We start from the raw sequence: 57,671 nt of genomic DNA, 5'->3' as shown, positions 1-57,671 counted from the left end.
CCTGCCATAGAAAGCACTAATGAGACTTTCAGGTATCCGTCGGTATGAAGTGTTTCGATAGGCGATTCGCTTTTCTTTATAAACATTGCTTTTACTACCAACAAATAGTAGTACAGGGATATAACCGTATTCAGGAACGCAAGGAATACGAGCAATGTATGCCCCTGCTCCATTGCCGCCATAAAGACAAACAACTTGCTGAAGAACCCGGCAGCAAACGGGATACCCCCCAGTGAAAACATGGCTATCATCATTGCCAGAGCCAGCTTAGGGTTTGAATAGTACAATCCGTTGTAGTCATCCATATTTACCTTACCTGTCTTATCTTCCACAGCAGATATTACCCCGAAGGCTGCCATATTGGAGAAGACATAAACAAAGATGTAAAATATAGTTGCCGCCATACCTTCCGCCGTTCCTGTAAATACACTCAGCATGATATACCCAGCCTGCGAAATGGATGAGAACGCAAGGAAGCGTTTCATATTCTTCTGGCGGAGGGCAAACAGGTTACCTACAGTAATTGTTATGAGTATAATAATCCAGATGATGCTTTTCCAGGTTTCCTGTAATGCAGGGAACACTTTGAACAGGATAACCATCAGCGCGAATACCGCGGCTCCCTTCGATATGGTTGATAAATATAATGTCACGTTGGTAGGTGCTCCCTGATATGTGTCTGGTGCCCAAAGATGGAAAGGTACCAGCGATATTTTGAAGAACAACCCGGCCATAATGAATACCATCGCCATTACGACCATAGGAGTGGAGTATATGCTTGCCGCAATATCCGCATAGTATAGCGTCCCGCAAGCCCCGTAAAGGAACGACAGGCCAAATGTCATTATCGCGGAAGAAAATATAGCGTTGAATATATACTTTGCGCCTGCTTCGGCAGAATCATGCCTGTATTTGTCAAAAGCTACAAGCGCCGCTATTGGCAATGATGCTGTCTCAAGCCCTATGTAGAACAAAAGGAAGTTGCCCGAGGATATCATCAGGTACATACCCAGCAGGGTAAGTGTCGTCAGCATAAAAAACTCGCCTCTTTTGAGAAGGGATTCCGGCTTTTTCAGCCATGAGTTTGCCTGCAACATGATGAGGAATACCCCTATGTTCAGTATGTTTTTTATTGTAAGATAGGCCGGACCTGTAACATACATTCCCGCAAAAGAGGTGCCATTGTCCTTGAAGAAGAAACAAACCACAGTGTGTATCAGGAATATGGTACAAGCTACAGGAAAATAATATTTCTTCGCATTGTCTGAAGCAAACAAATCATAACAAATAAGTAAGAGAAACGCTACAATAAGCGATAACTCATGCTTCATCAACAAATAATTACTCAAATCCATCTTTATTCTCTAATATTTTGCCTCTCCAACCTCCCCAAGGGGAGGCTTTTATGGCTTTTGTTATTCTTTTATTATATACTTTTTTTACTTAAAGTCCCCCTCCGGGGGATTCAGGGGGCTTTTACTTAGCTATATATGTCAGACTGGAGCTAATCAGATCTGATATCCATCCCGGGAACAATCCCATGCCTGCCACACATATTATCAACCCTACGGTCGCTATTTTTTCATGCCATACAGCATCAGTCAATTCCAGATGATGCGGGTCCTGAACAGGTCCGTAAAGTATCTTTCCCACCACTTTCAGTATATAGACCGCCGTTACCACGATTGAAGAAATAGCGGCAATAGTAAAGATACGGTGGAATAAATCGTTATGGGCAAATGCTCCGACAAAGATCGTCATTTCGGCAACAAATCCGCTCAATCCCGGCAGACCAAGAGAAGCTAACCCGGCAATCACATAACAAACACTAAGGAACGGCATGATCTTCATTAAGCCACCCATTTGACGGATATCGCGCGTATGTGTGCGCCCGTATATCATACCTATCAGTGCAAAGAAAAGTGCTGTCATCAAACCGTGCGATAGCATCTGCATCACAGCACCGGTCATCGCCGTCTGGTTCATCATCAATATAGCGAATAATACAAGTCCGCAGTGGCTTACCGAAGAGTAGGCATTGATATATTTCAGGTCGGTCTGGGAAATCGCTCCTAGTGCTCCATAAATAACACTGATACCTGTAAGTATAATAAATATCCACGATAATTCGTCAGCAGCTTCCGGCATCAGGCGCATAGCAATACGGAAACATCCGTATCCTCCCAACTTCATCAGCACCCCTGCATGAAGCATGGATACTGCTGTAGGCGCCGACGCATGACCGTCAGGAGACCATGTATGGAATGGGAACAGCGCTCCCAGCACCCCGAATCCAAGGAATGTAAGCGGGAATATCCAATATTGAGCCGCCACAGGTATAGCATTGTTGGCAGCTACCTCAAGCATATTGAATGTATAGTCGCCTGTAGCCGATGAGTTGAAGTATATACCGAATATACCTACTGCAAGGAAAGCAGAGCCTCCCATCAGCATCAGGGTAAGTTTCATCGCCGAATATTCTTTCCGTCCTGTTCCCCAAAGCCCGATAAGCAGATACATCGGTATCAGGGCTATTTCGTAGAAGAAGAACATGGTAAACATATCCAGGGAAATAAAGAACCCGTATACCCCTATCGAAAGCAGGGTAAGCCACATAAAGAAGTCTTTAGGAAGCGGATTCATATTCCACGAAGCAAATGTTCCTGTAAATATGATAATTGCCGTTAACAGAAGCATCAGTACCGAAATACCGTCTACCCCTATCGCATAGTGTATGTTCAAGGCTGTAAACCAGACTTTATCATAAGTGAATAACATCTCGGCCGTATTGCCCGCACTACGTTCGGCATAGAACATAAATAACAATGCAAGAGCCAATGCCATTTCGATAACCGCACCAATTACAGCTACAGTGCGAATCTGTTTGATGTTGCGACAGAATAAGAAAAACACCAACATCAAAGCAGGAACGAGGATAAATAATGAAAGGATATTCATTGTTTTATATTTTAATCTATATCTTATTTACAAATAAAGCACACCAGCCAACCGGCAAAACCTACGATAAGGATCAGCGCACCTATTAAATATACCAAAGCATATTGCTGGATATATCCGGATTGCAATCCTTTTATAGAGCGTGCTGCAGCCTGTGTTACATAAGCTAACGAGTCCATAAAACCATCTACAAATTTCTTGTCGAACCATGCGATAGGCTTGGATATACGCTTGAATATTATGCTACGGGTTACAAACAGCCACAATTCGTCGAAGTAGAATTTATGATACGCCCATTTGTACAGTGTACTGATACTTGTAGCGATCTTATCCGGTATTTCGTTCTTTTTATAATATAGCTTGAACGCGATTCCCATACCGATCACAGATATCACAACACTCGTGATCGCGACCTGCATATTGATATGAGCATCATAAGGTACACTGTCTGATGTCACAAATTTTCCGAATGGCACATATCCTGCTCCGAAAGCAAAGATTGCCAGTATAATCAATGGTATAGCCATTGCCGGGCCTGCTTCGTGCGGCTCGTGATGGTAATGCTTGTCCTCGTAAAAGAAGATGCGAAGGAACAGGCGTGTCATATAGAATGCCGTAAGACCGGCTGCAAATGATAATATAAAGTATATTATCTTATTATGTTCGAATGCGGCGGCTAATATTTCGTCTTTACTATAAAATCCTGAAAAGAACGGAATACCGGCGATAGCCAGTAATGCAACAAGGAAAGCCCAGCGTGTTACTTTCAGGTTTTTCCAAAGTCCGCCCATATCGCCCATCTCATTGCTGTGCACGGCATGGATAATAGCACCCGCGCAAAGGAATAATAATGCCTTGAAGAACGCGTGTGTAAACAAATGGAACATTCCGGCCATATATCCTAGTCCCGCATGGTCTCCGTAGCCGGATACGCCAAGCGAGGTAAGCATAAATGCAATCTGCGATATGGTGGAGAATGCCAGCACACGTTTGATGTCGGTCTGTGTACAAGCCACTATAGCAGCAAACAAGGCTGTAATAGCACCGACATAACCAATAAAATGAAGTATATCGGGCGCTCCGAAAACATATACAGGGAACAGGCGTGCTACAAGGAATACCCCGGCAACAACCATCGTTGCGGCATGGATTAACGCGGAAGCAGGAGTAGGCCCTTCCATCGCATCCGGTAGCCAGATGTGGAACGGCATCATCGCCGATTTTCCGGCACCACCCATAAAGATGAGCAGCATAGCCCATGATATTACAGATAACCCAAGAAATGACGAGCCTTGCATAGTTGCAATAAACGGCGCCCCCTGAGCTGTAATAGTAGTAAAGTCGAATGTTCCTGAGAAATATGATAACAACAAGATTCCTACAAGGAAGAAGAAGTCGGCAAAACGTGTAACAATAAATGCTTTCTTGGAAGCTGCTACTGCCGATGGTTTCATATAATAGAAACTGATGAGCAGGAAGGATGATACACCCACAAGCTCCCAGAAAATATACATCTGGAAGATATTGGTTGCTACAACCAAACCTAGCATGGCAAAGCTAAACAGGGAAAGGAACGCGTAGTAACGTTGGAATCCTTTTTCGCCCTTCATATATCCTAAACTATATACATGTACCATCAGCGATACTGTAGTGATAACAACAAGCATCATTACCGAAATAGGGTCAAGATAAATACCCAGATCGATATGAAGCAGGTCGGTAAACCTTAACCACGTTACAGCAGTATGGATAGCCTGATAAGCCCCGTCCGTTTCTCCAATCACAAAGAAATATTGATAAGCCGTCAGATAGGCCAATATAGTCATTACACTCAGCGACAGCGTCCCCAGTATTCCGGAAACGACAGGTTTCATATATTTTCCACCCAGTCCGAGTATAAGAAACATAATAGCCGGCAAAGCAACTATCAGTATCGAATATGTAAAATTAAAATGTTCCATATCTTATTACTATTTCCTTGCTTAGTTTTTCATTTTAGTTATGTTTTCATCTATATATATACTCTTCACATTGCGGTATATATTGATGATGATAGCTATGGCAATAGCCGTTTCAGCGGCAGCGATACCGATGGCAAACAGCGTGAAGAAGAATCCTTCGAGCTGTCCCGGATACAGGTAGCGGTTAAATACCACAAAGTTGAGATCGGTAGCATTCAGCATCAATTCTACGGATATGAGAACCATCAACATGTTTTTGCGTGACAGGAATCCGTATACTCCCGCAAAAAACATAATGGTGCTTACAGCCAGATATGCTTCAATCGGCACCGGCCCTGACAGGAAATTTGTTATAAACTCACCCATATTTTTTATATTTCCACCCCTCCAACCTCCTCATAAGGGAGGCTGCCAGTGAGGGTATTTTATTTTTTGTTATTCCTAATTCTGAATTTATCTCCCCTCCCTTTGGAGAGGGGCAGGGGGAGGCGCCTACCTCTTTCTAGCAATCATTATTCCCCCGATGATACAGGCAAGCAGCAGTATACTTATCGCCTCGAATGGCAACAGGTACTGATATTTGTCGGTTCCCATCATCGTTAGTCCTACATCCTGCATACTGAGTTCTTTCTGAGTGACATAGGTATAGAATTTGTTGACATTATAAAATATAATATGTCCGCAAATCGCTAATCCGGCTAATGCCGCCACTGCAGAGATAAATATCCTGCCCGGTTTCTCAAACTTGATGTCTACTCCCGGCTCATGAGTCAGCAAAATAGCGAATATAAACAATACCATTACACCCCCTGCATACACTGCAATCTGCACAGCCATAAGGAAATGATAATCCATCAATAAATACAATCCTGCCGTACCTAAGAGGACGAATAACAGAAATGTAGCCGAGCGGATAATCTTTTGTGTGGTAACTGCCATAATGGTAGAGAACACAATGATTGTCGCTAAAATGTAAAATATAATTTGTTCTGCCATAATCTATTGATTATCGTATATTGTTTTATTCTTTATCTTTTTTAGGGTCGATATCCGCTTCGGTTTTCGAAGGTGGTACGGTTTTAGTCGTTACATCCTTCGGATAGTTCTGCTCCGGATGAATACCGCTGTCTTCTTTTATATCCTGTGCAGGGATTGGTTCCACTGGAGTCTGAGGTGTTCCTTCCGGCTTGGAGTTGTCTCCATGTACGGCAGCTTCTGCTTTAGCTACGGGTTGGCTGACCACCGGCTTCGGTTCTTTCTTTTTTTCACGGAGTTTCGATCCCTCATGATTCAGTTGCTCCACCAGTTTGCTGCGTGTATATATCGCGTTTTCGAATGTATTGGCAAACACGATGGCATCCGAAGGACAGGTAATCACACACAGGTTACAGAATGTACATAACCCAAGGTCGTATATATATCTGTCAAGAATTTTCTTTTTCTTGCCTTCTTCCGTCTCTATCGTTTTAGATATTACCTGAATCGTTCCGTTAGGGCAATTCATCTGGCAAATACCACAGGCCGTGCAGGCATGTTCGTTGTTATCATCGTGAGGCATAACTAATTCGCCACGGAAACGATCGGGAATAACAAGGGTCGCCCTGTTTTCAGGGTACTGCTCTGTTATTTTTTTCGTCCACAGCTCACCCCATGTCACTCTCATCCCTGTAAGGAGAGATTTGATACCTCCAAATAGTCCTGAAAAATATTCTGAAACTGAACTCATTTTCTTTTATAATTTTATTATTTCAGGGTCCAACCCAACAAAACAAGAATTACCATCAATAGTATATTTACCATATTAATCGGCAACAGATATTTCCATTCCAGATTCAATAACTGGTCGATACGCAAGCGGGGGAATGTCCATCTTACCCACAAACTGAGGAAAACCAGAAATCCTGCTTTGCCGAAGAACCATACAAATGACGGTATATAGCGCATAACTTCGTTGAAGCTTTCCCAACCTTTTATTTGTATAGGCATCCATCCGCCAAGGAATACTGTGGTAGCGATACCTGCTACAATAAACATATTCAGGTACTCAGCCAAGTAGAAGAAACCGAACTGTAACCCCGAATATTCTGTATGGTAACCTGCTGTTAACTCCGATTCAGCTTCCGGTAAGTCGAAAGGCCCGCGATTAGTTTCGGCATGTCCCGAAATAAGGTAAATAATAAATGCTATAAAGGCAGGAACATGGCCTGCTATAATATTCCACTGATGGATATAAGCTTGTCCTTCTATTATCTTCGAAAAACTCATCGTTCCGGATAGTACGACCATTGTCATCAGAGCAAATCCGGCAGACAGTTCGTAACTGATAAACTGTGCCCCGCTTCGCATCGCCCCAATCATCGAATACTTATTGTTGCTGGACCATCCGGCAAGCAGTACACCGATAATGCCTAACGAGGATACTGCAACGACATAGAATACACCGATGTTGAAATCTATAGCCTGCAATCCCTGTCCGAAAGGCAAGGCTCCGAATGTAAGCATGGATGCCACAATCATAAAGAAGGGAGCGGTGAAAAACAGGAAGCGGTCAGATTGCCTTACATGGATAATTTCCTTGATAAGGATTTTTATCATATCGGCTACACTCTGTATCAATCCGTATTTACCAACACGGTTAGGACCCAGACGAGCCTGGAAAAAAGCCGTGATTTTCCGCTCTACATATATCAGAATCAAGGCTAATACTGCGTACATCGTCAGCAATGCTATGCCAACCAGTACAAACTCTATAGCCAAGACCGCCCATGTAGGTAAATTCTTAGTCAGAAATACATCGAACTGGCTAAGCCAATATGATATCTCTACTACCTGAGACTGAAATAACAACATATATCTTTATATTGATAAATAAATACTCTTTATAGTAATATTTAAAAATTTAATTATTAAAAATTCCTTATAGCCGACTGCTTATATCTAATCTTTAAATCATTAAATCTTTGAATTTTTAAATTTTCCTTAACGGTCAATATCCGGAATTACATAGTCCATAGAACCACCGATACCGATAAAGTCTGAAATCTTCTCATCTGCGCAAATCAACGGCATTGCCGAAACAGCAGCCATAGAAGGCGAACGGAATTTAAGGCGATAAGGAGTTTTGTCTCCACGGCTTTCGATATATACGCCGAATTCTCCGCGTCCGGCTTCCACACGCTGATAATATTCGCCTTCAGGTAATTTGATAATCGCTTTTGTTTTAGCCAGAAAGTCTCCTTCGGGTATATTATCAATCAGTTGCTCTATGATTTTTAATGATTCTTCTATTTCATCCAGACGGTTGAGGTATCTGTCAAATGAATCTCCGTTATCACGGATGATTTCCTTAAATTCTACCTTGTCGTACAATGCATAAGGTGCATGTTTGCGCAAATCACAAGAGAATGCCGAACCGCGTCCGGCAGGACCTGTAACAGCATAAGATATAGCATCTTCTTTAGACAGGATACCCAATCCCTTCATACGCCCTACGGCAATCACATTGCCGGTAAACAGCTTGTTGTATTCAATCAATGCCTTACGCATGACCGGTATAAATGCTTTCACATCTGACTGGAAATCAGGCTGTATATCAAACATTACACCACCTATTACATTATAATTGATGATAAGGCGGCCTCCGGTATTCTTTTCGAATATTTTGAGGATATCTTCACGTTCGCGCATTCCGTATATAAAGGCTGTGGTAGAACCTAAGTCCATACACATCGTACCCCATGCTACCAGATGCGAGTCGATACGGTTCAGCTCGTCCATGATAGTACGTATATACTGTGCCCTTTCGGGAACTTCTATACCAGCCGCTTTTTCTACGCACATACATAGCCCGTGACGGTTGATGTTAGCTGAGAGATAGTCGAGCCGGTCTGTAAAGTGTAATATTTGCGGGTATGTGAGTTTTTCACTTAGTTTTTCAATACCACGGTGGATATAACCGCTGTGTACATCGATTTTCTTTACGATTTCACCTTCCAGTGCAACGCGGAAGTGCATTACCCCGTGGGTAGAAGGGTGTTGCGGGCCGATATTTATAATATAGTCATCTTTTTCGAAGATATTTACAAGCTCCTCTTTCAGTTTTCCATCCGGAGTTTCCATAATACGCGGAGCCGTATCTATAATATCCTTACTTTCTACCGATACCGGATTTTTGATAGGGCTGGCATCATAGTCTTTCCTCAAAGGGTAACCAACCCAGTCTGAGTTGAGAAAGAACCGGCGCATATCAGGATTATTGATAAAACGGATACCAAGCATGGCGAAAACCTCACGTTCGTTGTAATGTGCTGTTTCGTAAATGTCGGTAACTGTATACAATAACGGATTTACACGGTCTGCTGTTCCTGTTTTTACAGCTACCTCTATCGAGAGATCTTTTGAAGGACAAAGCAAATAAGTTACCATTAGCTTTTCGCCTTCGTCTGTCCCTGTCAGCATTGCCAGATAATCGAAAGGCATCTCTGTATAGTTACGAAGCGCCTTTACTAAATGACGAAGCTTATCGGGTTCTACGGTTACGGTTAACGGAGTTTTGTCTTCAATAACCGCTTCAGGTACAGCTTCGAGTATTACCTTCTTGATATTTTCCATTGTTCGTTATTTCTTTATCCTTTTAGAAAAAAGTAAGGTATCGTTTTTCTAGTTTTATGCTTATTTATCCCGCTTGATATTTTTATGTCCTTTTCTGAACATGAAACGCTCTACCTTTATTTTACGCTGTAGTTGCATCAGTCCGTAAAACAACGCTTCAGGGCGGGGCGGGCATCCGGGAACATACACGTCTACAGGAAGTATCTCGTCTATACCCTTTACCACATGGTAAGAATCTACAAACGGGCCTCCCGATATAGCGCAGCTGCCCATAGCTACTACATATTTAGGTTCGGCCATCTGGTCATATACACGTTTAAGCAGCGGAGCCATCTTGTGCACAATGGTACCGGCAACCACCATAGTATCAGCCTGGCGCGGGCTGTTACGTGTCACCTCCATCCCAAAGCGGGCAAGGTCGTAACGCGCGGCAGCCGAAGCCATAAATTCAATACCGCAACAACTGGTAGCAAAAGCTAACGGCCAAACAGAGTTTGAACGTCCCCAGTTGATAAGGTCGTCAAGTTTGCCAACAACGACAGGCACTCCGCCTTCGTTGAGTTCCTTGATATAATCTTCGAGGTATTCGTTATCTTTAAATTCTTCGTTGGGAATACCCTTTATATATATTTTCTTTATTTCCATTTTAATGCTCCTTTCTTCCAGGCATAAGCTAAGCCCAGACCCAGTATTACTATAAAAAACAATATACTATACAAGCCAGGCATACCCAATTGCCTTACGACCGTAGCCCAAGGAAACAGGAATATAGCCTCTACGTCGAACATTAAGTAAAGGATTGCATATAGGTAATAGCCCACTTTGAACTGCATCCAGGAGGTACCGTGGGTAGGGATACCACATTCGTAAGGTTCTCCTTTTTGTGGATTGAAAGATTTAGGCGAGAGTAGTAAGGCCATGCCCAGACCGGCACAAACCAGTGTGATTCCAGTTAAGAAAACGACTAAAAAAAGAGCGGAAGAACTCATATTTTTATATTAAAGTTAAAACTTTTCTGTCAATTGTCATTTCTTTCGATGATATTCATAGCACTTTGTTACAAACACAAGATGCAGACCCAGTTAGAGCCCTCTTGACAATCGGCGCAAAATTAATCTTTTATTTCAGAAACGCAAAAAATAAAATGCCAAATTATATAAATTTGGCATCTAAAGATTACAAAATGGGTTATTATTCTTTTTCCCTTATGATGTAAATAGGACGTTTTTTTGTTTCCATGTATGTCTTGGATAAATATTGCCCTAAAATACCCAAACAGAATAGTTGGATTCCGCCTATAAAAAAGATAATACACAAAGTGGAAGCATACCCCTGTACAGGGTCATCGAACAATATTTTTCTGAAAATGATAAAGCATATCATTATGAAAGCAACGATGCAGAATATGATCCCAAAAACCGAAGCGATAATAAGCGGACGGGTAGAGAAAGCGATAATCCCCTCGAGAGAGTAGAGGAAAAGGCCAAAGAAAGACCATTTGGTCTCTCCGGCTACACGTTCCACATTCTCAAAGTCTATCCATTTAGTCTTGAATCCAACCCAGCCAAAAATACCTTTCGAGAAGCGATTGTACTCGCCCATATCCAGAATGGCATCAACCATTTGCCGGGTCATCAGGCGGAAGTCGCGTGCACCGTCCACCACTTCGGTATCCGATATTTTATTTATAAGCTTATAGAATTGCCTTGCAAAGAACGAACGCACAGGAGGCTCCCCTTTGCGGTCGACACGGCGGGTGGCCACACAGTCGTAATCTTCTGTTTTCAAGGTTTCATACATCTCTTTTATCAACGAAGGCGGATCCTGAAGGTCGGCATCTATCAGCGAAACATAGTTGCCCGTAGCTGCCTGCAAGCCCGCATATATACCGGCCTCCTTGCCAAAATTGCGGGAAAAAGAGACGAAGTGCACCCTCTCGTCCGATTGCCTCAACTCCTTTATCAGCGTCAGAGTCTTGTCTTTGGAACCATCATTTATAAATATAAACTCAAATTCCTGATCCGGCATGTTATCCGCCAGCTTCACTATTTCTTTATACAGAAAAGGGAGAGCTTGTTCTTCATTGTAGCAAGGTACAATTAACGATATTTTGTCCATATCTCTTATTTTTATTACAAAGATAAATTCTTTTCGATTTTATACAAGTTCCTGCAAGCATAAGTTAGGATTGTTCCAGATATTTATGCACAAGCCGGGAAACCGGATAGCCATCCACATCACCGGCTTTTATTCTCAGATAAGCATTATCGAGCCTCGCCCCGGCAGCCTCAGCCTTATAGAATACAGTATAGATGACCTGGTGCGAAAGCACATGCTTAAGCCGTTTTATCTCTTTTATTTTAATTCCGGACGTATTCTTAAATAGTTGTATGAAATTATCGTCGCGCTGCAATTCTTCAACAGTCATCTCTTTATCTGTTTCCACAAGAGGTAACTCATAAAGGTTTTGCCAGATATCCTTCGCCGTACGCTTATGCAGATACATACAATCCCCGTCGCGAATATCAATATAGTTAAAATAACGGTTCTTCACCTTCTGCTTGCCCTCCTTCTTCGGATACCTGCCAACATTATTTTGAGCATAAGCCAGACACACTTCCGAAGCGGGACAAATTCCACAATCGGGAGAAACCGGAACGCATTGCAATGCACCAAACTCCATTATCGCCTGATTATGCAGGCCTGCGTTAGATTCATCGAGCAATTCGCGGGCCAGCTCTGCAAATACCTTTTTCCCTTTGCCACTATCTATAGGTTCCTCAATGGCGAATATCCGAGACAAAACCCGGTACACATTCCCGTCTACAACGGCATACGGCTCATTATAGGCAAAAGAGACGATGGCCGAGGCTGTATATTCCCCTACCCCCTTTAGCTTCAATACATCTTTGAATTCATGGGGGAAAACGCCATTATAGTCTTCCACTATAGATTTAGCCGCCGCGTGCAGGTTACGCGCCCTGCTATAATAACCAAGCCCCTGCCAAATCTTAAGCACTTCGCTCTCGTCAGCCTTGGCCAACAAGTCCACAGTCGGGTAGCTTTGGATGAACCGATTAAAATAAGCGTAGCCCTGATCGACCCGTGTCTGCTGTAAAATAACCTCCGACAACCAGATAGCATACGGGTCATCTACGTTGCGCCAAGGCAAATCCCGCTTATTTATACCGTACCATTTTATTAATATGGAACTTAATCTCAAATCCTTCTCCACGCTCATTTACAGCACATTATTATTCGTTCAATCCGGTTCTTACCGAACGTTAATTTATTTGTTAAGAATAAAAAATGATAATTATTTGTTTCAAAGGTAAATAAAAAGCTATATATTTGCAGTCCAAAAATTTAATTGTTTAGAACTTAAAAAAATAAGAAAATGACAAAAGCTGACATCGTTAACGAGATTGCGAAGAATACAGGGATTGACAAAGCTACTGTATTAAAGACAGTTGAATCATTCATGGACGTAGTGAAAGACTCGTTAAGCAAGAATGAAAATGTATACTTAAGGGGTTTCGGTAGTTTTATCGTGAAAACAAGAGCACAGAAAACAGCTCGTAATATTTCTAAAAATACTACAATCATTATACCTGCACATTCAATTCCGGCATTTAAACCTGCCAAAACATTCGTAATTCAGGTAAGAAAGTAATTTTTGCACTTTAATTCATTAACTTCTAAATATAAAACAATATGCCAAGCGGAAAAAAAAGAAAAAGACATAAAATGTCTACGCACAAGCGCAAAAAAAGACTAAGAAAGAACAGGCATAAAAAGAAAAAATAAGTCATAAATTCTTTCTTTCACGGAAATATACGGGAACAAACTTACAAATTAATGAATTTTTAAGTTTGTTCTTTGTGTATTTAATGAAAATGCTTCCCACTCACAAAGGAACAAATCCCTATTTTAAAGATTTAGATGTTGAATTTAAATCTCATTTTTAATTCTAAAACATAGTTATGAATAGCGAACTAGTAGTAGATGTTCAGCCAAATGAAGTTTCTATAGCGGTACTCGAGGATAAAAAACTCGTCGAGTTACAAAAAGAAGGCAGAGACGCTTCATACGCGGTGGGTAACATCTATGCCGGCAAAGTAAAAAAACTGATGCCCGGGCTAAACGCTGCTTTTGTAGACATAGGATACAAAAAGGACGCTTTTCTTCACTATTTAGATCTTGGTGCTCAATTCAAATCTGTTGACAAGTTTTACAGGCAGGCATTAGCTGACAAAAAAAAGTTTCCGAATATTTCGAAGATGAAACTGGAATCCGATATCGACAAAAACGGATCTATCAGCGACATACTGAAACCGGGACAGGAAATCCTGGTGCAAATAGCCAAAGAACCTATATCGACAAAAGGCCCCCGCCTTACTTCTGAGCTCTCTCTGCCCGGCCGTTTTTTAGTCGTTATCCCATTCAACGACAAGGTTTCCGTTTCTCAAAAAATAAAATCGAAAGAGGAACGCGCGCGCCTGAGGCAACTTATACAGAGTATAAAACCAAAAAACTTCGGCGTGATAGTGAGAACTGTGGCCGAAGGCAAAAAGGTAGCCGATCTGGACACCGAACTGAAAACACTCGTGAAACGCTGGGAAGATAATCTTCCGAAAATACAGAAAAACAAACTGCCTACACTTGTTTTTGAAGAAACAGGCCGTATAGTGGCTTTACTAAGAGACGTATTCAACCCCAGCTTTCAGGAAATTCATGTAAACGATTTAGACACCTGCAACCAGATTAAGGATTATATATCATTTATAGCCCCCGACAAAAAAAATATTGTAAAACTCTATGACGGAGGATTGCCTATATTTGATAACTTCAATGTAACAAAGCAGGTTAAGGCCTTATTCGGGAAAACCGTTACCTTCCGTAATGGCGCATATCTGATTATAGAACACACCGAAGCACTTCACGTAATAGATGTGAACAGCGGTAACAGGTCGAAGAATCCGGAGGCCGGACAAGAAAACAACGCCTGGGAAGTGAATTCCGCGGCAGCAGAAGAAATAGCCCGTCAATTAAGATTACGAGACATGGGGGGCATCATCGTAATCGACTTCATAGATATGACGGAAGGAGAGCACAAATCACAATTGATAGCCAGAATGCAGGAACTGATGGCGAACGACCGTGCAAAGCATAACATACTACCTCTTAGTAAGTTTGGCCTGATGCAGATTACCCGCCAGCGCGTACGGCCCGAAATGGAAATATCCACAACCGAGACATGTCCTACATGCTTCGGAAAAGGGGAAATAAGGCCATCCATATTGTTCACAGACACCTTGCGTATGAAAATAAGCTATCTGGTAAAAGATCTGAATGTAAAGAAATTCAAACTGTATGTACATCCGTATGTAGCAGCATTTATTGACAAAGGATTTCCTTCCCTGAAGTGGCAATGGAAGTGGCGGTATGGCATGGGAATAAAAATTATCCCCAACCAGAACCTCGCATTCCTCGAATATCACTTTATGGACGAAAACGGAGAGGAAATTGATATGAAACAAGATTTCGAGATAAAATAAACACGATTATATTATCATCGGGGTATAAAAAAGAAGTTGTCTCACCAAAGGCAACTTCTTTTTTCGTATTTAACTACTTATCCAATATCACTTTGCCGCCTTCTTCTTTATTTTATGAAAGGCGGTTTTGATAAAAAGCCACGGCAGGACAGTAAGGGTATTTTTTATATTAGCGCCTTTGGTCAAAGTCTGATCAAGCCCGAAGTTATTAAAAGAAACAGTCCTGAATACAGGGTAGTACTTGATGCGTGATGTTATGCGAAGGCTATTGTTCACATTCCGGCTATGCACAAATTCGACCCAATAGGGTTCGTCCTCTATATCCACATTATCATAATAGCGCCGTATACGCCCATGCGCCTCACTCTTCAATGTTTTAAAATCCGGATTGTATCTCTCAACCAAGCTTAAAAAATGGTTATGGGGGTACCGCATTTTCAGCAATAATCCGTTGTCGGGAAAATACTGATAACCGTATAGCATACTGTATACCCCCTCTTTATGGTTTTTCTCAAATTCGGACTGTATACGCTCTACCATGTTCTGATGGATCATATCATCATTATCGGCATTGGTAATGATCAGATATGCATCATCTGCTGACATATAGCCTTTTATTATGTCTTTGAAATGATCGACCCAATCCCCTTCCATATCCTCCGGCCGGAAATAACATACTGCCATCTGCGGGCATTTGGCTTCGTATTCTTTTATCCTCTCTTTATATGCAAGCGGGGTATCTATATCAAAAAGGCACAACCACACAAAGTTTTTGTTAGTCTGGGTACTAACTGAAGGAAAACAATATTTATCGAACAGGTCAAATCGTTCTGCCAACCACCGGTCAGTACCTGTACGGTTATTCTTTTTGTCGGTAGTCCAGCTTAGGCGCAGGTTGAATAACGTGATTACAAAATGCTTATATTTAGTCATATTTCATTAAGATTTCTGCATTCTAAGTAACTGTATAAATTTTATTCGTTCAAATTTTTAGAGCTGTTTTAGAGATGATTTTTTCTTCCTCGAAACGATAATAGCGGGCTATTTGAGTTGAGAGAAAGAAAAAAACAGACTAAAACAGACTAAAAATGAACGAAGAAAAAGACATAATAAAAAATTCGTATAAAATTTAAACAGTTTCTAACAGAGTGAACGACAAAAGTAGTTCATTTTAGCATACGATTGCTTACTACAAATCATTTTTACGGTAAAAGATGTCTCTGTGCCATAGCATACTATATATATCGGGGTACTTGCCTTCATTGCTCCGTCGATTATTTTATTTTTAAATATCTCTCTAACAGTATTTATCATTACCTTTGCAGAGTATATAGGTATGCTTAACGATTGAATGGAAACAACTAAGAACCAGTACAAACTCGGACTAGCCCTAAGTGGTGGCGGCGCAAAGGGTTTCGCCCATCTGGGAGTATTGCAGGCGCTAAACGAGAGAGGACTCTATCCGGAAGTCATAGCGGGTACCAGTGCCGGAGCATTTGCCGGAGTACTCTATGCTGACGGGCATACACCCGAGGAAATATTATCCTTCTTCAAAAAGAAAGTATTCAGGGAATTCGCTGAATTTGCCATTCCCCACGGAGGCTTCTTCAAAAGCGACGGATTCCGTTCATTCCTGAAAAAACATCTTAAAGCCAGAACCTTCGAAGAGCTCAAAATTCCGTTACACGCAATAGCTACAGACATTGAGCACGGAGAAAGCAAAGTATTTTCTTCCGGAACGCTAATCCCCGCGGTTATAGCCTCCTGTTCGGTTCCAATCATATTCAGGCCGGTAGAAATCAATCAGCATTATTATGTTGACGGCGGTTTATTCAAAAACTTTCCCGTCTCTACAATCCGGCGCGAATGCATCAAAATCATAGGAGTAAATGTCAGCCCTATAACGAAGGCGGATTTCAGAAGCTCCATCAAATATATTGCAGAAAGGTCGTTCCATTACATGTCGGGATCAAATACGCTGCTGGACAGGAACCTGTGCGACTACCTGATAGAATCTACATCCCTGTCTAAATATTCAATGTTCGACCTTGAGCATGTAGATGAAATATATCAGGCAGGTTATGATCTTACGATAAGTTTCTTTGATGAGAGAAAAGATATCTTAAAGAAAGACTTCCCAGACATATTTTCATAAGAACAACACAAAACAATAGATAAATCAACACACAAGATGATAGAGAAACTATTTATTTATCAGGTACTTCCCAGACTATTCGGTAACGACAAAAACCTGAACAAAGAAAATGGCACAATAGAAGAAAACGGTGTCGGCAAATTTTCATCTTTCGACAATAAGGCCCTGAAAGAAATCAAAAAAATGGGTTTCACACATATATGGTTTACCGGGGTTCTGGAACATGCGTCCAAAACGGATTATACTGCTCACGGAATACAAAAAGACCAGCCTGACGTAGTGAAAGGCAATGCCGGATCGCCCTACGCCATCCGCGATTATTATGATGTATCCCCCGATCTTGCCGATGTGGTGGAAAACCGGATGCAGGAGTTTGAAGCACTCATAGAGCGTACTCACAAGAACGGGATGAAAGTGATTATCGACTTCGTACCAAACCATGTGGCACGTCAATACCATTCCGATGCGAAGCCCAGAAAGGCGGAAGACTTCGGCGTAAAGGACAATACCTCCTTAGGCTTTGACCCCGACAATAATTTCTATTATCTGCCAAATCAAAAACTGGAACTACAATTCCCTGTGCAGGAAGGGGAAAACGCTTATATAGAATATCCGGCAAAAGCCACCGGTAACGACTGCTTCAGCAACAAACCGTCCGTAACGGACTGGTACGAAACGGTTAAGTTAAACTATGGCGTCAATTATGCGGATGGCAAAGCCAACTGCTTCACCCCTACTCCCGACACATGGTTCAAAATGAAAGACATCCTCTTGTATTGGACGACCAAAGGAGTGGACGGCTTTAGGTGCGATATGGCAGAAATGGTTCCTGTGGAGTTCTGGAACTGGGTAATTCCGAAGGTAAAAGTAAAAAACAAATCCTTTATATTCATTGCCGAGGTGTACAACCCCGAGTTGTACCACAAATATGTAGACTGGGGCTTATTTGACTACCTATACGATAAAGTAGGCTTATATGACACCCTGCGCAATGTAATCAATCACCATCAGCCTTCTTCCGACATTACATTCTGCTGGCAACATATCGATGGATTGCAATCAAAAATGCTCAACTTCCTGGAAAATCATGACGAACAGCGTATTGCTTCCGATTTCTTTGCCGGAGACGCGTTTAAGGCTGTTCCCGGAATGATAGTGGCAGCGACAATGAACGTCAACCCCGTCATGATCTACTTCGGACAGGAATTAGGCGAACGGGGGATGGATAAAGAAGGCTTTAGCGGAGTAGACGGCCGCACTTCGATTTTCGATTACTGGTCGGTAGATTCTGTCAGGAAATGGAGAAACAACGGCGCGTTTGGCAGCAAAGAACTGACCGAAGATCAGCTAAAGCTCCACAAATTCTATACCCAGCTTATACAGATAGCCAAAGAAGAAAAATCTATCAGCGAAGGAAAGTTCTTCGACCTGATGTACGTAAATTATGATAATCCGGAACTTGACCCTGCAAAGCAGTATGCTTTTATCCGCTCGGCCAAAAATGAATTCCTGATTATTGTCGTCAACTTCGACTCCAAGCCTGTAGATGTCGCCGTAAGGATACCTTCCCATGCTTTTGAATTTATGGGCATAGAACCCCAGCGGATAAAAAAAGCCAAGGAGCTATTCTCAAAAAAGAATTTTGTATTAAGCTCGCAGTGGGACAAAGCCCTGTTTATTAACATAGATGAATATTCTGGAAAAATAATTAAATTTTCTATGAGCTAATTGTCTTGTTTTTCCTAATTTTACAGTCTCAATAAAACACTAAGGTCGCCGGCCTGATTATTATTTTTGTATATATAATAGCAACAATTAGTTAAGACTGAAAAGGGTTGCATTAGATGATTTCTATTATTTATTAAAATATTCCTTAAAGATTAAAAGAAGAGATGGACAATAATCTGCCTTTCAAAATTTTCTCGGGAACCAATTCTCGTTATTTAGCTGAAAAAATATGTACAAGCCTGGGGTGTCCTTTAGGTAAAATGAAAATTGAGCGTTTTGCCGATGGGGAGTTTTCTGTTTCATACGAAGAATCTATCAGGGGATGTCAGGTTTTTCTGGTACAATCCACATATCCCTCTTCTGACAATCTGATGGAGCTTTTGTTGATGATCGACGCCGCCAAAAGGGCGTCTGCAACATCAATCATCGCGGTAATACCGTACTTCGGATGGGCACGTCAGGACCGTAAAGACAAGCCCCGTGTTTCTATAGGGGCAAAACTCATTGCTGATATGCTTAGCGCGGCAGGCATCAACCGTCTGATCACGATGGACCTTCACGCCGACCAGATACAAGGCTTCTTCAATGTTCCTGTAGACCACTTGTACGCATCCGCTATATTTGTAGATTACATCAAGACTTTAGATACTGACAATCTGGTAATTGCCACGCCGGATGTCGGAGGTACCAAGCGCGCCAGCTCGTATGCCAAGTATTTCGGCCTGCCGATGGTTATTTGCTACAAACTCCGTAAGAAAGCAAACGAAATATCTGAAATGCAGATTATCGGAGACGTTACCGGAATGGACGTTCTGCTAGTGGACGACATTGTGGATACTGCGGGCACTATAACAAAGGCTGCAGACCTGATGATGGCTAGCGGCGCCAAATCTGTGCGTGCGATAGCCAGCCATGCCGTGATGTCTGATCCGGCGTCCGACAGGGTTACACAGTCCGGGCTTACCGAAATGGTATTTACAGATAGTATACCATATTCGAAAAAATGCGAAAAGGTAGCCATTCTCTCTGTTGCCGATGTATTTGCTAATGCTATCCGCAGGGTACTTAGCAATGAATCTATCAGCACGCTATATATACTATAGAACGGACATCTATAAATAATATACAGCAAGGAGAGGTGAAACGGCATCTCTCCTTTCTTTTGACCAAAATTCAGAACCTGTTTAAGAAGCTGTTTAAATTTTATTGATGTATTGCTTTGAGTTATTTTGAGATAGATTTTTTGCTTTTTATTTGCTGATTCAGCGGGCTTAATCGGGAAAAGAAAGTGAAAAAGATGTTCAAAAGGGCCAATCTGAAGTCATCAAAAAAGTCCATTACATTATTTTAGATAAAATTTAAACAGTTTCTTAGATTCCAAATTTGTATATATCATCAAATAAAGATACTTTTGCACCTTACATTAAGTATGTTTTATAAATAAAAGAATGAAAGTTCACCACGAAGGACGAGGCGTTTTAACGACATATTTCATAATTCTGGTTATACTAAACGGGATACTTTGGTATTTCTTCCGTCATACTTTCTTATCTTATCTTGTAGGCGGGGTTTCGCTTGTTTTCTTTGGCATTGTCCTGAACTTCTACAGAAGTCCATACCGGCAATTCAAAGGGGATAGCGACGGTGTTATAGTGGCATCCGCCGATGGCAAGATTGTGGCTATAGAAGAAGTATACGAGGCTGAATATTTTAAAGATAAGCGCATCGTAGTTTCTATTTTTATGTCGCCATTCAATGTCCATGCAAACTGGTACCCTATAAATGGTAAAGTATTGATGTCGAAGCACCACGATGGACGCTTTATGGCTGCCTATCTGCCTAAATCGAGTACAGAGAACGAACGCTCTACCGTAGTGATGGAAACAGAGGACGGTAAGCACCAGATCTTATTAAGGCAAGTGGCAGGGGCGATGGCTCGCCGCATTGTAACTTATGCTCAGGTAGGCGAAACAGCCAGTATAGATGAGCATCTCGGATTCATTAAACTAGGTTCGCGCGTTGATGTGTACTTACCGTTAGGCACGGAAATCCTTGTAGAAATGGATCAGAAGGTAACAGGGAACCAAACTGTTATCGCCAAATTTCAGTCTTAACGATATGAAAAAACATATTCCGAATATACTTACCTGCTGTAGCCTACTCTCAGGCTGTATAGCTACTGTTATGGCTTTTCAGGGCGAGTTTTTCTGGGTTGTTGTCTGGGTTATTGTAGCTGCTTTTTTCGACTTCTCCGATGGCTTCGCGGCACGCGCGCTGAAAGCATATTCCCCGATGGGAAAAGAATTGGACTCGTTGTCTGACGACATTAGTTTCGGGCTGGCTCCCAGTGTTGCCGTATTCCGGTTCTTATCAGATAATATGACTCGTATTTCCGAAAACCAGATTATTGTAGATTATCTGCCTTACATGGCATTCCTGCTGGCTGTATTTTCGGCACTACGCCTCGCAAAGTTTAATATAGACGAACGCCAGAGCGAATCATTCATAGGGCTAAACACACCTGCAAATGCCCTGTTCTGGGTAAGTTTCTGCTACGGGCTTACACATAATGTGCCAGTAATAACTCCCACCCTGATGTACACCATAATGGCCGCCATTGTTGTATTCTCTTTGCTGATGGTATCGGAAATACCGATGTTCTCCCTCAAGATAAAGAGCCTGAAACTGAAAGGCAATGAGCACCGTTACTTTCTGGCTGTGGCTATGATAGCATTGGTAGCATGGATCGGCATACTTGGTATTGCCGGAGGAATACTGCTCTACATCACCCTCTCTATTTTACAGCAAACAGGCATACTGAAAAAGTGACACTATTTTCAGCAATCAGTCAACGGTGAGACACCATTCAGACCAGTCGCTCAACACTTTCAAGTGTCTATTATTAACCATCTATTCAAAAAAGTGACAAAAGTGACACCTTTTTCATTGTATTTTATCGTCACTTTTCCCTCCTGAGTCTATTTTATCTGCACTGAATAACTATTTCAAAGACCTTTTATATAAGACAAATTTTCTGTGAAAAGATTCAATTCCATTAGTTGTTTTGCATACTCTGATATATCTGTTATCAACTAATTATTCAAACCATACGCTCTTTCCCAATTTTTCCAGATTAGCAATTTCATCCTTGCTTATATTCTTACATTTCCTGATTGAGATACTGATTATGCCGGGGCAGTCTTTTATTACAGAAGCCAGTTCCGCTACCTGCCGGCAATACAATAATTCGAGGCGCTCAAGCTTATGGCAGGATTCCAAACCTTTTATGGTAGTAATATTTGCTCTACTCAATTTTAAATCAGTCAATTCCTTTAATTCTGAAATAAATGTACAATCCTGCTTTTTCAGTTTTGAGAGATAGAGTTTTTTCAGATTGGTTAAACTGTCCCAGTTTTCCATCCCCACATAATCAGATGTGATCAGGACTTGGAGAGTAGTTAGTTTAGAGAAATCCAGATTAAAACGATTATCAACTATCCATCGTAAATTTTTCAGATTCGACAGGCTGTATAACCCTGTAATATCCGAGTTCTTATTTAGCGGAACGAGCCATTCGAAGTATTCGAGAAAAGTCATTTTCTTCAGAAAAGAAAAGTCGATAGATTGCTTCGATTCATTATCTGAATATACAATTATGCCTTTCAGGTTATTTCCCTGCAAAAAAGAAAGACAACTATCCCACGATGATAATGTATCAAGGTTGACCCTTAATTTATCAATATCGTCAGCACTCCTGAATCCCTTTCTTATTTCAAAATTGTCCATAATCTTTAAAGATGCAGCTTTGTAATATTCAATTATTCTGTAAGGTAGTAAAAATTATTTAAATAGAATAATCGGCTTTCATAGTACATGACAAAAAATATTAGAGTTGTGTCGGATTGCCGCGTAGCGGTATTTTTTGTCATGTACTATTTCGGCTTTATAAGTAATCAATAATAATTAATGTCGCATTTTATATCCGTTGTAGGGGCGTACCCTTGTGGTCGCCCGATAGTCAACGGGCAGGGACAAGCCCAGCCCCTACATAATAGAAATACGACAATAAATTGTTTCTAAAACTTATATTTCACAAAAACAATAAAACTAAGTCATTAAAATACAGCAACTTAAAAATTAAATTTAAAAAAAACACCAATTTATTGTAACTAAATTGAAATTACTGACGTCATATTTACAGAAGCGCTTACAAAACAATGATTACTAAAAGGAAATTAATAAACGATTAAAGTAAACACAATTATGAAAACAAGAATATTATCATTAGCAGTAGTAGTTTTATTGTCAGTTGCAAGTGTATATGCATCAAATCCTAAAACTAAAGTTTATAGTAACAGTAACGATAGAACAAAAGAATATATAACCGTAGATAGCGAAACATCGAAAGCGCTGAGCAAAAGTGTTTTTAACTACGACTCTGACGGAACGATAAAAGAAAGAGCCCTGTATCAATGGATTGAAAATCAGGGATGGGTAGGTACTCAGAAATACAGCTATGAGTATAACAGCGATAAACTGGCAACTATCGTTTATACAAAGTGGGACAAAGAAACAAACGCATGGGGCAATACATCAAAACATCTGATACATGTATATGACAGAAGCGGGGAACTGCTGGCCGTGGAAGAATTCGAAGTAGAAAACAAGTTGATGGCATCGAAATAAAGTCCGAATAAATACAAAAGGAAATCCTGTCTTGTGGTCAAGACAGGATTTCCTTTTATATCACATTATTATTTATGCTAATCAGGAGTTGAATTATCAATCACAGGAGCGAAGCGTATGGGTAAAAATGGCTTGTAAAGCCAAATCTTCATAACTGCGGGTCATCGACCTGCGGAAAAAAGATAAGCAATATCGGCTGTCTGAAAGACAGGACATACTGTGCGTCCTGCCACTTCGGGCAGGGGGGTGTAATTGCTCCTCGTCCCGTAAGCTATGCTACGCTTGCATACGGTTATGAAGATTCTGCCTTTCAGGCAGGAGTTGAACTGTATCAACCCCTGATTCGCATTATTTAATAATTACTCAAATCTTCAGTTATATCAATATAAAATGGTTCAAATGACTCAAATTCATTTTTGTTCCACACTAAGTAACTGTTTAAATTTATATCAAAAAAACTATAATATTTTTTTTGATATAAATTTAAACAGTTACTCACTCTTATCAGTATTGATATCATCGAAAAAATCGGTTTGTATGGAAACCCTTCTTTTACAAGAAAATAAAATTGAAATGATAGATAGAATAATTAGTACTGACCTTATAAATCATTTATTCATTGACGGATCGAATATATAAGGGCTTAACGCTCCCCTGATAGACATTGTGAAAAGGACTGTATAATAAGCGGAAGTACCTCCGTTATTTACCTGCATATAAACAGTCTCCTTTCGTGGATTGTAATACACTACCATATCCTCTATATCCGGCTCGAGAAGATGCTCGAAAAGCTTTTTCGGAACAGGTATATTACGACCTTTGATAGACACGGTAATAGATTTATACTGCATTTTGGGAGTGCCCCATTTGGCAACACCGCGGGCTAATTTACCATTTACCCTGTAAAGTCCGTCTGTTCCTTTCTTTATAGCTACATCTTTTGACGTGACAGGAGCTACCGATACGACTATCCGCACATCGCTATTCTTAAATGAAATATATCCGTGCGCCGATAACCGCTCCACCTCTACTATATCATAATCGTCAACCCTCATCAGTTTGGTAGACTGTATATACCCGCTGCGTACAGCCCTGTCGGGCATGTAACGGTACACCTGCCTCCAAGGGTCGGTACTGAGGTCTACAGGCAGCATATAAAAAACAGAATCATTCGGAATCGCCACAGCATTATTCATATCGCCAAGACGCGGGCTGAAGTCAATCCTGCCCCGCACTGTATCCTGTGCCAGAACAAACTGGGCATAAGCCGTTTGTACGCACACACTCAAGATAATTGAAATTAGCAAAATTGTGTAAGTCTTCTTCATAATATATAGAGTTTAACACCTCCCCCACCCCCTCCGAAATGAGAGGGAGAAAGCCAACGCTACTTTTCTCCTCCCCCTTTGGGGAGGCCGGGAGGGATGGTTATTCGATTACCTTGTAAGATTTACGGGCTTCTGTCAGGCTTACGGCATTAAAATGCCACCATTCGCCCCTTATGGTCAGGAAACCGGCATGCAGCATAACCTTCCGCAGCAGTTCACGATTTTTTACCTGTTGCTTTGTAAGAACGCCTTTCTGTACCAATTCGGCCTCCCTGTTTATTCCGGCAGCGCTGCCGAAGAAATCGAAGGGAGTACCCATGTCCAGCGCTTTCCCCTGCTTATCGCATATAGTGAGGTCTACAGCCATACCATAGTTGTGCAGGCCTGTACGCGAAGGGTTGGCCACATAAGCCGCGTATTTGGTATTCTGCACCACTTTGTACATCTTTTTCTGCACACTTAGCGGACGAACAGCATCATAGACCAAAAGGCTGTAATCCGGATGAAGAGTTTTTAAATATTTCTGAGCCTTTACCAGTTTATCCGCTGCTAAAGGATGTAAGTATATACCCGACAAAGAATCATATAGTACAGTTTTTGTAAAATTGTCTGTTGTGCCATACTTCAGGTCGGCATGGATAGAACGATCCAATGAACTGACATTCACAAGCCCCTTTGTTTGCAGGTATGCATCAAGGCTGTGAGAAGCTTTTTGTTGCTGGGCAGCTAAAGCAAGCGGCAGCAATAAAAAACAGTAAAACGATAATATGATATTTTTATTCCTCGTCATCATCATCTTCCTCATCGAAGTCATACTCAACGTATTCCCTGCTCAGGATTTCATCTATTACTGCGCATGCTTTAGTAAATTCCGATGTACCTTTCAGCCTGTCAATAGATAAATACGCTTCTTTCAACGAACTGAGTATAACCTGATCGTCTTCGTTCGCGCCCATCTCCGGACTTTCTATAAACCAATGTAATTCCCCTTTCAGGTTTTCCTTCGCGGCATTATAGAATACGAGGGCGGCCTCGGTATCGCCTACGGTTTCTTTTATCTTGGCAGCCTCTATCATATCGTGCCCTACCACATTTTTATAATTGCTCATAATGGCGAGCGTGAGCTTTGTACGCATCACTATCGCAAAATGGAGGGCTTCGGTATCTTCCTTTATCTGGTAATAAACCACCAGGTTGTTCAATGAGGCACGCATAGCCGCGGCTTCTTTAATTATTTCGTCCGCTACTCTTCTGACAGTAGGATAGCCGGTCGTTTCTTTTTGTATTTTTTCTACAATATCTGGTATTTCTTCAAAAAGACGATAGACTACACTTTCTCTGATTTCTTCATAGTTGCCGTTAATATCCAATGCAAAGACCAGGCGTTCCATATCGCGGAACAAGCTGTTGGTAGTCTCGCTTATTTCCTTGAAATCGTATTGCTCTAAAGTATCGCTTTTTCCTCCGGTCAGCAGTTCACTGATTATTATATCTAGTGTATTGCCTTCCTGGCGGGGCAGGTAGTTGAGAAGTTCGTCTATTTTATTTTCAAGGATATAATCCCATATCTGTTTGTCTTTTGCTTCAAAGAACGGCTGAATATTCTCATTCAGAGTCAGTTGTTTCGTCATCAGTATTCGTATTTTTGGTTGTTAGTGTTTCATGTGGCGAATTTCCTCTTTTCATCGCCCAGTATATCTCTTCCTGTATACGCGAGCGGATATTGAGGCTTGATATAGCTTTGTGTGTTCGTTTATCGTTTACTCTGTTCGACAAAAATATATAAATTAAATGATTATCAGGGTCTATCCAGAAACAAGTTCCCGTAAAGCCTGTATGCCCGTATGTGCTGACAGGCGTACTGGGCGATGTCGGGCTCGATTTGGCTGTGTTCGGTTCGGGTTTGTCAAAGCCAAGCCCGCGGCGCGATATACCGCTCTTTGTGTTCATAAATAGCCGGCAGGTTTTTGCAGACAGGTATTCTTCTCCCCCGTAGGTTCCCTTATTGAGCCACATCTGGTACAGTTTGGCTATATCATTGGCATTGGAAAACAAACCCGCATTGCCCGATATGCCACCCATAAAGGCGGCGCCTTCGTCGTGAACATATCCCTGTACCAACTGCTTGCGAAGGAAGTCGTCTTTTTCGGTAGGTACAATCCGTTCCTTGCTGAACTTAGTCAGGGGATTATAGGTGGTGGTGGTAGAACCTAGCCTGCCGAAAAAATTCTCCTGTACGAAAGAGTTCAGGTCTTCTTTCGATATTTTTTCTACTACTTCTTTCAGCAGCATAAAGTTAAGGCAGCTATACACATAACTTTTCCTCCTATTCAGCTTCGAATTGGCTATAGCGGCAATGATAGTATCATTGTAACTCTTGTTAATAAACAATCCGTCAGCCAAAGGCAGGAAATTTATCTTAGCCGTTTTCGATACTATATCGGGCTTATACCTGTAGTCGGTACGCGCGTACGTATTAGAATCAAACTCTGCCGAATAGAGCGAAGTCCATGTACGGTTAAACAGCTTTCCTTCATAGCTATCCTTATCGATGGCATTCATATAATATGGGATAAATGACGGCAAACGGCTCTCGTGAAGCAGAGCGTCACGCACAGTTATATCCGATTTGTCGGTTCCTTTGAGCAGAGGAACAAAACTGCTTATTTCCGAACTTAATTTCAGCTTCGACTGGTCGTATAATTTCATTACAGCCGGAAGCGTAGCGGTAGCCTTTGTCATAGAGGCAAGGTCGTATATATCGGTATTGTCTACTTTCCGCCTGCCATTATATTCAAATGAGCCGAAAGACCTGTTGTAGATTATCTGACCATCTTTTGCCACCAATATCTGGCAACCGGGAAAGGCCTGATTCTTGATGCCCTCCTGCACGATGGTTTCTATACCATCCAGCCGGCTTGAGGCTATACCCACTTCTTCGGGAACAGCGTAAGACAGCCGTACTTTTTTTGTATCTATCCCTTCACCTTCTTTGAAAATATCGCCTACCGATACAGGACTTTTCCCTGTAACCGGATTTCCTCCGAATATGGCCTGAGCCGCATAGTCCTGAGCTAGATTTGTGTCTTCATAAGCCAGAAGAACCGCGTCGGCAGCCTTTATCGATGAGGCATAGCCGCTTGTCCGGTACGGGTTGATAAAGAATGTAACAATGGTTTCTTTTCCCTGCCCCACACTCTGTATAGCGGCATTTGCGCCCGCCTTGGTACTATGAACGGAAATTATAACCGTATTATATGGTTGAAGCGTTTTTTTCAATTGCAGCAGGGCTTCCCCGTTCGCTACATTAAAACAGGTAACATCGCCATACACCTTCAATGTATTGTGAAAGGTATTGCCTGCGGACGAACCTACTGACACGGCGGCTATCTTCCTTTTATCCAACTCTTTTAACGGTACAATCCGGGCATCATCTTTCAGCAATGTCATGGCATCCCTGTTCAGTTCGCGGTTTATCCATTCCGCACTGGGAGCATTGATATTCCGTATAAGATTGGAAGTCTCCACCGGTTTTACATTATTCACTCCCAGAATATATTTGTATGCCAAAACCTTTTTACATTTCATCTCTATCTGCGCTTCGGTCAGCAGATTATCTTCCACAGCCTTCTTCACGGCATTGTATTGCCTAGGTACATTGATGGGGCCTAAAAGGATATCATTGCCGGCCTGTAACGCCCTCACGCAATGGTTGCCTTCATCCGACACACCCTTCATCTGTAGCCCGTCTGTAAAAATAAGCCCGGAGAAACCTAGTTCGTCCTGCAGCAACTTTGTGATGATGGCCTCGGACAAAGAGCTTGGTTGCCTTTTTGTATCTAGGGCAGGTATGTCCAGATGTCCGACCATCATGCCCGAGAGTCCGGCTTCAATATATTTACGGAAAGGTTTCAGTTCCACTTCATCGAGCCTGTCTCTCTTATGCGTAATCGCAGGCAGGGTCTTATGCGAGTCGGCCGAAGTATCGCCATGTCCGGGAAAATGTTTCGCCACAGCCATTACTCCTCCGGCTTCCAGCCCTTTCGAATACATTATGCCCAGACGTGCTACGCGGTCAGGGTCTTCGCCAAACGAACGGTATCCGATAACAGGGTTGCTCGGGTTGCTGTTCACGTCCAGATCGGGAGCAAAATTGACATGGATACCCATCAGTTTGCACTGGCGGGCTACCTCCAGTCCGTAGTAGTAGAGCAACGAATCATTTTGTATAGCCCCCAGCATCATATTGTAAGGGAAACGCGTGGTATTCGATAACCTCATGGATAAACCCCATTCGCCGTCGAGGGAAATCATCAAAGGCGTTTTTGCGTTACGCTGTGCATAGTTGGTCAGTTCCGCCTGATTCCGGGGTGTTCCTTTCGAGAATAGAAGTCCTCCTACTTTCTGATTATTGATAAGACTCTTTATCGCGTTCTTATTTACATCGGAATTATCTCCGGGCACTATGGGCATAAACAGTTGCCCGATGCGTTCGTCCATCGACATCCGGTTGTAAACCGAATCGACCCACCGGCTCATTCTTACCTTATCTGCCGCATTGTACAGACTCGGAGTTTTCTTCGCATTTGATGCTACTACACTGAAACAGGAAACTGCAAAAAAAGCAGCTGACACCGCTATATATCTTATTTTCATTACCGTTCTTTTGTAAAGGATTTTTTCAGGCGTTTATTTTACCTCCTACAAAAATAAGAGTAATATATTCTCAGACAAGGGAAAATGCTTTTTTATAAACATAGATTAACATGAAAGAGGCATATTTTTAAAGGATATCCTGTCTGATTATAGATAAACTGATAGCCGTAGAGGTAAGGTAAAGCTGAAAGCCTTTATTACTTTCAGACCCGACGTAGCCTCAATACATCAAAATGGAAGTCCGTAGAACTAAAATGTGGATAACCCCGGGTAAGTGAAGCGCAACCCGTGGGTAAAATGCCACTCATTACCCCCAGAACTCCGTAGGAGTTCAACTAAATCTCTATTAAGTAACAAAACTTCATCTAACCCACATATAAATAAGAGTATAGGCTTTGCGTATTTCGAAAATATTTTTATCTTTGCATCCGCTTTGCGTAATCTCTGACGGGAGAGGCTCGTGTATATTGCGTATATTAAACAAAAAAACGATTATATAATCATGGACTTAATTAAAGTTGCAGAAGAAGCATTTGCTACAGGAAAAGAGTTTCCTCAGTTCAAAAGTGGCGACACAGTGACTATTGCTTACCGCATCAAAGAGGGTAACAAAGAACGTGTTCAGCAGTACCGCGGTGTAGTTATCAAAATTGCAGGACATGGAACTAAAAAACGTTTCACAGTTCGCAAAATGTCTGATAACATCGGTGTAGAAAGAATCTTCCCTATCGAATCACCATTTATTGACAGTATCACTGTAAACAAAGTGGGTAAAGTTCGTCGTGCTAAATTGTATTACCTTCGTGGTCTTACAGGTAAGAAAGCAAGAATCAAAGAAAAAAGAGTTGTTACAAACAAAGCTTAATTTCTTATTCTACTTACCAAGTACGAAAAAGATATCGGAGAGCCTGCCTACAATGCAGGCTCTTTTTTTTATGCACACCTCCCCCAACCCCCTCCAAAAGAGGGGGCTAACTCCCTCTCTGATAGGATGGGTTGGGGGAGATGGCTTAATTTCTTAACAGATTATATGAAAGACTTTATAATATCAGAATCAAAAAACGAACAAGCAATTCTTGTGGGGCTTATCACACAGGAACAAAATGAAGAACAGGTAAAAGAGTACCTTGACGAACTGGCATTCCTTGCCGAAACGGCAGGTATAATACCTGCAAAGAATTTCACACAGAAGCTTGATAAGCCTAATCCCGTAACATTCGTAGGTACAGGCAAATTGCAGGAGATCAAGCAATACATGGAAGATAATGAGATTGGGCTCGTCATATTCGATGATGAATTGTCTCCCAAGCAGATACGAAATATAGAAAAGGAACTACAGGTAAAGATACTCGACCGTACAAGCCTTATCCTCGACATATTCGCCATGCGCGCGCAGACGGCTTATGCCAAGACACAGGTAGAACTGGCTCAATACCAATACCTGCTGCCCCGCCTTACCCGCCTGTGGACGCACCTCGACCGCCAGCGAGGCGGGGGCGTGATGATGCGTGGCGTGGGAGAAACCCAGCTGGAAACCGACCGGCGTATTATCCTCAATAAGATCTCCTTTCTGAAAGAGGAGCTGAAAAGCATCGACAAACAGATGTCTTCGCAACGCAAAAACAGGGGCAAGATGGTGCGTGTAGCCCTTGTAGGATACACCAATGTAGGAAAATCCACATTGATGAACCTGTTGAGTAAATCGGAGGTGTTTGCAGAAAATAAACTGTTCGCCACATTGGACACTACAGTGCGAAAGGTAATTATAGATAACCTGCCATTCCTCCTGTCGGATACGGTAGGATTTATCCGCAAACTGCCCACACACCTTGTAGAATCGTTCAAATCGACTCTGGATGAAGTAAGGGAAGCGGATTTATTATTACACGTTGTGGACATTTCGCACCCCAATTTTGAAGAGCAGATAGAGGTGGTAAACAGTACTTTACTCGACATCGACAAGGAAGAAAAACCTACGGTACTGATATTCAACAAGGTGGATGCGTTTACATACACCCCGAAAGAAGAGGATGACCTGACTCCTATGACAAAGGAAAACGTGTCGTTGGAAGAACTGAAAAAATCGTGGATGAACAAAATGCATGACGACTGCATTTTCATTTCGGCAAAGGAGAAGCTCAACATCGATGAACTGAAGCAGAAAGTTTACGACCGAGTGAAAGAAATCCACATCGAACGTTATCCTTACAACGACTTCCTCTTCCAGAAATATGATGAAGAAATGGAGTAATTTAGAAACTGTTTAAATTTTATATGAATATTTTCTTAGTACATGACAAAATTTTATATCCTGCTGTAGGGGCATCCCCTGTGGGTGCCCGTAAACGATGACAAGCGGGCAGGGACAAGCCACTGCCCCTACATCGTCTCCAAATCGTGTTTGAATATTTTTTGTCATGTACTATGGAATATTTTATTATACCTTTTTCTTCGTTCATTTTTAGGCTGTTTTTGGCTGTTTTTTTCCTTTCTCTCAACTCAACCAGCAGTCACAGGAGCGAAGCGTATGTAAATAAACATCTCTAAAACATCTCTAAAAATTTGAACGAATAAAATTTAAACAGTTTCTTATTTTCTGAAAATTTATCTTATATAGAGAAAGGGCTGACGAAATACAGGCTATAAGCCGGAAAAAAGTAACAGGAGAAAACAATAAAAAAGGTGTCACTTTTGTCACTTTTTCTAAAAAAATTGCTTAACTGCTTAATCCAATTCACACAGGTTATGAAATATATATTTTTTTGTATTCTATCTATCGGTTTATTATTGAGCGCATGCTCCGGTAAAAAACAGGGGAGTAAAGACGTGCCTTCTCTTTCCGTTGGCGTTATGTCGTCTATGGACTACCTGCCTCTGGCTGTAGCCCAACGCGAAGGCTATTTTGCGAAACATGGGGTAGATGTAAATATTCAACGCTTTATGTCGGCCAACGAACGCGATATGGCTTTCCAAAGCGGAACGGTAGATGGCGGTGTCACAGACTATACAAGTGCGGCTTTACTGGCTTCGGGAGGATTTGATATGAAACTGACATCTAAATGTCAGGCGCCGTTTTACATTGTAGCCAGCGCACAATCAGGAATAAACAGCCTGTCGGAACTAAAGGGAAAGAAAGTAGCCGTATCCCAGAATACTGTAATCGATTTCTGTGTGGATATGGCATTAACCAGTGTAAGCCTTACCCCCGCTGATGTGGAAAAAGTGGAAATAAACAAGATCCCGACCCGTTTCGAAATGCTACGCAACAACAAGATAGATGCGACAGGACTGCCCAACCCATTCGCGCTGATAGCGGCAGGGGACGGCTGTAAGTTACTTGTTTCGATGGATAGCCTCGGATATACCGTAACGGGAATCGTCTTTTCACAAAAGTCCATCGATACAAAAAGCGACGCGATAAAGAAAATGTATGCCGCCTACAATGAAGGTGTAGCATATCTTAATTCCCACTCTGTGGCAGACATAAAGGATATACTGGTGAAAGACCTCCAGTTTCCGGAACCTGTTGCAGAAAAAGTTTCAATCCCCGTATATACAGATGCTCAGCCCGTGACTGCTACAGATAAAGACATACTGGCGGTAACAAACTGGCTGGGAGCGAAAAAACTGCTCAAAGCCGATTTCAAACTTGAAAATCTGATAAATGATCAACTGACAAAGTAACAATAATGCTGTCGATAAAGAATCTGGAGGTAAAATACGGGAACACTGTAGCCCTGAGTGATTTCTCCCTTACTATAAAAAGGGGGGAAATATATTCACTTATAGGGCCTTCGGGTTGTGGAAAGTCTACCCTGCTGAAAGTATTGTGCGGCATTATTAAAGATTATGAAGGGGATATTGCATTCAACGACAAAGTATTCTCCCCTAAAGATGTGGCAATAGGCTATGTTCCCCAGCAATACGGGCTTCTGGAGTGGAAGACGATAAGAGATAATATCTTTTTGCCTTATAAGCTCAATCCGGATAAGGCATTGAAAGAACCGGAAGTTTCCGCAATCATCAGTTCTCTGGAAATAGATGACCTGCAAAGCCGCTATCCGTCACAACTCAGCGGCGGGCAGAAACAAAGAGCAGCCCTTGCACGGGCTTTTATATCCCAGCCGGACATTCTCCTGATGGACGAACCGTTCTCCTCGCTGGATACATTTACTTCCGAAGCGTCGCAGCGGTTGTTCCTGCGGCTGTGGGAAAAGTACAAAGTGACAACCCTGTTCATCACGCATAATATACACGAAGCCGTTTCTATAGGGGAGCATATCGTTGTCATGAGCAAATCTCCCGGGAAGATCATCCATCAGGTAGAGAACCCGTTGTTCAATGTATCCGAATATCAGGAAGAGAAGCTGCGGTTTGTGGCATCTATTATCAATAAAATAGGCTACTGATGACAAAGCGCAGAAAATATATATTCAATTATTTCGGCTATATAACAGGAGGATTTATCCTGTTCAATATTATATGGTATATACTTGCCGCCAGCCTGCAACTGAAAGCCCTGCCCCTGCCCACAGAAGTGTATGCAGGATATTCCAAAGCATTTGAGAACGGCATACTGGATCATTCTTTTGCGAGCCTCCGGCGTATTGCCTATAGTATCGGTATTTCTTTAGGCATCGCTTTGGTCCTGGGGCTTTGGATGGGATATAATAAGCGGGTGAATAAGCTGTTGGGGCCGATGATTTATTTCTCCTACCCGATACCTAAACTGGCCTTATTGCCAATCATTATGACATTGTTCGACCTGGGAGAAACATCCAAAATTATCATTGTAGTACTGATAATCGTTTTCCAGCTGATTATAACAATACGGGATGCTGTGAAGAATATATCGAGAGAGAATTATTATGTACTTATTTCTTTTGGAGCGACTAGTTTGCAGAAGATGAGGCATATCACACTTCCTGCCATTTTACCCGAAATGTTCTCTTCGTTGCGGGTAGCGCTGGGAATCGCCACATCTGCACTCTTCTTTATAGAGACTTTCGGCACTGACAAGGGGCTTGGCTTTTATATTACCGATTCACAAATGCGTGTGGATTATATACAGATGTATTTCGGCATTATCGTACTTTCGCTGATCGGCTTCGCGCTGTTCCTTATTGTAGACCTGCTGGATAACCTGCTATGTAAATGGAAGAATCTCTGATTACCTCCTCCAGAACGCAGGCATGAATAATGAAAGTACGGTAAACAGCTCCAGACGACCGGTCAGCATCAGGAAGCACAGGTACCATTTAGATTCGGTAGGCACTGCCGAGAAACTGCCTGTATTACCTATTTCTGCCAGTCCGCCGCCTACATTTCCCAGACAAGAGACAGCCGCCCCCAAAGAGTTCTCAAACCCCATGCCGGATAAGGACAGTACCAGACAACTGAAAATGAGGATGGCAAGGTATAAAAATATAAAGGCTAATACTTTGGTCACAACATCCATCGATATTACCCTGTCATTCAACCTGATAGGAAGGATGGCATTCGGATGCACCTGACGCTTAAACTCATTGATGGAGTTCTTAAACAAGATAACAATCCTTACAATCTTAATCCCCCCGGCAGTGGAACCGGCACATGCCCCACAGACCATAAAGATGACAACTATAAACTGGTAGAAAGAACCCCAGTTGAGGATATTATCAGTGGAGAAGCAGGTGGTGGTAAGCATGGAGACTACCTGAAACAGGGATGTGCGGAATGCATTTTCCACCCCGCCGGCATTTCCCGAGTTGTAAAGTCCTATGGCGATGATTACTACAAAAATGACGATAATGGATACATACCATTTGAACTCCTCGTTCTGTAACAGCTTCTTGGGACTACCTTTCATAAAGAAGTAAATCAACGTGAAGTTGATACCCCCGATAAACATAAAGATGGTAACCACATATTCAATGTAGGCCGAATGCCAGTGGGCGATACTATCCTGTTTTGTAGAGAACCCCGCGGTAGAGATTGTAGTAAAAGCATGGCAGATAGAATCAAAGAAGTCCATAGGGCCTATCCACAGCAATATGATAAGGATGGTGGTAAGAAAGACATATACCAACCAGAGGCGTTTAGCTATCTGTGATATCCGTGGGCGAAAACGGTCATAGCCTATCCCCGTCACTTCGGCATCATACATCACAGAGGCATTACCTCCCATCGGCAGGATGGTAGCCACAAACAATACGATCCCCAACCCTCCTATCCACTGTGTTACACTTCTCCAGAAGAGAAGCCCTTTAGGCATACTCTCTATATCGTTTAGAATCGTCGCTCCGGTGGCTGTTAAGCCGGACATGGTTTCGAAGTAAGCGTTACTTATACTTGGTATCGAGCCACTCAGGTAATAGGGGAGCATCCCGAAGGCGGATAAGACGATCCACGAAATAGCTACCATAAAGAAGCTCTCACGCTTTCCTATAGGCTTCGGGAAATCTTCCGTACCCGTAAGCCGGATAAAGACTCCTGCAAAGAAAGTTATAGAGGAACCTATCAGCATGGCATCACCTGCCATTTCGTGCAGATAGAAGGAGACAACCGTAGCGCTCATCATGAACAAAGACTCTATAATAAGCAAAAATCCAATGGTCCTCAGTACAAACCTGTAATTAAAATTGCTCATATAAGTTATTCATTTAATGGAACAGTTTTTCAGCCTCACGTAAAGAATCGTCAAGGCAAAATACGACAACATGATCATAAGGCTCTATCAGCGTATCGCCATCTATCATCATCGGTTCGCCGTTGCGTATCAATCCGCCGAGGGTTACGTTTTTCGGCAGCACTAGCTTTTTCACTTCCTTCTTTGTCACACGCGAATTTGGCCGTGCAATGATTTCCGCCACATCGGCATTTGCGATGGTAAGCGATTTCACATTGGATACATCGGCGCTAAGCAGGAAACGGTATATATTACTTACTGTAATAAGCTTTTTGTTAATGATGGAGCCAATATCAAGATTCTCGGCCATAGACATGTAATCCATATTCTCTACTTCTGCCACCGTCTTTCGTACACCAAAACGTTTGGCAGCCATACATGCGAGGATATTCGCTTCGGAATTACCGGTAACGGCTACAAAGGCGTCTATTTCCTTGATGCCCTCTTGCAGCAGAAATTCGGCATTACGCCCGTCGTTATGAAAGACGGTTACGTTCTTCGGTAATTTCTCCAGTAGCTGATAGCTTTTTTCTTTGTCAGACTCCAGTAGCTTTATATTCGTATTGTCGGGCAGGTATTGGCTGGTACGGATGGCAATACGGCTTCCTCCCATTATCATGACATTCTTTATCTCATAACTTTCCTTCCCGGCTATTTTGGGCAGTTCATTTACATTATCCCTTGTAGCTGTAAAAAAAACGATGTCTCCTGCCAGTACCTGATCTTTACCGGTGGGTATGATGGTCGTGTTCTTCCTTTTAATGGCAACTATATGGAACTTTTTGTCCTTACTGCTTAAATCGAACAGATGCTTATCGACCAGTTCGGAGTTCTCCCTTACCTTTACTCCTGCAAGGGCTATATTCCCATCGCATAGCTCTATCCATTGCCTTACCCAGGGGCGTTTCAACGCAGAAACGATTTCCTTGGCAGCGAGCATCTCCGGATAAACCATAGAGTTGATCCCCAGCCTCTCAAAGAATTCCTTATTTTTGGGCAGGAGGTATTCGTAGTTGTCGATGCGGGCAAATGTTTTCTTCGCGCCCATATTGGCCGCAAGCATACAGGCTGTAATGTTGGTAGATTCGTCGGGAGTAACACCTATAAAGAAGTCCGCATCTTCTATATCTACTTCCATCAGGTCTTTGAGGGATGTACAAGAGCCGGTCATAGTCATCATTTCGAGATTAGACCCTAAGAAATTGAGTTTCTCTTTGTCGGCATCCATCAGTACAATATCCTGATTTTCTGCCGATAATAGTTTTGCCAAATGTGTTCCTACTGCACCTGCACCTGCAATTACAATCCTCATTTCTCTCTACTTGTATATTTTCTCTTCCTCTATTTTGCCTGTACTCGTTGTTTTATTCAGAATAGCCTCCATACGTTCCGCTAATCCCTGGATATCAAGCTTACACAACTTATTCAGTTCTCCGACAGAACCATGAGTTACAAACTCATCGGGTATTCCCGCACGGACAACATTTATATTCTCATAATCGTTATCTGCCAGATATTCAAGAACAGCACTACCGAAACCGCCGTTGACAACACCATTCTCAACAGTCATTATATGAGTGAACTTCTCGGCTACCTCTTTCAGTATAGCTGTATCCATCGGTTTGAGGAATATCATGTCATAATGCGCTATAGAGAATCCCTGATCCTCCAATATGGCAATAGCTTCGCGTGCGGCATTCCCTATAGGCCCTATTGAGAGGACTGCCAAATCTTTTCCGTCTTTCAGTTTCCGCCCTTTGCCTATTTCCAGAAGCTGCATCTTGCATTCCCAGTCCATCAGCACACCCTGCCCTCTCGGATAACGGATTACAAACGGTCCTTCGTTGCCATAAGTGGCAGTGTACATCAGGTGCCGCAAGAAGTGCTCATTATATGGCGATGCAATAGTCAGGTTAGGGACACAACGCATATAAGCCAAGTCGAACGCGCCATGATGTGTCGGCCCGTCTTCTCCTACCAATCCGGCACGATCGAGGCACATGGTTACGTGCAACCGCTGAAGGGCTACATCGTGTATTACCTGGTCGTATGCCCGTTGCATAAACGAAGAATAGATGTTACAGAATGGCAGTAACCCTTCCTTAGCCAAACCGGCGGAATATGTCACAGCATGAGCTTCTGCTATACCCACATCGAAAGCCCTTTCGGGGAACTCTTTCATCATGTATGTCATGGATGAACCTGTTGGCATGGCAGGGGTAACGCCTACTACACGGTTATCTTTTTGCGCCAGTTCTACAAGTGTATGCCCAAAGACATCCTGATAAAGCTGTGGCTGATCCTTCGACTTTGTCACAATACGTTCGCCTGTCTCTTTATCAAATTTGCCCGGCGCATGCCATACTGTAGCCGAAACTTCAGCAGGCTTAAACCCTTTTCCTTTAATGGTATGGATATGCAGCATCTTAGGGCCTTTCATATCCTTTATATTTTGCAATATCCGTATCAGGCTGCGAAGATCGTGTCCGTCGATAGGCCCAAAGTAGCGGATATTGAATCCTTCAAACATATTTTGCTGCTTTGTCAGCAAAGCTTTCAGGCTATTATTGAAACGGAGGATAAAGTTCTTCCCTTTCTCAGTAATGAGATTTCCTTTTTTGAATTTTTGGTAAACATCATTCCTTACCCTGTTGTAAGTGGGGGAAGTCGTCATCTTTACCAGATAATCGCGCATGCCGCCCACATTGTTGTCTATAGCCATATCATTATCATTCAATATGATAAGCATATCGTTTGGTTGCGAACTCGCGTTATTTAGCGCTTCGTAGGCAAGCCCGCCCGTCATGGAGCCATCGCCGATAACGGCTACAACATGCCGGTTTTCCTGCTTCAATGTAGATGCAACAGCCATACCCAATGCCGCAGATATAGAATTAGAGGCATGTCCTGCAATGAACGCGTCATATTCACTTTCATCGGGGTTAGGGAATCCCGATAAGCCTCCAAACTTACGGTTTGTATCGAATCGGTCTCTTCTGCCTGTCAGTATTTTGTGGCTATACGCCTGATGCCCTACATCCCATACAATACGGTCGTAAGGGGTATTGTACACATAGTGAAGAGCAACTGTCAATTCTACTGTTCCAAGGCTGGAGCCAAAATGTCCCGGGTTCTTGCTTAGTTGGTCAATGAGAAAATTCCTTAAGTCCGTGCAAAGAGTTTCGAGTTCTTCAATACTTAGATTTTTGAGATCTGCCGGGGAGTTTATTTTCTCTAACACTGATATATTTTCGTTTCGTTCGCTCATAATGCTTCTATTAGAATAAAGAAAGGCTTTATTACTACTGTAATAAACAAGCAAATATATAAAACAAAAGCTTATTTAGTATAAGATATTATCTTAAAAATAGGACTCGATTGAAACTGGTTATAATAAATAAACAAAAGAAATCTGTTTAAGTACCTTCATTTCCTTGAATTTTGTCAAGAGGAACAGGGATTTAAGCCGTTAATAGTTGCTTATAAGATAACTTTTTATTAGTAATGCCAATCAGGAGTTGAGAAATGGCTTGAAAAGCCAAATCTTCATAACCGCGGGTCATCGACCTGCGGAAAAAGGATGAGCAATCCCAGCTGTCTGAAAGACAGGACATACTGTGTGTCCTGCCGCTTCGGGCAGGAGGAGTGTAATTGCCCCTTGCTGCGTAAGCTACGCTGCGCTTGCATACGGTTATAAAGATTCTGCCTTTCAGGCAGGTGTTGAGCAGCTTTCAACCCCTGATTCGCATTAGTAGTATATAATGCGAATCAAGGGTTAAATGTGCCGTTAGGCACATCATATTGGTAGAAACATGAATGAAATTCGTTTTTTGTGCCGTCAGGTACAAAATGTGAATTGTTCTGTAGATATTGCGTACCTGACGGCACGCAATTAACCGGTTAAAGCTTCTTTCTACCAACATTCAGTCCCTAAAGGGACAAAAAATAGCACATTTAACCCTTGATTCGCATATATAACAAAAGATTATACTACTGTTCTAACCCTTCCACCTTCGAGTACTTCAATTACATTAGTCGTTTTACATACGCTTCGCTCCTGTGAACGTTGTTTGTCGTGACTCGGCATAACATAAAATAGATTTTAGTTCTGCTCTCGCTACTTAAAACGTTCCCTTTATCAAAAGGGAAGAATGCCTGACGGACGAAACGGCATCTATCTTCGCTTTGCGACTCTCCCCTCGCTTCTCCCTCTCCTTTTGGGGAGGGCCAGGGTGGGGTCGGGAGTGTCCAGAGGACGAGGGATTGGAATATAATATTCTTTATTGTCATGTACTACGCTTTTTCACAGTACATGACAAAATTTTATATCCTGCTGTAGGGGCATCCCCTTGTGGGTGCCCGTAAACGATGACAAGCGGGCAGGGACAAGCCACTGCCCCTACATCGTCTCCAAATCGTGTTTGAATAATTTTTGTCATGTACTGTGACGCTTTTTATTAGTGTTTTGATAATAAAAAAAGGTAGCCCGATCATCAGGCTACCTTCCAGTATCATATCTTTTATTTACGAATATTTAGGCTTGCGGCCTTTACCGCCCCGTCCTTTACTTTTGTCGGAGTGCTTAGGCGAGTTATAATCTGAACTTCTGCGTGTGCCGATATCGGAACGGGTACTGAAATTCTTGCGGCCTTTGTCGCCTCCACGGTCTTTTCCGCTTCCGCCACCACTTCCGCCTTGAGCTATCTCCACAGAAAGCCGTCTGCCGTTCTGCTCCTGTTTGCTCATCGACTTGATAACTTTCTGTGCATCCCTTTCAGGTACTTCAAAGAATGAGAAGTTCTGCATAATATCGATACGGCCAATGCTTACCTTTTCGGGCACATAATCGTTTACAAGCCCCATCAACGTAGCCGGATTCACGTTATCGGTACGTCCTACGTTGATAAACAGGCGTGAATAACCCCTTTCGGCTGTACGCCCACCGGATGAGCGGTCTGAGCGCTCCCTGTCTTTACGTCTCGGATAGGATTTATCATCGCGGGACGAACGGTCTGATGGCGATTCTATTTCCTGAGCATCGCGATAGTAGTCGATCAGCCTGTTAAATTCAAGAGCTACAACACGTTTGATAATATCTTCTTTTTCGAGCCAGTCAAGTTTTCTGTAAACCGAAGGTAAAAGATTGGATATTTCGTCCTCATTTACTTTTACTTTTTCTATTCTGTCTACCAGATTGAACAATTGCTTTTCGCAAATAGCTTCACCCGAAGGGATACCCCCCTGCTCAAATTTCTTATTGATTATTTTCTCAATCTCCCTTACTTTACCTTTTTCTTTGACATGGACAATAGAAATGGATGTCCCTGTTTTCCCTGCACGTCCTGTACGTCCGCTACGGTGCGTATATGATTCAATGTCGTCAGGCAGGCCGTAATTGATAACATGTGTCAGGCTGTCTACGTCAAGCCCGCGTGCAGCCACATCGGTAGCTACAAGTAATTGCAGATTGCGTACGCGGAATTTCTGCATCACATAATCACGTTGCGCCTGCGACAGGTCGCCATGCAGAGAGTCGGCATTGTAACCGTCCTGTATCAGCTTATCCGCTATCTCCTGAGTTTCGCGACGGGTACGGCAGAAAATAATACCGTAAATATTCGGGTAATAGTCGGCTATACGTTTCAAGGCAAGGTATTTGTCTCTGGCGTGCACCATATAGTAAACATGCTTTACAGTGCTGGTGCCCTCATTCTTTTTCCCAATAGTGATCTCTTTGGGTTTCTGCATGTATTTCTTTGTTATCTTCGCTATCTCTTTAGGCATTGTTGCCGAGAAGAGAAGCATCTGCCTGCTCTCAGGCACTTTTGACAGGATTTCATCGATACTTTCCGTGAATCCCATGTTCAGCATTTCGTCGGCCTCGTCCAGAACTACGTATTTCACATTAGTCAGATCAACCGTTTTACGGTTGATAAGGTCTATCAAACGCCCCGGAGTGGCTACAATAATCTGCACACCTCTTTTCAGTGACTTTATCTGGCTTTCGATACTGGAACCGCCATATACGGGTAACACCCTCAGATTGTCAATGTATTTGGAATAATCAGATAAATCGCCTGCTATTTGCAAGCATAACTCACGGGTAGGACAAAGGATCAATGCCTGAGGCACATTCTCCTTAATTTCAATTTTTTGCAAAACAGGTAACCCGAAAGCGGCTGTTTTTCCCGTTCCGGTTTGTGCCAATGCAATAACGTCTGTAATATCGCCAAGCAAATATGGAATCACTTCTTCTTGCACTGGCATCGGGTTCTCATAACCCATTTCTTCGATCGCCTTGCGAATATTCGCGGCAACCCCTAACTCTTCGAATGTTTTCATTAAAAATTTTCAAATATCTTTTGTGGTAAATAAGCCCTTCATTTTTCGGCCTACTCCCACCCCAAAATTATTCGACATAAGAGAGCTAGCCAAAAAGGACGCGCAAAGGTAGCGATTAGTTTTCAAGTTTTTATAATGTTTTAGAATTACTTTATACTTCAAGCTCTGTTTAACAAATAAAAAATACTATTTTTGTATCTCATTATAATAGACACATTCCCAGAAACTATAAAAGAAAAACCAAATAATAAAACAGAACAATATGAAGAAATTTTTAATTTTCTCTTTTGCATTATGCGCTATCTTTAGCTCATCTAGCTTAATGGCTCAAAAAAAGACTCCCGCACAGAAGATTACCCCATCCAAACCTGTACTGAAAACAGAAATAGACTCATTATCCTATATGTTTGGCGCCAGCCTGTACCAACAAGGGTTATCGATGTATTTGCAGCAACTAGGCGTTGTTTCGGATACTACCGGTGTGGAATCTGTGATGCAACGCGATTCTATAATCAACGCCAATAACAGGAACAGGGCTGAATTCCTGGCAGGACTAAAAGATGGTATGGACGCTCCCGAAGCGAAGAACGCATATAACACAGGACTTTCCGTTGGTGGGCAAATACTGAAACAGATGATGCCGGGACTGCTGCAACAAATATATGGGGAAGGAAACACTCAGAAATTAAATACTGATGCATTTGCAGCTGCTATGGATGCTGCTATGGGCGGAGAAGATTTCTTAATCGAAAACCCGGCTGAGGCATTCAACGAAAAAATGCAGGAAGCTCAGGCTAAAATGCAAGCCAAAAAGGATGAAGCCCAAAAAGCTGAATACGCTGACCAGATAGCCGAAGGAGATAAGTTCATGGCAGATAACGCAACGAAAGACGGAGTGGTAACTTTACCAAGCGGCTTGCAATATAAAGTAATAACAAACGGTACCGGAGAGAAGCCTACCGCCTCCGACAGGGTTAAAGTCCACTACAATGGAACGCTAATTGACGGAACAGTATTTGACAGCAGCATCGAACGTGGCCAACCTGCCGTATTCGGTGTCGGACAGGTTATCAAAGGATGGACCGAAGCTTTACAGCTAATGCCTGTAGGTTCTAAATGGATATTGTATATTCCTTACGACCTGGCTTATGGCGCTCGCGATACGGGAAAAATCAAACCATTCTCAAACCTTATCTTCGAAATAGAACTGATAGATATCGAGAACTAAAATAAACCTGATTAATAGAATGAAAAGACCGTCTCGCAATGAGACGGTCTTTTTCCTTTATATACTTTTTCAGCAAGATTTGTAAACTCTAAGCCTTCTATATTGTTTAGTTTATAAAACTAAGAACATTATCCAAATTATGAAAAAGTTAATTTTAATAGGAATCATATCCGTCATATTCTTTTCTTGCGGAACATACAATACGCTCGACCTGAACCGGCTAACGACAGGCATGACCAAAGAACAGGTCATATATGCCGTAGGCGAGCCGCAACGTGTATTAGCCGTAAACAGAACACAAGACGGATATCAGGAAGTGCTGGAATACCGCTCTGCAAGAAATGAGGTCTACGCATTGGAATTCTGGAACGATTATCTGGTAGGATATGAATTCCTGTATGATGATATAGATTATATCGCGCCTGCTCCTCCTGTGATATTGCCGGACTACGGCAGGCCTATCTATGTAGGACGGCCAGGCAACAGGCCAAATCGGCCAAACAGACCAGATAACTCAAACCGTCCGGGAAGTTCGAACCGCCCGGGGAATTCAAACAATTCCAGTTCGGGAAGGCCTGACAGACCGAGTGAGTCAGGCAGACCGGGAAGTTCGTCATCATCTTCGGTACGCCCATCCAACAACACCCGCCCTACGACAAAACCAGCAGAATCTGTACGACCGGGAACAAGGCCTGCAAATACAAACAGCGGGACAAGGGAGTCTACAACAAATAAGGAAAACAATAGCTCAAGGGAAAGGGAGAGATAATAAAAGCGACCGTACAACGCAAAATGGGCTAGCTGATTGTCAGCTAGCCCATTTTATTTACCTATAATTCTATCTTATCTTTTTCTCTTTGTGCTGTTCGATTTATTTCTTTCATTCAGCTGTTGTTGCTGTATCTTCTGCGCTTCGGCAAGGCGAGCCATAAAACCTGATTTCTTTTTAGGCTTGGCCTTATTCGCTTCCAGTTTAGCCAATACCTTTTTCTCATCAATCATAAAGCGGAATGCCATCGTCAACAAGATTGTTATCAACAACGAAAGGAAATAATAATATGTAAGACCGGACGGATAATCATTCAGCATGAACAGGAAGATTAACGGCATCAGGTACATCATCCATTTCATACCCGGCATCTGCTGCTGGCCGGTATTGGTCATTTCCATATTGAATTTCGTATAGATGATATTGGTTGCCGTCATCAGTATACAGAACAAACTGATATGCGTACCTATCAGTGGGATATGGTTCTTCCATTCGATGATGGCGTCATACGTAGACAAGTCGGAAGCCCACAAGAAGCTTTGCTGGCGCAACTCTATCGCATTGGGGAAGAATGAGAATAAGGCTATCAGTATCGGCATCTGCAGCAATAACGGAATACAACCGCTCATCGGATTAACGCCTGCCTTACTATACAGCGCCATTGTAGCCTGTTGCTTTTCCATAGCCTGTTCCTGCTTCGGATATTTGGCATTCAACTCTTCTACCTGAGGACGTAGGACACGCATCTTGGCAGAAGACATAAATGATTTATATGTCAGAGGGGAAATAATCAATTTAACAATAATGGTAAGCAAGAGTATAACAATACCCATCGATAAGCCCGTACCTCTCAGGAAGTTGAAGATAGGGATTACAAAATATTGATTTATCCAGCGGAATAGCGTCCATCCCAATGGCACTAATTTATCCAGATCCAACTGTTTATTCGCATCGTCTATATGGCTGTCATACTTTTTCAACAGGGAAAAGGACATAGGCCCCAGATAGTATGTGAATCCGGCATTCAGTGTTTCGTCTGTCGCGCCTATCTTCGCAGGGGCATAAATCGTAGCTTCAAAACTTTTCAGATATTCACTGCTTTCGTCTGTTTGCAAAACCCTCGAATCAAGCAGCGCCGTTTCTATTTTATCATCGGCAATCAGTATAGGAGCAAAGAACTGGTTTTTGAAAGCAATCCATTTAGCAGGTTCTTTCACTTCCACTTGTTCGCTCTTATCGGCGCTCATCTCCTTCACGTCGCCGCCTACATACTTGTAGCAAAGATGAGAATAACGCTGTTCGTTCTTTACGCTCTTCTCCTGCCTGCGCATTCTTTGCGACCAGCTAAGCTCAAATATATCACTGCGGTCGCGGGCTAGCATAGGCTGCAAACCTACAAGGTTGATGTCATATTTCATCATATAATCATCATCTGCCAGTTTGTAAACAAAGTCGATATGCTGGGTGCCCGAATATGAATAGCGCATGATAAGCGAATTGTCGTCTTCTGTCTGCACAGGAGTGAATATCAGATCGCTTGTACTCAATACTTTTTGTTGCTTATTAGTTAGAAGCAGGGCGAAATCAGCATCGTTATTGAAGATATATAACGAATCTGTATTCTTTTTATCTTCCTTGTTATAACTCATGTATTCTTTCAACTGCACACTGACCATTTTCCCTCCCTTGGTAGAGAAAACCGCCTTTACTTTGCTGTTTTCAAGAGTTATAAATTGTTCAGGCTGCCGATTAGCCTGCTGTAACGAATCGATAGTGGAAAGAGTAGAATCACTCTCCTGAACAGGGGCAGCGAAGAAATCATCTGCTTTGTTCTCTTTTTTGCCCGCTATAGTGTCTATGATATTTTCACGCTCACGCTGCAATGTCTGAGCATATTCGATAGAATCTTTTATGCGTTGTTGTTTCTGTCGTTCGATGTCTTCCGCCGAAGGCCTGCTAAGTAGTGTAAATCCAATAATTACGGCTGCGATCAGGATAAACCCGGTAATCGTATTCTTATCCATTTATAGATAGTTATTAGTTTTATATTCCTTTCAAATTTTATTAGATGTTCTCCGTAGTTAGCTCAACATAGGATAAAATCCGGTCTGAACTGCTACTGATAAACATCCTTTTATTTTTTTACTTTATTTTCTTTTACTGCTTTTATAAAACTAAGAAACAACGGATTCGGAGAAACAACAGTACTATTATATTCAGGGTGGAACTGAACTCCCAGGAACCATTTTTTTCCGGGTATTTCCACCACTTCCACAAGTCCCATTTCAGGATTTATACCTGTACATTTCATTCCATGTTTTTCAAAGTCTTCTTTGAAGTCGTTGTTGAATTCAAAGCGGTGACGGTGACGCTCTTCAATCAGTTTTTTTCCATAGGCTTTGTATACGAGTGAACCTTTCTCCAGTTCACACTTATATGCGCCTAAACGCATCGTTCCCCCCATATTGGTAATATTCTTCTGTTCTTCCATCAGGTCTATTACCTTGAATGGCGTATGCGGGTTCATTTCCGTCGAATTCGCTTCTTCAAGCCCAATAACATTGCGTGCAAATTCAACCACCATGCATTGCATACCCAGGCATACTCCAAATGTAGGGACATCATGTTCGCGGGCATATTTCAGAGCAAGGATCTTGCCTTCTATGCCTCTCTGCCCAAAACCGGGAGCAATAAGTATGCCATCCATCGATGACAGTGTTTTCTCTATGTTATCTTCGGACAGTTTGTCAGACAGGATAAATTGTAAATCCAGCTTGCAGTCGTTGTATGTAGTAGCCTGCAACAGGGATTCATTGATAGACTTGTAAGCATCCGGCAGCTCTGTATATTTTCCAACAAGCCCTATACGGATAGTTTCTTTGGCATGTTTCTTTTTGTCAAGAAAATCGCGCCAAGGCTGCATTACCGGTTTTTCGCCGATTGGCATACCCAGTTTGCGCAACACGATCTCATCCATATTCTGATCCTGCATTCTCAACGGAACTTCATAAATGGTAGAGACATCGACCGACTGCACAACGGCGTCTACTTCCACATTACAGAATAAAGCTACCTTACGCAGTATTTCCTTATTCAGTGTGTGCTCTGTCCTCAACACAAGAAGATCGGGCTGCACCCCTTCTGCCTGAAGTTGTTTTACCGAATGCTGGGTTGGTTTTGTCTTTACTTCCTTAGCCGCCGAGATATATGGCACGTAAGTCAGATGTACGCACAGGCAATTTTTGCCAAGCTCCCAACGCAACTGGCGAACGCTTTCGATGAAAGGAAGGGATTCGATATCCCCTACCGTTCCCCCTATTTCGGTAATCACAAAGTCGTAATTGTACTTTGTTCCTAAGTTCTTGATGTTACGCTTGATCTCATCTGTGATATGTGGTACAATCTGCACCGTCTTACCCAGATAGTCGCCTTTGCGTTCTTTATTGATTACATTCTGGTATATACGTCCTGTGGTAATATTGTTATCCTTGTGCGTAGGCTGGTTCAGGAACCTTTCGTAATGCCCTAGGTCAAGGTCTGCTTCGTGGCCATCGACAGTCACATAGCATTCCCCATGTTCGTAGGGGTTTAATGTACCCGGGTCGATATTTATATAGGGATCCAGTTTCTGAATTGTCACTTTATAACCTCTTGCCTGTAGTAGTTTGCCCAGCGAGGAGGCTATAATACCTTTACCTAAGGAAGATATAACTCCTCCTGTAACAAATATATACTTCGTATTAGCCACGACTTTACGTTTTATATTTTTTTAGACTCTAAAAAGAAAGCACAAAAGTAAGAAAAATATTTGGATACACATTGCAAAAACATAGTAGCCAAAGCCTTTAAATGAAAATAATTATTAAAGCCGGCATCGGTCTGTTTAAAAGTATATATAGTTACATATAAGCAGTATATAAAATATCCCGTCCCTAAAAAAAGACACGGGATGCTTCGTCCCACAGCATCAACCAGCAGCCGGCGGAGCTAATCAGCGGGCTAAACCGTTCTATTTTTTCATATCAAATACCGAGGGATATCTGCCCTTCTATTATCTCAGGAATACCTTTTTCTTTCAGCAGGCCGGCAATATAGCAAAGCTCGGCATTTATATCCGATTTAAATATTTTCTTAGAGTCTGTTTAAATTTTATAGCAAATCTTTTTTATAGCTATTTTTAGATGTATTTTATCATTTTTGCTAGCCGGTTTAGCGGGCTAAACCAAGAGTAAAAAGGGTGAAATACGGTAAAAAGAGCATAAAAAAATTGCTAAGAACTATTGACCTGAACCTGTAATAAAAATTTTCGCTAAAATTTAAACAGGCTCTCAATGATAATATAAATCACATCTCCTTCACAGAAGGTAATCCTGCTCTTATCATTCTGCCTTAAACGCAACAGGTAAATATCACATCCTGTATCAAGATAAAAATCCACTTCCTGATTATTTTCAAAATATTCAGTAACTGTTTAAATTTTATTCGTTCAAATTTTTAGAGATGTTTTAGAGATGTTTTTTTCTTCCTCGAAACGATAATAGCGGGCTATTTGAGTTGAGAGAAAGGAAAAAACAGACTAAAACAGACTAAAAATGAACGAAGAAAAAGGTATAATAAAATATTCGTATAAAATTTAAACAGTTACTCAGGTATAGAGTGGACATTATTGAAACGGAAACCGCCGATTAATATATCGCCCTTGCCAAAATGGCACTTACACGCCTCTCTTCTCTCTTCCGGGTTCACTATCTTTTTTTTTCTCCAGCCTCTTTTCCCTTTTATCTTCTTTTTCGTAAGCGTCTACAATGCGTTGCACCAGTTTGTGGCGAACGATATCCCCTTTATCGAATTCGATGTGCCCGATACCTTCCACGCCTTTCAGTACGCGCAAGGCATGCTTAAGCCCCGACAGTTGCGATGGCGGCAGGTCTATTTGCGTTATGTCGCCTGTGATAATCATTTTCGCGTTCATCCCAAGCCGGGTAAGGAACATCTTTATCTGGTGGGTGGTCGTATTCTGTGCCTCATCCAGTATGATTACAGCATCGCTCAACGTACGTCCGCGCATAAAGGCCAAGGGTGCTATCTGTATCGTTTTGTTTTCGATATAATCTTTCAGTTTAGCCGGAGCGATCATATCTTCCAGCGCGTCATACAATGGTTGCAGATACGGGTCTATTTTCTCTTTCATATCTCCGGGCAGGAAGCCAAGCTTCTCGCCTGCCTCTACCGCAGGGCGGCTAAGGATTATTTTCTTCACCTCTTTATTCTTCAGAGCTTTTACAGCCAGAGCAATTGCCGTATATGTCTTTCCCGAACCGGCAGGGCCGATACCGAATACCATATCGTTTTTGTAAAAACTGTCAACAAAAGCCTGTTGGTTAGGCGTGCGGGCAAAAATAGGCTTACCACTTATCCCGTATATGATAAGGTTATCTTGCTTTACTACATTGGGGGAGTTACCTTTAACGATGTCTATGATGTCATCTTGCGCCAGTTTATTCCTGTCAACCGAGAATTTTTCCAGTTCCCTTATTTTTTCTTCGAACAAAGGAACATCTTCGGCATTTCCGGTCACTTTTATCGCGTTCCCACGCGCAACGATACGTAGTTTAGGAAACAGTGTTTTTATTAATTGTAAATTGGCATTATTTATCCCGAAAAAGACAACAGGGTCTACGTGTTCTAAAATAATTATTTGTTCTATCATTCAGTTAAATATCAACAAAGTACCATAATGATTTTAATTTGGTTAGTCGGGTATTATGTAATGGTGCACAAAGATAGTGATAATCTTGTACAATTTTTATTTTAAGCAAAATAGTTGTTTATGTTGGTTAAGAGTTTCTTCATTCGGTGACGAATAGTAAACATCCCTTACCATATTGTCGTCGGATAAATACCATATAAGCGCATCCTGCTTACGGTAGATATACAGCCCGTCGAAAGAAACTACTTTATCCCAATCCGAATCGAGTATACCGAACAAGCGGCCGCGTTCCAGCAATACTTCGGCGCCGAAGTCGTAGCCCATAGCACACTGGTAATATAGGATATCGGATAAGAATTTTTCCAGTGGCATCTTGTCCAACAGATACCATTTTTCATCATCTGCCTGCTGATATACTTTCGGATGATCTGTATCGTCAATATCGAAAGCCCATCGGCACACGTCCTGATTTTCTTCCAGAAATTGGATTTTATTATCCAAGAGAACAAGGTCTTCGATAGGATAGAAGTATAGAAACGAACTCATAAACAAGGGATCATTTCCTACTTTACTGTACATATATTTCAATGGGGAGGGCAGCTTTACACCGAGCAGGAGCTCTACTGTTTCTATTTCTTCCGTGCTTATTCCTTCACGAAGGGAGTCTCCCAGTAAGTTTTGTATCGTTTCTTCTATCATCAGATTTTTCTCACAGTTCAGTTTTTGTGTTTTTATAATAATTATAGTGGATAAAGATAGATAAAAGTTATAATAGATAAATGCCATATTCTTAATTTATTGAGGATGTGCCAACCGTCTGTCATCCCGCGCCCGGCGTGGGGTTTCCCTAAAAGAGAATCTTCATTAAGAGAGGATAGCCCTCAATGTCATTAAGTTAAGCCTTTTTCCTCTTTGTCATGCTGAGAGACGAAGCATCCCGTGTAGGCAAATTGCTTTTAAGAAAAGAGATCCTTCACTATCGTTCAGGATGACAGGGTATAAGATTTACTTAACTTGATGCCATTGCTATAAATCCTGCTCGTCAGGCGTCAGCCAGCGCCGTTAGCGAGCGTACGGGGTACCCACCCGGTGCAGGCGGCGTAGAATGAAGTGCGGGCGCTTTTAAGCATCATCTGCCAATTATCGCAATGATGAGATTATCATCACTTCATTCAGCCGGCAAGCCGATGGTGGGTCGTACGGCGAAGCGGGGCGCAATGCTTTTTTGCTTACTTTTGGAGCTTCGGCCAAAAGTAAGGCAAGCAATCTGTGATTGCGCGCAGAATAAAAAAGAACATTTAACTTATCAACTACTGATTGACATAAATTACAGAAAAACACCTAAAATCTTATATATTCAATAATTTTATACTAAATTTGCACACTTGTAATATTTTTGTGCATATTTAGTTTATGGCCATAAACAAAACCCGGAATATACTAATTGATGTAGCTCGTCAACTATTTGCAAAATTGGGAGTGGAAAATACAACCATGAATGATATTGCAGTAGCATCCCACAAGGGACGCCGGACATTATATACATATTTCAACAACAAAAATGAGGTGTATCAGGCGGTTCTGGAAACAGAACTCGACCAGATGTACCATGCACTGCAATCTGTCGCAAGCAAAAAACTTCCTGCCGACGAAAAACTCCTTTTATTTTTTTACACACGTTTCGATGCCATAAAAAATGTTGTAGCAAGAAACGGGACACTGAAGGCCGATTTCTTCCGTGATATATGGCGTGTACAGAATGTGCGCAAATCGTTCGACCTGAAAGAAATACAGGTACTAAAAGATATCCTGAACAAAGGGGTGGAAGAAGGCACTTTCGAAATGCCCGACACACAGGCTACAGCAGAAATATTGCACCATGCCCTGAAAGGGCTCGAAGTACCGTACATCAGGGGACAAATCAGGGCTGAAAGTTTGAAAACAGAATCACAACGTGAGAATATCGCTTACCTGATATTCGAAGGTATCAAAAAGAAAAAATAAATCGCAAACCAATTTTATATTTAATTTATACATTATGAAATTATTAGAAGGTAAAACCGCTATTATTACAGGTGCAGCACGTGGCATTGGTAAAGCCATTGCACTTAAATTCGCAGAACAGGGAGCAAACATTGCCTTTACTGATTTAGCTATAGATGACAACGCAAAAGCTACTGAAGCCGAGATTGCAAAGTATGGAGTGAAAGTTAAAGGATTCGCGTCTAATGCCGCGAACTTCGAAGACACTCACAACGTTGTTGAAGAAATAGCAAAAGAATTCGGACAAATAGATATCCTTGTAAACAACGCCGGCATCACTCGTGACGGCCTGATGATGCGTATGACCGAACAGCAATGGGATATGGTAATCAATATAAACCTGAAATCGGCATTCAACTTCATCCATGCGCTTACTCCGATATTCATGAAACAGAAGAGCGGAAATATTATAAATATGAGCTCTGTCGTAGGCCTCTCAGGTAATGCGGGACAAACGAACTACTCTGCGTCGAAGGCAGGTATGATCGGCTTGGCTAAATCTATAGCGAAAGAACTAGGCTCAAGGAATGTACGTGCAAACTGTATTTGTCCGGGATTCATCATCACAGAAATGACAGGCGTCTTACCTGACGATGTGAAGAAAAAATGGGCTGAACAAATTCCGTTACGCCGCGGAGGCACACCCGAAGATGTGGCTAACGTAGCCGTATTCCTTGCTTCCGACCTCTCTTCTTACGTATCGGGACAAGCGATCCCTGTATGTGGCGGTATGAATATGTAATATATACAGAAGATATACGAACGGGAAGGAGCAAATTCAGGTTTGCTCCTTTCTTTTTGCAGAGGCCAGAAAGAAACAGAACCACAACACATATTTCCCGGCAATATCCATTGATATATTACTAAAAAATCTATCTTTGTTGGATATGAACATTTAAAACTTTTTACGATGAAAAAACTTCTCTTTATCTTAATCACTGTAGCTTTGATGTGTTCTTGTTCTTCCGGACCTAAAGGCGCTGCCCAGAGTTTTTCGGAAAACCTTGCAAAAGGAAAAGTTGATGAAGCTAAAAAGTATGCGACCGAATCGACCGGAAAAATGCTTGACTTTGCATCCAGCATGGGCGGCGGTGGCAGCAAAGTCAATCCTGACTTCAAATTTATTTTTGTAAAAGACTCCATTTCAGACAATAGGGCTTGGGTTACATTCAAGGGTGCCGAAGACGAAAAAGAGCAAACACTCGAACTTGTAAAGATAGACGGGGATTGGAAAGTAAATGTGGATATGAAAAAATAGTCTTTTTTCTTTCCTGTTTTTTATTCATAAGTTGCACCGGAGAACAGAAGAAAACTGTAGACCCTTCATTACTCGAAGGAATCCGGAGCGGAGATATTATTTGCCGGTTGGGGAATGGCTTTTTCTCCAATCAGTTTAAGGAATATTCTCTGACCGAAAAGTTATACTCGCATGCAGGAATCGTGGAACAAAGCGGAGATTCGCTATTTGTAATCCACGCCGAAGCCAGCGAACTGACGGGTATCGGCCATGTAAAGAGGGAATCCATTCAGGTTTTTCTGGACGGGATAAGGACATGGGGTGTGTACCGCATCAGTGCAGATGATTCGGTGCGGAACGATATTGCAGTCTTTGCGAAGGAATACTTCCTGAAAAAAACACCTTTCGATATGGATTTTGACGCCGGCAACGATAGCAAAGTCTATTGTACCGAGCTGGTGGCACTTGCTGTAAACAGAGCTGTAAATGACAGTTTGGTTAAGCCTGCCATACAGTTTGGCCACAGGAAGATTTATGGCATAGACAATGTATATCTGCTGCCGGATATAACAGTAATAAAGAAGGTGACAAAATAGATGCAAAATACAATTACTTACATAAAAGAATCACTGAAAACATATTACCCCGAAAGTGAAATTTTGGGCTTTGTGCGTATTATAACAGAATATATAACCGGAAAGCCTTATTCACACATTATAGTTGACAATCAGAAACTTTCGGATATCCAGCAAAAGCGGCTTAACGATATTCTCGAACAACTGAAAGAATATAAACCCATACAGTATATCACAGGAGAAAGCTATTTTTTCGACCTGCTTTTTTTTATAAATAAAGATACCCTTGTCCCCCGTCCCGAAACGGAAGAGCTTGTAGAGTTGATTTTGAATGAGAATGAAGAATCAGGACTAAGAGTGTTAGATATCGGTACAGGCAGCGGCGCCATCGCCATTGCCCTGGCATCATATATGGATGATCCGCTTATATCTGCATGGGATTTTTCGCAGGGAGCACTGGATGTGGCTATACTCAATGCAGAACAAAACGAGGTGGAGGTGGATTTTGAGAAAGTGGATGTGCTGAAAGATTATCCCACCGATACATTGTATGATATTATTGTCAGCAATCCTCCTTATATAATGGAAGGGGAAAAAGCTGCAATGGATAAGAATGTACTGGAATACGAACCGCACACCGCCCTGTTTGTACCGGATAATAACGCCCTTTTGTTTTACGACCGGATAGCGGATATAGCCCTCAATATACTCAAACCTGATGGGAAACTGTATTTTGAAATAAACCAGGCAAAAGGAAAAGAAACAGTAAAGCTATTGGAAGATAAAGGCTTTAGAAACGTGTCTCTGTTTCAGGATTTGAATAAAAATGACAGGATGGTGAGGGCGGAAAAATCATAGTATTTTATTCTCCTTCTTACCTTCATATTGCCCCCTGTTATCCACAATATTCTCCATATTTTTCATTGCCCAGTCTACCAGATTATTAAGGTAAGGCATGAGTTCTTTTCCCGATTCTGTCAGAGTATATTCAACTCGTGGTGGCACTTCCGGATAGATCTTTCTGGAAATAAGCCCGTCGGACTCCAGCGAGCGTAAAGTGACCGTCAGCATCCGCTGCGAAATGTCGCCGATGGATTTATAGATATCATTAAAGCGCATCGTACCGTTCACATCAAGCGTAGCCAGTACCAGAAGCGACCATTTATCTCCCAGTCTGCTTATAATATCCCTGATAGGGCAGGCCTCAATACGTAAAAAAGTTTTCATTTTTCTTCAAATCTATTAAATTGAAAATCAATATTACTAACATTTTTGTTATTTAATTACCAGACTGTTCGTTCTTGCAAAACGAAATTACTTATCGTATGTTTGCGCAACAAAAGTAATATAATTACTATTAGTAACTATTATGAATCATAAAAAATCACGACTATGGCAAAAAAAGTAGCAGTATTAGCAGTAAATCCGGTAAACGGAGCCGGATTGTTCCAATACCTGGAAGCATTCTTCGAAAACGGTATACAATACAAAACATTTGCGGTATCTGATACGACTCAGATAAAAACAAATTCAGGGATCAGCCTAACAACAGATGATATTGTAAGCAACCTGATAGATCATGAAGATCAATATGACGCTTTGGTCTTCGCCTGCGGAGACGCAGTACCCCAATTTGAGGATAATGCCGATAAGCAATACAATCAGGATATGCTGACTGTAATAAAGGCTTTCGGCGACAATAACAAGATGCTGATCGGACATTGTGCAGCGGCACTGTTTTTTGACAATCTGGGAATAGGGATCGGTAAAAAAGTAGCTTTGCACCCATTCATTAAAGATGTAGTGAAGGGAGTTGTGGGCACTGACGAAAAGGTGGTTGTCGCCGACAATATCTATACTGCCCAGACAGAAAATGCAATACCTGAATTGATTCCGGAATTATTAAAGGCCTTAGAAACTGTTTAAATTTGAACGAATAAAATTTAAACAGTTTCTAAAAATAATATTGGGGTTTCCTCACATCCTGAACATAGGAAAGCATTTTGTTTTCACACAATGGACTTCTTCACTATGTTCAGGATGATATTTTTTTGCTATTTTTGATACCAATTAAAAATAGAAATTATATAGGATGAAACTCTCCGAACCCCAGGCCCTCAACCGTGTAGCCGCCTATTGTTCCCGCACCGAACGCTCAGAATTTTCGGTAAGGAAAAAACTGCTTGCATGGGAATTTCCGGAAGATGCAGTCAACCGTATTATAGACAGGCTGAAAAAAGAAAAATTCCTTGATAATGCCCGTTTTGCCCGCAGTTTTATCAACGACAAAATAAGATTCAACAAATGGGGCAGGACAAAGATTGTTTTCGAACTGAAAAAGCTCAATATACCTGAGTCCGTTTATAACCCGATTTTGGAAGAAGTGGCGGGAGACGAATTTGAAAAGCAACTGATGCACATACTAGCCATAAAGGAAAAGTCTGTGAAGTCTAAAAACGATTACGATAAGAAAACGAAGCTGATACGCTTTGCATTAGGCAGGGGTTTTTCGATGGACTTAACCATTAAGTGTGTTAATAAATTGTTGGGAGGAGACTATGAGGAACATTTTTCGTGATTTCCTCAGTCTATTCTTTCCCGACCTTTGTGTTGTTTGCCACGAACGTCTGAGTGAAGGCGAACAACATATCTGTACCGGTTGCCTGCTGCTATTGCCAAAAACCAACTACCATAGGCAACCCGACAACCGCCTGGAACAATTCTTTGCCGGGCGTATACCTTTCCTCCGTGCAGCTACATTCGCTTATTTTGTGAAAGGTGGAAGCATTCAAAGTATTATCCATGAACTGAAATACAGGCAGAATCCGCAGATAGGAAATTTTATAGGCGAACTGTGTGGAGAGAATATAAAAGACAGCGACTTTATCTCATCTGTAGACTTGCTTGTACCTGTCCCGTTGCATCCTAAGAGGCAAAAAGAAAGAGGCTATAACCAGTCATTGGAAATATGTAAAGGAATATCTGCAATAACAGGCATACCCATCGATAGCGAAACGCTTATCAGGAAAATAAATAACCCTTCACAAACAAAGAATGCACGTTTCGACCGCTGGAAGAATGTAGAAGATATTTTTCAGATCACAGATGATGAAATATTCAAAGATAAGCATATCCTGTTGGTAGACGATGTAATCACCACAGGCTCCACTCTGGAATCCTGCACAAAAGAGATATTAAAATGTACAGACAGCAAGGTTAGCATCTATGCTGTGGGAACAGCAGGCTGATTTTCAGAGTTCTTATTTACTATTGCTAATGTCAATCAGTAGTTGATAAGTTAAATGTTCTTTTATTTTATGCACAAAAACCATCATGGTTTAAACTTTTTAGCATTGGCTCATACTTCCGCGCCCTCCCGGGCTTGTCCTTCCTTTTGGCATTGCCCAAAAGGAAGCAAAAGGCTAGTGCTTTGTCCCTCGGCGACCCACCAACGGCTGG

Annotated in this window: 51 protein-coding genes and 1 pseudogene (1 of these 52 only partly in view); 23 read left to right on the top strand and 29 right to left on the bottom strand. The window is 41.9% G+C overall.

The window, feature by feature from the left end; genetic code table 11:
* The 12 genes and pseudogenes from D0T84_RS02735 to mutY form a co-directional block, all read right to left on the bottom strand.
* Positions 1 to 1,355 carry the 5' portion of an NADH-quinone oxidoreductase subunit N gene (locus tag D0T84_RS02735; RefSeq protein ID WP_163305741.1) on the bottom strand. The gene continues 70 nt to the left of window position 1, outside the view, so the window shows 1,355 of its 1,425 coding nt (coding positions 1-1,355); it begins with the start codon at positions 1,353 to 1,355; its stop codon lies beyond the left edge, outside the window.
* Positions 1,356 to 1,476: 121 nt separating this feature from the next.
* Positions 1,477 to 2,958 carry a NuoM family protein gene (locus D0T84_RS02730; RefSeq protein WP_163305739.1) on the bottom strand — a complete coding sequence of 494 codons (1,482 nt, stop codon included), beginning with the start codon at positions 2,956 to 2,958 and terminating at the stop codon, positions 1,477 to 1,479.
* A gap of 23 nt (positions 2,959 to 2,981) precedes the next feature.
* A complete protein-coding gene (gene nuoL / locus D0T84_RS02725; RefSeq protein WP_163305737.1) occupies positions 2,982 to 4,919 on the bottom strand; it encodes an NADH-quinone oxidoreductase subunit L in 1,938 nt (645 codons plus the stop codon).
* Between the two features lie 21 nt (positions 4,920 to 4,940).
* Positions 4,941 to 5,285: an NADH-quinone oxidoreductase subunit NuoK gene (gene nuoK, locus D0T84_RS02720; RefSeq protein ID WP_163305735.1), complete on the bottom strand. Its 345-nt coding sequence runs from the start codon at positions 5,283 to 5,285 to the stop codon at positions 4,941 to 4,943.
* Between the two features lie 126 nt (positions 5,286 to 5,411).
* Positions 5,412 to 5,915 (bottom strand): NADH-quinone oxidoreductase subunit J, encoded by a 504-nt coding sequence (locus D0T84_RS02715; RefSeq protein WP_163305733.1) that lies wholly within the window; start codon positions 5,913 to 5,915, stop codon positions 5,412 to 5,414.
* Positions 5,916 to 6,171: 256 nt separating this feature from the next.
* Positions 6,172 to 6,645: pseudogene (locus D0T84_RS02710) on the bottom strand (4Fe-4S binding protein); the annotation flags it as partial.
* Positions 6,646 to 6,662: 17 nt separating this feature from the next.
* Entirely contained in the window at positions 6,663 to 7,769 is a 1,107-nt protein-coding gene (gene nuoH, locus D0T84_RS02705) for an NADH-quinone oxidoreductase subunit NuoH (protein ID WP_163305727.1), read from the bottom strand.
* Positions 7,770 to 7,898: 129 nt separating this feature from the next.
* Positions 7,899 to 9,530 carry an NADH-quinone oxidoreductase subunit D gene (locus tag D0T84_RS02700; protein WP_163305724.1) on the bottom strand — a complete coding sequence of 544 codons (1,632 nt, stop codon included), beginning with the start codon at positions 9,528 to 9,530 and terminating at the stop codon, positions 7,899 to 7,901.
* A 60-nt stretch (positions 9,531 to 9,590) separates the two neighbouring features.
* Positions 9,591 to 10,175, bottom strand: coding sequence for an NADH-quinone oxidoreductase subunit B (locus D0T84_RS02695; RefSeq protein ID WP_163305721.1), 585 nt, complete (start codon positions 10,173 to 10,175; stop codon positions 9,591 to 9,593).
* Positions 10,166 to 10,519, bottom strand: a complete 354-nt coding sequence (locus tag D0T84_RS02690; protein ID WP_163305719.1) for an NADH-quinone oxidoreductase subunit A — start codon at positions 10,517 to 10,519, stop codon at positions 10,166 to 10,168. Before D0T84_RS02690 ends, D0T84_RS02695 begins: the two co-directional genes overlap by 10 nt.
* Positions 10,520 to 10,721: 202 nt before the next feature.
* On the bottom strand, positions 10,722 to 11,648 hold the full coding sequence (locus tag D0T84_RS02685; RefSeq protein WP_163305716.1) for a glycosyltransferase family 2 protein: 927 nt from the start codon (positions 11,646 to 11,648) through the stop codon (positions 10,722 to 10,724).
* Between the two features lie 64 nt (positions 11,649 to 11,712).
* Positions 11,713 to 12,771 carry an A/G-specific adenine glycosylase gene (gene mutY / locus D0T84_RS02680; RefSeq protein ID WP_163305713.1) on the bottom strand — a complete coding sequence of 353 codons (1,059 nt, stop codon included), beginning with the start codon at positions 12,769 to 12,771 and terminating at the stop codon, positions 11,713 to 11,715.
* A 156-nt stretch (positions 12,772 to 12,927) separates the two neighbouring features.
* Here mutY and D0T84_RS02675 point away from each other — a divergent pair, with 156 nt between their 5' ends.
* Both D0T84_RS02675 and D0T84_RS02670 read left to right on the top strand, forming a co-directional pair.
* Positions 12,928 to 13,203: an HU family DNA-binding protein gene (locus D0T84_RS02675; RefSeq protein WP_006801658.1), complete on the top strand. Its 276-nt coding sequence runs from the start codon at positions 12,928 to 12,930 to the stop codon at positions 13,201 to 13,203.
* A 310-nt stretch (positions 13,204 to 13,513) separates the two neighbouring features.
* Entirely contained in the window at positions 13,514 to 15,088 is a 1,575-nt protein-coding gene (locus D0T84_RS02670) for an Rne/Rng family ribonuclease (protein ID WP_163305710.1), read from the top strand.
* Between the two features lie 87 nt (positions 15,089 to 15,175).
* Here the strand turns inward: D0T84_RS02670 and D0T84_RS02665 are convergent, their stop codons facing one another.
* Complete coding sequence (locus D0T84_RS02665; RefSeq protein WP_163305707.1) at positions 15,176 to 16,021, bottom strand: glycosyltransferase; 846 nt, start codon at positions 16,019 to 16,021, stop codon at positions 15,176 to 15,178.
* 418 nt (positions 16,022 to 16,439) lie between these two features.
* Between D0T84_RS02665 and D0T84_RS02660 the strand changes: the two genes are divergently transcribed.
* From D0T84_RS02660 to D0T84_RS02640, 5 genes are all read left to right on the top strand, one after another.
* On the top strand, positions 16,440 to 17,243 hold the full coding sequence (locus tag D0T84_RS02660; protein WP_163305704.1) for a patatin-like phospholipase family protein: 804 nt from the start codon (positions 16,440 to 16,442) through the stop codon (positions 17,241 to 17,243).
* Positions 17,244 to 17,279: 36 nt separating this feature from the next.
* Positions 17,280 to 18,971 carry an alpha-amylase family glycosyl hydrolase gene (locus D0T84_RS02655; RefSeq protein ID WP_163305701.1) on the top strand — a complete coding sequence of 564 codons (1,692 nt, stop codon included), beginning with the start codon at positions 17,280 to 17,282 and terminating at the stop codon, positions 18,969 to 18,971.
* Between the two features lie 164 nt (positions 18,972 to 19,135).
* Complete coding sequence (locus D0T84_RS02650; RefSeq protein ID WP_163305699.1) at positions 19,136 to 20,074, top strand: ribose-phosphate pyrophosphokinase; 939 nt, start codon at positions 19,136 to 19,138, stop codon at positions 20,072 to 20,074.
* Between the two features lie 345 nt (positions 20,075 to 20,419).
* On the top strand, positions 20,420 to 21,085 hold the full coding sequence (locus D0T84_RS02645; protein WP_163305696.1) for a phosphatidylserine decarboxylase family protein: 666 nt from the start codon (positions 20,420 to 20,422) through the stop codon (positions 21,083 to 21,085).
* Positions 21,086 to 21,089: 4 nt separating this feature from the next.
* Positions 21,090 to 21,800 (top strand): phosphatidylcholine/phosphatidylserine synthase, encoded by a 711-nt coding sequence (locus tag D0T84_RS02640; RefSeq protein WP_163305693.1) that lies wholly within the window; start codon positions 21,090 to 21,092, stop codon positions 21,798 to 21,800.
* Between the two features lie 267 nt (positions 21,801 to 22,067).
* Here D0T84_RS02640 and D0T84_RS02635 read toward each other — a convergent pair whose 3' ends face one another.
* The gene (locus tag D0T84_RS02635; protein WP_163305690.1) at positions 22,068 to 22,757 is read right to left on the bottom strand and encodes a hypothetical protein; all 690 of its coding nucleotides are present in this window, start codon (positions 22,755 to 22,757) and stop codon (positions 22,068 to 22,070) included.
* 477 nt (positions 22,758 to 23,234) lie between these two features.
* On the opposite strand from D0T84_RS02635, the gene D0T84_RS02630 reads away from it, so the two are divergent.
* A complete protein-coding gene (locus D0T84_RS02630) occupies positions 23,235 to 23,657 on the top strand; it encodes a DUF3836 domain-containing protein (protein WP_163305687.1) in 423 nt (140 codons plus the stop codon).
* A gap of 608 nt (positions 23,658 to 24,265) precedes the next feature.
* On the opposite strand, the gene D0T84_RS02625 is transcribed toward D0T84_RS02630, so the two are convergent.
* The 4 genes from D0T84_RS02625 to D0T84_RS02610 all read right to left on the bottom strand — a co-directional run bounded on the left by D0T84_RS02625 (position 24,266) and on the right by D0T84_RS02610 (position 29,641).
* Complete coding sequence (locus tag D0T84_RS02625; RefSeq protein WP_163305685.1) at positions 24,266 to 24,985, bottom strand: hypothetical protein; 720 nt, start codon at positions 24,983 to 24,985, stop codon at positions 24,266 to 24,268.
* A 100-nt stretch (positions 24,986 to 25,085) separates the two neighbouring features.
* Complete coding sequence (locus D0T84_RS02620; RefSeq protein WP_370525402.1) at positions 25,086 to 25,781, bottom strand: M15 family metallopeptidase; 696 nt, start codon at positions 25,779 to 25,781, stop codon at positions 25,086 to 25,088.
* Positions 25,762 to 26,616 carry a hypothetical protein gene (locus tag D0T84_RS02615; protein ID WP_255495140.1) on the bottom strand — a complete coding sequence of 285 codons (855 nt, stop codon included), beginning with the start codon at positions 26,614 to 26,616 and terminating at the stop codon, positions 25,762 to 25,764. The genes D0T84_RS02620 and D0T84_RS02615 overlap by 20 nt, the downstream gene beginning before the upstream one ends.
* Positions 26,591 to 29,641, bottom strand: coding sequence for a glycoside hydrolase family 3 N-terminal domain-containing protein (locus tag D0T84_RS02610; RefSeq protein WP_163305679.1), 3,051 nt, complete (start codon positions 29,639 to 29,641; stop codon positions 26,591 to 26,593). Before D0T84_RS02610 ends, D0T84_RS02615 begins: the two co-directional genes overlap by 26 nt.
* A 502-nt stretch (positions 29,642 to 30,143) precedes the next feature.
* On the opposite strand from D0T84_RS02610, the gene rplS reads away from it, so the two are divergent.
* Together rplS and hflX are read left to right on the top strand one after the other, a co-directional pair.
* Positions 30,144 to 30,506 carry a 50S ribosomal protein L19 gene (rplS, locus tag D0T84_RS02605; RefSeq protein WP_163305676.1) on the top strand — a complete coding sequence of 121 codons (363 nt, stop codon included), beginning with the start codon at positions 30,144 to 30,146 and terminating at the stop codon, positions 30,504 to 30,506.
* A 165-nt stretch (positions 30,507 to 30,671) separates the two neighbouring features.
* Positions 30,672 to 31,892 carry a GTPase HflX gene (hflX, locus tag D0T84_RS02600; RefSeq protein ID WP_163305673.1) on the top strand — a complete coding sequence of 407 codons (1,221 nt, stop codon included), beginning with the start codon at positions 30,672 to 30,674 and terminating at the stop codon, positions 31,890 to 31,892.
* Between the two features lie 12 nt (positions 31,893 to 31,904).
* Here hflX and D0T84_RS02595 read toward each other — a convergent pair whose 3' ends face one another.
* Complete coding sequence (locus D0T84_RS02595; RefSeq protein ID WP_163305670.1) at positions 31,905 to 32,060, bottom strand: hypothetical protein; 156 nt, start codon at positions 32,058 to 32,060, stop codon at positions 31,905 to 31,907.
* Between the two features lie 326 nt (positions 32,061 to 32,386).
* On the opposite strand from D0T84_RS02595, the gene D0T84_RS02590 reads away from it, so the two are divergent.
* The 3 genes from D0T84_RS02590 to D0T84_RS02580 are packed head-to-tail and all read left to right on the top strand — an operon-like array spanning position 32,387 to position 34,811.
* On the top strand, positions 32,387 to 33,325 hold the full coding sequence (locus D0T84_RS02590; RefSeq protein ID WP_163305668.1) for an ABC transporter substrate-binding protein: 939 nt from the start codon (positions 32,387 to 32,389) through the stop codon (positions 33,323 to 33,325).
* 5 nt (positions 33,326 to 33,330) lie between these two features.
* Positions 33,331 to 34,050, top strand: a complete 720-nt coding sequence (locus D0T84_RS02585) for an ABC transporter ATP-binding protein (RefSeq protein WP_163305666.1) — start codon at positions 33,331 to 33,333, stop codon at positions 34,048 to 34,050.
* The gene (locus D0T84_RS02580) at positions 34,050 to 34,811 is read left to right on the top strand and encodes an ABC transporter permease (RefSeq protein WP_163305664.1); all 762 of its coding nucleotides are present in this window, start codon (positions 34,050 to 34,052) and stop codon (positions 34,809 to 34,811) included. The genes D0T84_RS02585 and D0T84_RS02580 overlap by 1 nt, the downstream gene beginning before the upstream one ends.
* Here the strand turns inward: D0T84_RS02580 and D0T84_RS02575 are convergent, their stop codons facing one another.
* From D0T84_RS02575 to D0T84_RS02555, 5 genes are all read right to left on the bottom strand, one after another.
* Entirely contained in the window at positions 34,812 to 36,269 is a 1,458-nt protein-coding gene (locus tag D0T84_RS02575; protein WP_163305661.1) for a TrkH family potassium uptake protein, read from the bottom strand.
* A 13-nt stretch (positions 36,270 to 36,282) separates the two neighbouring features.
* Positions 36,283 to 37,620, bottom strand: coding sequence for a Trk system potassium transporter TrkA (gene trkA, locus D0T84_RS02570; RefSeq protein ID WP_163305658.1), 1,338 nt, complete (start codon positions 37,618 to 37,620; stop codon positions 36,283 to 36,285).
* Positions 37,621 to 37,626: 6 nt separating this feature from the next.
* Entirely contained in the window at positions 37,627 to 39,576 is a 1,950-nt protein-coding gene (gene dxs / locus D0T84_RS02565) for a 1-deoxy-D-xylulose-5-phosphate synthase (protein ID WP_163305655.1), read from the bottom strand.
* 1,018 nt (positions 39,577 to 40,594) lie between these two features.
* Positions 40,595 to 40,747: a hypothetical protein gene (locus D0T84_RS02560; RefSeq protein ID WP_163305652.1), complete on the bottom strand. Its 153-nt coding sequence runs from the start codon at positions 40,745 to 40,747 to the stop codon at positions 40,595 to 40,597.
* An 85-nt stretch (positions 40,748 to 40,832) separates the two neighbouring features.
* Positions 40,833 to 42,650 (bottom strand): DEAD/DEAH box helicase, encoded by a 1,818-nt coding sequence (locus D0T84_RS02555; protein ID WP_163305650.1) that lies wholly within the window; start codon positions 42,648 to 42,650, stop codon positions 40,833 to 40,835.
* Positions 42,651 to 42,912: 262 nt separating this feature from the next.
* On the opposite strand from D0T84_RS02555, the gene D0T84_RS02550 reads away from it, so the two are divergent.
* The gene (locus tag D0T84_RS02550; RefSeq protein ID WP_163305648.1) at positions 42,913 to 43,878 is read left to right on the top strand and encodes an FKBP-type peptidyl-prolyl cis-trans isomerase; all 966 of its coding nucleotides are present in this window, start codon (positions 42,913 to 42,915) and stop codon (positions 43,876 to 43,878) included.
* A gap of 139 nt (positions 43,879 to 44,017) precedes the next feature.
* Positions 44,018 to 44,647, top strand: coding sequence for an outer membrane protein assembly factor BamE (locus tag D0T84_RS02545; protein WP_163305646.1), 630 nt, complete (start codon positions 44,018 to 44,020; stop codon positions 44,645 to 44,647).
* 74 nt (positions 44,648 to 44,721) lie between these two features.
* On the opposite strand, the gene yidC is transcribed toward D0T84_RS02545, so the two are convergent.
* The 4 genes from yidC to D0T84_RS02525 all read right to left on the bottom strand — a co-directional run bounded on the left by yidC (position 44,722) and on the right by D0T84_RS02525 (position 51,143).
* On the bottom strand, positions 44,722 to 46,671 hold the full coding sequence (gene yidC, locus D0T84_RS02540; protein WP_163305643.1) for a membrane protein insertase YidC: 1,950 nt from the start codon (positions 46,669 to 46,671) through the stop codon (positions 44,722 to 44,724).
* Positions 46,672 to 46,781: 110 nt separating this feature from the next.
* Positions 46,782 to 48,395 (bottom strand): CTP synthase, encoded by a 1,614-nt coding sequence (locus D0T84_RS02535; RefSeq protein WP_163305640.1) that lies wholly within the window; start codon positions 48,393 to 48,395, stop codon positions 46,782 to 46,784.
* Between the two features lie 966 nt (positions 48,396 to 49,361).
* Positions 49,362 to 50,357: a PhoH family protein gene (locus tag D0T84_RS02530; protein ID WP_163305637.1), complete on the bottom strand. Its 996-nt coding sequence runs from the start codon at positions 50,355 to 50,357 to the stop codon at positions 49,362 to 49,364.
* Positions 50,358 to 50,453: 96 nt separating this feature from the next.
* Positions 50,454 to 51,143: a hypothetical protein gene (locus D0T84_RS02525; protein ID WP_163305634.1), complete on the bottom strand. Its 690-nt coding sequence runs from the start codon at positions 51,141 to 51,143 to the stop codon at positions 50,454 to 50,456.
* Between the two features lie 627 nt (positions 51,144 to 51,770).
* Here D0T84_RS02525 and D0T84_RS02520 point away from each other — a divergent pair.
* The 5 genes from D0T84_RS02520 to prmC all read left to right on the top strand — a co-directional run bounded on the left by D0T84_RS02520 (position 51,771) and on the right by prmC (position 55,070).
* Entirely contained in the window at positions 51,771 to 52,361 is a 591-nt protein-coding gene (locus D0T84_RS02520) for a TetR/AcrR family transcriptional regulator (RefSeq protein ID WP_163305631.1), read from the top strand.
* A 34-nt stretch (positions 52,362 to 52,395) separates the two neighbouring features.
* The gene (gene fabG / locus D0T84_RS02515; protein WP_163305628.1) at positions 52,396 to 53,142 is read left to right on the top strand and encodes a 3-oxoacyl-[acyl-carrier-protein] reductase; all 747 of its coding nucleotides are present in this window, start codon (positions 52,396 to 52,398) and stop codon (positions 53,140 to 53,142) included.
* Between the two features lie 168 nt (positions 53,143 to 53,310).
* Positions 53,311 to 53,658: a DUF4878 domain-containing protein gene (locus tag D0T84_RS02510; protein WP_163305625.1), complete on the top strand. Its 348-nt coding sequence runs from the start codon at positions 53,311 to 53,313 to the stop codon at positions 53,656 to 53,658.
* Complete coding sequence (locus tag D0T84_RS02505; RefSeq protein ID WP_163305622.1) at positions 53,628 to 54,233, top strand: YiiX/YebB-like N1pC/P60 family cysteine hydrolase; 606 nt, start codon at positions 53,628 to 53,630, stop codon at positions 54,231 to 54,233. The genes D0T84_RS02510 and D0T84_RS02505 overlap by 31 nt, the downstream gene beginning before the upstream one ends.
* The gene (gene prmC / locus D0T84_RS02500) at positions 54,234 to 55,070 is read left to right on the top strand and encodes a peptide chain release factor N(5)-glutamine methyltransferase (protein ID WP_163305619.1); all 837 of its coding nucleotides are present in this window, start codon (positions 54,234 to 54,236) and stop codon (positions 55,068 to 55,070) included.
* On the opposite strand, the gene D0T84_RS02495 is transcribed toward prmC, so the two are convergent.
* Positions 55,065 to 55,439 (bottom strand): helix-turn-helix domain-containing protein, encoded by a 375-nt coding sequence (locus D0T84_RS02495; protein ID WP_163305616.1) that lies wholly within the window; start codon positions 55,437 to 55,439, stop codon positions 55,065 to 55,067. The genes prmC and D0T84_RS02495 overlap by 6 nt on opposite strands.
* Positions 55,440 to 55,604: 165 nt before the next feature.
* Between D0T84_RS02495 and D0T84_RS02490 the strand changes: the two genes are divergently transcribed.
* The 3 genes from D0T84_RS02490 (at position 55,605) to D0T84_RS02480 (ending at position 57,460) form a co-directional block, all read left to right on the top strand.
* On the top strand, positions 55,605 to 56,138 hold the full coding sequence (locus D0T84_RS02490) for a DJ-1/PfpI family protein (protein WP_163305613.1): 534 nt from the start codon (positions 55,605 to 55,607) through the stop codon (positions 56,136 to 56,138).
* Positions 56,139 to 56,304: 166 nt separating this feature from the next.
* Positions 56,305 to 56,790, top strand: a complete 486-nt coding sequence (locus D0T84_RS02485) for a regulatory protein RecX (protein ID WP_163305609.1) — start codon at positions 56,305 to 56,307, stop codon at positions 56,788 to 56,790.
* Positions 56,771 to 57,460, top strand: coding sequence for a ComF family protein (locus D0T84_RS02480; protein WP_163305607.1), 690 nt, complete (start codon positions 56,771 to 56,773; stop codon positions 57,458 to 57,460). Before D0T84_RS02485 ends, D0T84_RS02480 begins: the two co-directional genes overlap by 20 nt.
* The last annotated feature ends 211 nt before the right edge of the window (positions 57,461 to 57,671 follow it).

It is taken from the genome of Dysgonomonas sp. 521 (genome assembly GCF_010501055.1).
GTDB lineage: Bacteria > Bacteroidota > Bacteroidia > Bacteroidales > Dysgonomonadaceae > Dysgonomonas.
Note: the sequence above shows the minus strand (reverse complement) of the source record. Positions and strands in the feature narration are given on the sequence as shown.

Bases quoted from the DNA above. Each gene is read 5' to 3' on its own strand.
- D0T84_RS02730 (WP_163305739.1), bottom strand. From the start codon at position 2,958: ATGAATATCCTTTCATTATTTATCCTCGTTCCTGCTTTGATGTTGGTG.
- nuoL (WP_163305737.1), bottom strand. From the start codon at position 4,919: ATGGAACATTTTAATTTTACATATTCGATACTGATAGTTGCTTTGCCG.
- nuoK (WP_163305735.1), bottom strand. From the start codon at position 5,285: ATGGGTGAGTTTATAACAAATTTCCTGTCAGGGCCGGTGCCGATTGAA.
- D0T84_RS02715 (WP_163305733.1), bottom strand. From the start codon at position 5,915: ATGGCAGAACAAATTATATTTTACATTTTAGCGACAATCATTGTGTTC.
- nuoH (WP_163305727.1), bottom strand. From the start codon at position 7,769: ATGTTGTTATTTCAGTCTCAGGTAGTAGAGATATCATATTGGCTTAGC.
- D0T84_RS02700 (WP_163305724.1), bottom strand. From the start codon at position 9,530: ATGGAAAATATCAAGAAGGTAATACTCGAAGCTGTACCTGAAGCGGTT.
- D0T84_RS02695 (WP_163305721.1), bottom strand. From the start codon at position 10,175: ATGGAAATAAAGAAAATATATATAAAGGGTATTCCCAACGAAGAATTT.
- D0T84_RS02690 (WP_163305719.1), bottom strand. From the start codon at position 10,519: ATGAGTTCTTCCGCTCTTTTTTTAGTCGTTTTCTTAACTGGAATCACA.
- D0T84_RS02685 (WP_163305716.1), bottom strand. From the start codon at position 11,648: ATGGACAAAATATCGTTAATTGTACCTTGCTACAATGAAGAACAAGCT.
- mutY (WP_163305713.1), bottom strand. From the start codon at position 12,771: ATGAGCGTGGAGAAGGATTTGAGATTAAGTTCCATATTAATAAAATGG.
- D0T84_RS02675 (WP_006801658.1), top strand. From the start codon at position 12,928: ATGACAAAAGCTGACATCGTTAACGAGATTGCGAAGAATACAGGGATT.
- D0T84_RS02670 (WP_163305710.1), top strand. From the start codon at position 13,514: ATGAATAGCGAACTAGTAGTAGATGTTCAGCCAAATGAAGTTTCTATA.
- D0T84_RS02665 (WP_163305707.1), bottom strand. From the start codon at position 16,021: ATGACTAAATATAAGCATTTTGTAATCACGTTATTCAACCTGCGCCTA.
- D0T84_RS02660 (WP_163305704.1), top strand. From the start codon at position 16,440: ATGGAAACAACTAAGAACCAGTACAAACTCGGACTAGCCCTAAGTGGT.
- D0T84_RS02655 (WP_163305701.1), top strand. From the start codon at position 17,280: ATGATAGAGAAACTATTTATTTATCAGGTACTTCCCAGACTATTCGGT.
- D0T84_RS02650 (WP_163305699.1), top strand. From the start codon at position 19,136: ATGGACAATAATCTGCCTTTCAAAATTTTCTCGGGAACCAATTCTCGT.
- D0T84_RS02645 (WP_163305696.1), top strand. From the start codon at position 20,420: ATGAAAGTTCACCACGAAGGACGAGGCGTTTTAACGACATATTTCATA.
- D0T84_RS02640 (WP_163305693.1), top strand. From the start codon at position 21,090: ATGAAAAAACATATTCCGAATATACTTACCTGCTGTAGCCTACTCTCA.
- D0T84_RS02635 (WP_163305690.1), bottom strand. From the start codon at position 22,757: ATGGACAATTTTGAAATAAGAAAGGGATTCAGGAGTGCTGACGATATT.
- D0T84_RS02630 (WP_163305687.1), top strand. From the start codon at position 23,235: ATGAAAACAAGAATATTATCATTAGCAGTAGTAGTTTTATTGTCAGTT.
- D0T84_RS02625 (WP_163305685.1), bottom strand. From the start codon at position 24,985: ATGAAGAAGACTTACACAATTTTGCTAATTTCAATTATCTTGAGTGTG.
- D0T84_RS02620 (WP_370525402.1), bottom strand. From the start codon at position 25,781: ATGATGATGACGAGGAATAAAAATATCATATTATCGTTTTACTGTTTT.
- D0T84_RS02615 (WP_255495140.1), bottom strand. From the start codon at position 26,616: ATGACGAAACAACTGACTCTGAATGAGAATATTCAGCCGTTCTTTGAA.
- D0T84_RS02610 (WP_163305679.1), bottom strand. From the start codon at position 29,641: ATGAAAATAAGATATATAGCGGTGTCAGCTGCTTTTTTTGCAGTTTCC.
- rplS (WP_163305676.1), top strand. From the start codon at position 30,144: ATGGACTTAATTAAAGTTGCAGAAGAAGCATTTGCTACAGGAAAAGAG.
- hflX (WP_163305673.1), top strand. From the start codon at position 30,672: ATGAAAGACTTTATAATATCAGAATCAAAAAACGAACAAGCAATTCTT.
- D0T84_RS02595 (WP_163305670.1), bottom strand. From the start codon at position 32,060: ATGACAAAAAATATTCAAACACGATTTGGAGACGATGTAGGGGCAGTG.
- D0T84_RS02590 (WP_163305668.1), top strand. From the start codon at position 32,387: ATGAAATATATATTTTTTTGTATTCTATCTATCGGTTTATTATTGAGC.
- D0T84_RS02585 (WP_163305666.1), top strand. From the start codon at position 33,331: ATGCTGTCGATAAAGAATCTGGAGGTAAAATACGGGAACACTGTAGCC.
- D0T84_RS02580 (WP_163305664.1), top strand. From the start codon at position 34,050: ATGACAAAGCGCAGAAAATATATATTCAATTATTTCGGCTATATAACA.
- D0T84_RS02575 (WP_163305661.1), bottom strand. From the start codon at position 36,269: ATGAGCAATTTTAATTACAGGTTTGTACTGAGGACCATTGGATTTTTG.
- trkA (WP_163305658.1), bottom strand. From the start codon at position 37,620: ATGAGGATTGTAATTGCAGGTGCAGGTGCAGTAGGAACACATTTGGCA.
- dxs (WP_163305655.1), bottom strand. From the start codon at position 39,576: ATGAGCGAACGAAACGAAAATATATCAGTGTTAGAGAAAATAAACTCC.
- D0T84_RS02560 (WP_163305652.1), bottom strand. From the start codon at position 40,747: ATGACAAAAATTATTCAAACACGATTTGGAGACGATGTAGGGGCAGTG.
- D0T84_RS02555 (WP_163305650.1), bottom strand. From the start codon at position 42,650: ATGAAAACATTCGAAGAGTTAGGGGTTGCCGCGAATATTCGCAAGGCG.
- D0T84_RS02550 (WP_163305648.1), top strand. From the start codon at position 42,913: ATGAAGAAATTTTTAATTTTCTCTTTTGCATTATGCGCTATCTTTAGC.
- D0T84_RS02545 (WP_163305646.1), top strand. From the start codon at position 44,018: ATGAAAAAGTTAATTTTAATAGGAATCATATCCGTCATATTCTTTTCT.
- yidC (WP_163305643.1), bottom strand. From the start codon at position 46,671: ATGGATAAGAATACGATTACCGGGTTTATCCTGATCGCAGCCGTAATT.
- D0T84_RS02530 (WP_163305637.1), bottom strand. From the start codon at position 50,357: ATGATAGAACAAATAATTATTTTAGAACACGTAGACCCTGTTGTCTTT.
- D0T84_RS02525 (WP_163305634.1), bottom strand. From the start codon at position 51,143: ATGGCATTTATCTATTATAACTTTTATCTATCTTTATCCACTATAATT.
- D0T84_RS02520 (WP_163305631.1), top strand. From the start codon at position 51,771: ATGGCCATAAACAAAACCCGGAATATACTAATTGATGTAGCTCGTCAA.
- fabG (WP_163305628.1), top strand. From the start codon at position 52,396: ATGAAATTATTAGAAGGTAAAACCGCTATTATTACAGGTGCAGCACGT.
- D0T84_RS02510 (WP_163305625.1), top strand. From the start codon at position 53,311: ATGAAAAAACTTCTCTTTATCTTAATCACTGTAGCTTTGATGTGTTCT.
- prmC (WP_163305619.1), top strand. From the start codon at position 54,234: ATGCAAAATACAATTACTTACATAAAAGAATCACTGAAAACATATTAC.
- D0T84_RS02495 (WP_163305616.1), bottom strand. From the start codon at position 55,439: ATGAAAACTTTTTTACGTATTGAGGCCTGCCCTATCAGGGATATTATA.
- D0T84_RS02490 (WP_163305613.1), top strand. From the start codon at position 55,605: ATGGCAAAAAAAGTAGCAGTATTAGCAGTAAATCCGGTAAACGGAGCC.
- D0T84_RS02485 (WP_163305609.1), top strand. From the start codon at position 56,305: ATGAAACTCTCCGAACCCCAGGCCCTCAACCGTGTAGCCGCCTATTGT.
- D0T84_RS02480 (WP_163305607.1), top strand. From the start codon at position 56,771: ATGAGGAACATTTTTCGTGATTTCCTCAGTCTATTCTTTCCCGACCTT.